Origin of the sequence: Nocardiopsis salina YIM 90010 (assembly GCF_000341025.1) — a bacterium.
GTDB classification, from domain to species: Bacteria; Actinomycetota; Actinomycetes; order Streptosporangiales; family Streptosporangiaceae; genus Nocardiopsis; species Nocardiopsis salina.
Window position 1 is genome coordinate 1 of the sequence record NZ_ANBF01000157.1, and the last position, 57,671, is coordinate 57,671.

Annotated in this window: 46 protein-coding genes, 1 tRNA gene and 1 pseudogene; 30 read left to right on the forward strand and 18 right to left on the reverse strand. The window is 70.8% G+C overall.

Annotated elements, in window-relative coordinates:
* Positions 1-162: 162 nt before the first annotated feature.
* The 3 genes from D474_RS0117455 to D474_RS0117465 are packed head-to-tail and all read right to left on the reverse strand — an operon-like array spanning position 163 to position 2,708.
* On the reverse strand, positions 163-747 hold the full coding sequence (locus D474_RS0117455) for a methylated-DNA--[protein]-cysteine S-methyltransferase (protein WP_017614824.1): 585 nt from the start codon (positions 745-747) through the stop codon (positions 163-165).
* The gene (locus D474_RS0117460; RefSeq protein ID WP_040703835.1) at positions 744-2,261 is read right to left on the reverse strand and encodes a DNA-3-methyladenine glycosylase 2 family protein; all 1,518 of its coding nucleotides are present in this window, start codon (positions 2,259-2,261) and stop codon (positions 744-746) included. Before D474_RS0117460 ends, D474_RS0117455 begins: the two co-directional genes overlap by 4 nt.
* Positions 2,262-2,321: 60 nt before the next feature.
* Positions 2,322-2,708, reverse strand: coding sequence for a hypothetical protein (locus D474_RS0117465; RefSeq protein ID WP_017614826.1), 387 nt, complete (start codon positions 2,706-2,708; stop codon positions 2,322-2,324).
* Between the two features lie 148 nt (positions 2,709-2,856).
* Between D474_RS0117465 and D474_RS0117470 the strand changes: the two genes are divergently transcribed.
* The 3 genes from D474_RS0117470 (at position 2,857) to sucD (ending at position 5,758) form a co-directional block, all read left to right on the forward strand.
* Positions 2,857-3,267, forward strand: a complete 411-nt coding sequence (locus D474_RS0117470; protein ID WP_026118575.1) for a cobalamin B12-binding domain-containing protein — start codon at positions 2,857-2,859, stop codon at positions 3,265-3,267.
* Positions 3,268-3,685: 418 nt separating this feature from the next.
* Positions 3,686-4,867 carry an ADP-forming succinate--CoA ligase subunit beta gene (gene sucC / locus D474_RS0117475; protein ID WP_017614828.1) on the forward strand — a complete coding sequence of 394 codons (1,182 nt, stop codon included), beginning with the start codon at positions 3,686-3,688 and terminating at the stop codon, positions 4,865-4,867.
* A 12-nt stretch (positions 4,868-4,879) separates the two neighbouring features.
* Entirely contained in the window at positions 4,880-5,758 is an 879-nt protein-coding gene (sucD, locus tag D474_RS0117480) for a succinate--CoA ligase subunit alpha (RefSeq protein ID WP_017614829.1), read from the forward strand.
* 101 nt (positions 5,759-5,859) lie between these two features.
* On the opposite strand, the gene D474_RS0117485 is transcribed toward sucD, so the two are convergent.
* Complete coding sequence (locus D474_RS0117485) at positions 5,860-6,378, reverse strand: DUF1707 SHOCT-like domain-containing protein (protein WP_017614830.1); 519 nt, start codon at positions 6,376-6,378, stop codon at positions 5,860-5,862.
* A gap of 125 nt (positions 6,379-6,503) precedes the next feature.
* Between D474_RS0117485 and D474_RS0117490 the strand changes: the two genes are divergently transcribed.
* Positions 6,504-8,258: a cell division protein PerM gene (locus D474_RS0117490; protein WP_026118576.1), complete on the forward strand. Its 1,755-nt coding sequence runs from the start codon at positions 6,504-6,506 to the stop codon at positions 8,256-8,258.
* A gap of 248 nt (positions 8,259-8,506) precedes the next feature.
* Here D474_RS0117490 and mfd read toward each other — a convergent pair whose 3' ends face one another.
* Entirely contained in the window at positions 8,507-12,106 is a 3,600-nt protein-coding gene (gene mfd, locus D474_RS0117495) for a transcription-repair coupling factor (protein ID WP_017614832.1), read from the reverse strand.
* 352 nt (positions 12,107-12,458) lie between these two features.
* Here mfd and cysC point away from each other — a divergent pair, with 352 nt between their 5' ends.
* From cysC to D474_RS0117510, 3 genes are all read left to right on the forward strand, one after another.
* Complete coding sequence (cysC, locus tag D474_RS0117500) at positions 12,459-13,979, forward strand: adenylyl-sulfate kinase (protein ID WP_017614833.1); 1,521 nt, start codon at positions 12,459-12,461, stop codon at positions 13,977-13,979.
* Positions 13,980-14,044: 65 nt separating this feature from the next.
* Positions 14,045-14,752: a MazG family protein gene (locus tag D474_RS0117505; RefSeq protein WP_026118578.1), complete on the forward strand. Its 708-nt coding sequence runs from the start codon at positions 14,045-14,047 to the stop codon at positions 14,750-14,752.
* 246 nt (positions 14,753-14,998) lie between these two features.
* Positions 14,999-16,363 (forward strand): short-chain fatty acid transporter, encoded by a 1,365-nt coding sequence (locus tag D474_RS0117510; protein ID WP_017614835.1) that lies wholly within the window; start codon positions 14,999-15,001, stop codon positions 16,361-16,363.
* On the opposite strand, the gene D474_RS0117515 is transcribed toward D474_RS0117510, so the two are convergent.
* Together D474_RS0117515 and D474_RS0117520 are read right to left on the reverse strand one after the other, a co-directional pair.
* Positions 16,347-17,813 carry an FtsW/RodA/SpoVE family cell cycle protein gene (locus tag D474_RS0117515; protein ID WP_040703844.1) on the reverse strand — a complete coding sequence of 489 codons (1,467 nt, stop codon included), beginning with the start codon at positions 17,811-17,813 and terminating at the stop codon, positions 16,347-16,349. The genes D474_RS0117510 and D474_RS0117515 overlap by 17 nt on opposite strands.
* Before the next feature lie 127 nt (positions 17,814-17,940).
* Positions 17,941-19,134 (reverse strand): FAD-dependent monooxygenase, encoded by a 1,194-nt coding sequence (locus D474_RS0117520; RefSeq protein WP_017614837.1) that lies wholly within the window; start codon positions 19,132-19,134, stop codon positions 17,941-17,943.
* A 158-nt stretch (positions 19,135-19,292) separates the two neighbouring features.
* Here D474_RS0117520 and D474_RS0117525 point away from each other — a divergent pair, with 158 nt between their 5' ends.
* The 7 genes and pseudogenes from D474_RS0117525 (at position 19,293) to D474_RS0117560 (ending at position 25,434) form a co-directional block, all read left to right on the forward strand.
* Positions 19,293-19,847, forward strand: coding sequence for a TetR/AcrR family transcriptional regulator (locus tag D474_RS0117525; protein ID WP_017614838.1), 555 nt, complete (start codon positions 19,293-19,295; stop codon positions 19,845-19,847).
* A 341-nt stretch (positions 19,848-20,188) separates the two neighbouring features.
* Positions 20,189-21,472: a phosphopyruvate hydratase gene (gene eno / locus D474_RS0117530; protein WP_026118579.1), complete on the forward strand. Its 1,284-nt coding sequence runs from the start codon at positions 20,189-20,191 to the stop codon at positions 21,470-21,472.
* A 183-nt stretch (positions 21,473-21,655) separates the two neighbouring features.
* Positions 21,656-22,021, forward strand: a complete 366-nt coding sequence (locus D474_RS0117540; protein WP_017614841.1) for an FtsB family cell division protein — start codon at positions 21,656-21,658, stop codon at positions 22,019-22,021.
* A gap of 62 nt (positions 22,022-22,083) precedes the next feature.
* Positions 22,084-22,662, forward strand: coding sequence for a DUF501 domain-containing protein (locus D474_RS0117545; protein WP_017614842.1), 579 nt, complete (start codon positions 22,084-22,086; stop codon positions 22,660-22,662).
* Complete coding sequence (locus D474_RS0117550; protein ID WP_017614843.1) at positions 22,659-23,636, forward strand: Ppx/GppA phosphatase family protein; 978 nt, start codon at positions 22,659-22,661, stop codon at positions 23,634-23,636. The genes D474_RS0117545 and D474_RS0117550 overlap by 4 nt, the downstream gene beginning before the upstream one ends.
* Before the next feature lie 232 nt (positions 23,637-23,868).
* Positions 23,869-25,201, forward strand: a pseudogene (locus tag D474_RS29105) (NAD(P)/FAD-dependent oxidoreductase).
* Positions 25,202-25,360: 159 nt separating this feature from the next.
* Positions 25,361-25,434: transfer RNA gene (locus D474_RS0117560), tRNA-Leu, on the forward strand.
* A 25-nt stretch (positions 25,435-25,459) separates the two neighbouring features.
* On the opposite strand, the gene D474_RS0117565 is transcribed toward D474_RS0117560, so the two are convergent.
* Complete coding sequence (locus tag D474_RS0117565) at positions 25,460-27,292, reverse strand: helix-turn-helix domain-containing protein (RefSeq protein ID WP_017614845.1); 1,833 nt, start codon at positions 27,290-27,292, stop codon at positions 25,460-25,462.
* Positions 27,293-27,432: 140 nt separating this feature from the next.
* Here D474_RS0117565 and pruA point away from each other — a divergent pair, with 140 nt between their 5' ends.
* The 3 genes from pruA to D474_RS0117580 all read left to right on the forward strand — a co-directional run bounded on the left by pruA (position 27,433) and on the right by D474_RS0117580 (position 31,241).
* Positions 27,433-29,058: an L-glutamate gamma-semialdehyde dehydrogenase gene (pruA, locus tag D474_RS0117570; protein ID WP_017614846.1), complete on the forward strand. Its 1,626-nt coding sequence runs from the start codon at positions 27,433-27,435 to the stop codon at positions 29,056-29,058.
* A 186-nt stretch (positions 29,059-29,244) separates the two neighbouring features.
* Positions 29,245-30,171 carry a proline dehydrogenase family protein gene (locus tag D474_RS0117575; protein ID WP_026118580.1) on the forward strand — a complete coding sequence of 309 codons (927 nt, stop codon included), beginning with the start codon at positions 29,245-29,247 and terminating at the stop codon, positions 30,169-30,171.
* 200 nt (positions 30,172-30,371) lie between these two features.
* Positions 30,372-31,241: a Bax inhibitor-1/YccA family protein gene (locus tag D474_RS0117580; protein WP_026118581.1), complete on the forward strand. Its 870-nt coding sequence runs from the start codon at positions 30,372-30,374 to the stop codon at positions 31,239-31,241.
* A gap of 110 nt (positions 31,242-31,351) precedes the next feature.
* Here D474_RS0117580 and D474_RS0117585 read toward each other — a convergent pair whose 3' ends face one another.
* The 3 genes from D474_RS0117585 to D474_RS0117595 all read right to left on the reverse strand — a co-directional run bounded on the left by D474_RS0117585 (position 31,352) and on the right by D474_RS0117595 (position 34,195).
* On the reverse strand, positions 31,352-31,603 hold the full coding sequence (locus D474_RS0117585; RefSeq protein WP_017614849.1) for a DUF4287 domain-containing protein: 252 nt from the start codon (positions 31,601-31,603) through the stop codon (positions 31,352-31,354).
* A 234-nt stretch (positions 31,604-31,837) separates the two neighbouring features.
* Positions 31,838-33,058 (reverse strand): acetyl-CoA C-acetyltransferase, encoded by a 1,221-nt coding sequence (locus D474_RS0117590; RefSeq protein ID WP_017614850.1) that lies wholly within the window; start codon positions 33,056-33,058, stop codon positions 31,838-31,840.
* Positions 33,059-33,166: 108 nt separating this feature from the next.
* Positions 33,167-34,195 carry an SGNH/GDSL hydrolase family protein gene (locus tag D474_RS0117595; RefSeq protein WP_017614851.1) on the reverse strand — a complete coding sequence of 343 codons (1,029 nt, stop codon included), beginning with the start codon at positions 34,193-34,195 and terminating at the stop codon, positions 33,167-33,169.
* 346 nt (positions 34,196-34,541) lie between these two features.
* Between D474_RS0117595 and D474_RS0117600 the strand changes: the two genes are divergently transcribed.
* From D474_RS0117600 to D474_RS0117610, 3 genes are all read left to right on the forward strand, one after another.
* Entirely contained in the window at positions 34,542-35,921 is a 1,380-nt protein-coding gene (locus D474_RS0117600; RefSeq protein ID WP_017614852.1) for a cystathionine beta-synthase, read from the forward strand.
* Between the two features lie 218 nt (positions 35,922-36,139).
* Positions 36,140-36,856, forward strand: coding sequence for an acyltransferase (locus tag D474_RS0117605; RefSeq protein WP_017614853.1), 717 nt, complete (start codon positions 36,140-36,142; stop codon positions 36,854-36,856).
* A gap of 89 nt (positions 36,857-36,945) precedes the next feature.
* A complete protein-coding gene (locus D474_RS0117610; RefSeq protein WP_017614854.1) occupies positions 36,946-38,091 on the forward strand; it encodes a cystathionine gamma-synthase in 1,146 nt (381 codons plus the stop codon).
* Positions 38,092-38,236: 145 nt separating this feature from the next.
* Here the strand turns inward: D474_RS0117610 and D474_RS0117615 are convergent, their stop codons facing one another.
* Positions 38,237-39,355 carry a VWA domain-containing protein gene (locus D474_RS0117615; RefSeq protein ID WP_040703847.1) on the reverse strand — a complete coding sequence of 373 codons (1,119 nt, stop codon included), beginning with the start codon at positions 39,353-39,355 and terminating at the stop codon, positions 38,237-38,239.
* Between the two features lie 173 nt (positions 39,356-39,528).
* Complete coding sequence (locus tag D474_RS0117620; protein ID WP_017614855.1) at positions 39,529-40,989, reverse strand: sigma 54-interacting transcriptional regulator; 1,461 nt, start codon at positions 40,987-40,989, stop codon at positions 39,529-39,531.
* A gap of 135 nt (positions 40,990-41,124) precedes the next feature.
* Between D474_RS0117620 and D474_RS0117625 the strand changes: the two genes are divergently transcribed.
* Both D474_RS0117625 and D474_RS0117630 read left to right on the forward strand, forming a co-directional pair.
* Positions 41,125-42,279 (forward strand): FIST signal transduction protein, encoded by a 1,155-nt coding sequence (locus D474_RS0117625; RefSeq protein ID WP_040703851.1) that lies wholly within the window; start codon positions 41,125-41,127, stop codon positions 42,277-42,279.
* 323 nt (positions 42,280-42,602) lie between these two features.
* Positions 42,603-43,907, forward strand: coding sequence for a hypothetical protein (locus D474_RS0117630; protein ID WP_017614857.1), 1,305 nt, complete (start codon positions 42,603-42,605; stop codon positions 43,905-43,907).
* A 91-nt stretch (positions 43,908-43,998) separates the two neighbouring features.
* Here the strand turns inward: D474_RS0117630 and greA are convergent, their stop codons facing one another.
* Together greA and D474_RS0117640 are read right to left on the reverse strand one after the other, a co-directional pair.
* Entirely contained in the window at positions 43,999-44,499 is a 501-nt protein-coding gene (greA, locus tag D474_RS0117635; RefSeq protein ID WP_017614858.1) for a transcription elongation factor GreA, read from the reverse strand.
* Between the two features lie 147 nt (positions 44,500-44,646).
* Positions 44,647-45,087, reverse strand: a complete 441-nt coding sequence (locus tag D474_RS0117640) for a DUF4307 domain-containing protein (RefSeq protein ID WP_017614859.1) — start codon at positions 45,085-45,087, stop codon at positions 44,647-44,649.
* A gap of 159 nt (positions 45,088-45,246) precedes the next feature.
* Here D474_RS0117640 and mca point away from each other — a divergent pair, with 159 nt between their 5' ends.
* Together mca and D474_RS32775 are read left to right on the forward strand one after the other, a co-directional pair.
* Positions 45,247-46,125, forward strand: a complete 879-nt coding sequence (gene mca, locus D474_RS0117645) for a mycothiol conjugate amidase Mca (RefSeq protein ID WP_017614860.1) — start codon at positions 45,247-45,249, stop codon at positions 46,123-46,125.
* The gene (locus tag D474_RS32775) at positions 46,122-46,454 is read left to right on the forward strand and encodes a hypothetical protein (protein ID WP_017614861.1); all 333 of its coding nucleotides are present in this window, start codon (positions 46,122-46,124) and stop codon (positions 46,452-46,454) included. Before mca ends, D474_RS32775 begins: the two co-directional genes overlap by 4 nt.
* Before the next feature lie 151 nt (positions 46,455-46,605).
* Here D474_RS32775 and add read toward each other — a convergent pair whose 3' ends face one another.
* A complete protein-coding gene (gene add, locus D474_RS0117655) occupies positions 46,606-47,595 on the reverse strand; it encodes an adenosine deaminase (protein WP_204367124.1) in 990 nt (329 codons plus the stop codon).
* Positions 47,592-48,554, reverse strand: a complete 963-nt coding sequence (locus tag D474_RS0117660) for a nucleoside hydrolase (RefSeq protein ID WP_017614863.1) — start codon at positions 48,552-48,554, stop codon at positions 47,592-47,594. Before D474_RS0117660 ends, add begins: the two co-directional genes overlap by 4 nt.
* Positions 48,555-48,637: 83 nt before the next feature.
* On the opposite strand from D474_RS0117660, the gene D474_RS0117665 reads away from it, so the two are divergent.
* A complete protein-coding gene (locus D474_RS0117665; protein ID WP_026118585.1) occupies positions 48,638-49,636 on the forward strand; it encodes a LacI family DNA-binding transcriptional regulator in 999 nt (332 codons plus the stop codon).
* Between the two features lie 285 nt (positions 49,637-49,921).
* A complete protein-coding gene (locus tag D474_RS0117670; RefSeq protein ID WP_017614865.1) occupies positions 49,922-51,967 on the forward strand; it encodes a thioredoxin domain-containing protein in 2,046 nt (681 codons plus the stop codon).
* A 120-nt stretch (positions 51,968-52,087) separates the two neighbouring features.
* Here the strand turns inward: D474_RS0117670 and D474_RS0117675 are convergent, their stop codons facing one another.
* Positions 52,088-53,461, reverse strand: a complete 1,374-nt coding sequence (locus tag D474_RS0117675) for a serine/threonine-protein kinase (RefSeq protein WP_017614866.1) — start codon at positions 53,459-53,461, stop codon at positions 52,088-52,090.
* A 319-nt stretch (positions 53,462-53,780) separates the two neighbouring features.
* Here D474_RS0117675 and D474_RS0117680 point away from each other — a divergent pair, with 319 nt between their 5' ends.
* From D474_RS0117680 to D474_RS0117695, 4 genes are all read left to right on the forward strand, one after another.
* Positions 53,781-54,395, forward strand: coding sequence for an RNA polymerase sigma factor (locus D474_RS0117680; RefSeq protein ID WP_193122826.1), 615 nt, complete (start codon positions 53,781-53,783; stop codon positions 54,393-54,395).
* A 92-nt stretch (positions 54,396-54,487) separates the two neighbouring features.
* Positions 54,488-55,249, forward strand: a complete 762-nt coding sequence (locus D474_RS0117685; protein WP_017614868.1) for an isoprenyl transferase — start codon at positions 54,488-54,490, stop codon at positions 55,247-55,249.
* Positions 55,250-55,516: 267 nt separating this feature from the next.
* Positions 55,517-56,899: a PhoH family protein gene (locus D474_RS0117690; protein WP_040703838.1), complete on the forward strand. Its 1,383-nt coding sequence runs from the start codon at positions 55,517-55,519 to the stop codon at positions 56,897-56,899.
* Positions 56,900-57,047: 148 nt separating this feature from the next.
* A complete protein-coding gene (locus D474_RS0117695; RefSeq protein WP_017614870.1) occupies positions 57,048-57,656 on the forward strand; it encodes a DUF1707 SHOCT-like domain-containing protein in 609 nt (202 codons plus the stop codon).
* Positions 57,657-57,671 lie beyond the last annotated feature (15 nt).

A 57,671-nucleotide genomic window follows, 5' to 3' on the forward strand; every position in this document is an offset into this window, starting at 1 on the left:
TTGCGGGGCCCCTCTTTTTTGTGTCTGCACTTGTGAACACGTGAAAACCTGTCTGCGCGTGCAATCACCCCCTACGCAGGAAGGTCGAACCCCCTGTTCGGGAGATCCGCCCCCTGCCTCCTGATCCGATCAGGACCCGTGGTTGTGCCTGCAGAGGCCCGCTCATCCGTGCAGGGTGCCGGCCTCCAGAGCCAGCAGGTGTTTCTTGCGCCAGACCCCGCCTGCGTACCCGGTCAAGGTCCCGTCGGCGCCGATGACCCGGTGGCAGGGCACGACGATGCTGATCGGGTTGCGTCCGTTGGCGGTGCCCAATGCGCGGGAGGCCCCCGGTCGGTCGAGGTCTCGGGCGAGTTCCCCGTAGCTCGCAGTGCGGCCGTAGGGCACGGTCGTCAGGGCACACCACACGGTCAGCTGCCACTGCGTACCCGTCGGTGCCAGCGCGAGTTCGAAGTCGCGCAACTGTCCCTCGAAGTAGGAGCGCAGTTGCCGCACCGCCTCGGCGAACGGGGCGTCGTCGCGCACCCACCCTTCACCCGGGGCGAAGCCGGTGTCGTCCTTGCCGCGGGTGTGGATCCCGGTGAGTGCCTCTCCGTCCCCGGTGAGGGTGAGCTCGCCGATCGGTGAGTCCATGAGCGTGTAGCGGGTCGGCCCCTCCAACGGTGTGCGGAACTCCAGTGCGGGTGCACGCCGGGGACGAAGGCCCTCGTCCGTTGCTTCGAGGGGCAGCATGTCCTGTTGGACGGTCATCCTCGACTCCCGGTGTCGGTCGGTTCGGTGGGCTCTCCGTCGCTGAGGCGAGCCCAGAGCAGATGGGTGGTGTAGGAGCGCCACGGGCTCCAACGGGTGGCGAGCGCTGCGGCTTCCCGGGGTGGACCGGGTGCGCCCAGCGCTTGAAGTCCCGACCGCACGCCCAGGTCCCCGGACAGGAACACGTCGGGGTCGCCCAGGCCGCGCATCCGGATGTATCCGGCGGTCCAGGGGCCGACCCCGTACAGCCGGACCAGGTCGTTTTCGGCGGACTCCCGGTCGGCTCCGGGCCCCAGGTCCACGTCTTGGGTGGCCATCGCCTGGGCCAGGCCGACGAGGGCGCGGCCCCGGGAGAGAGTCAGGCCCAGGTCGGCCGGGTCGGCCTCGGCGAGCGTCTCCGGCGACGGGAACACCCTGTTCAGGCCGGCCATCGGTGCGTCCTGGAGCCCTTCCGGCAATGGATCCCCGAAGCGCTCGGCCAACCGTCCGGCGAGGGTCCGTGCGGCCTTCACAGAGACCTGCTGGCCGAGCACCGCACGGATCGCCAACTCGGCGGGGTCGACGTGGCCGGGCGACCGGATCCCGCGGTGCCGGTGCACGACCCCGCCCAGGAGCGGGTCGTCGCCCAGGGCCTCTGCCACGGCCGCCGGGTCGGCATCCAGGTCCAGCATCCGACGGCAGCGTTGCACAGCGGCGGTCAGGTCAGCGGGGTCGGTCAGCCGCAGACGGCACAGCACGTACGGGCCGTCCGGGCCGGGGGAGAGTTCGACGGTCCCGGGTCCGCCCGGCAGCCGTAGTACACGCCGATAGGTGTGGCCGTCGTGAGCCTCGACCCCGGCCACCGCGCGGTCGCCGAGGAACCCCAGCATCGCGTCGAGGTCGACGGGTTCGCGGTAGGGCAGGCGCAGCGTGATGGTGCCCGGAACTCCGTGTTCCCCGGGCCGGGCCCGGCTGCGTTCCCGCAGTTGGGTGGGGGAGTGTCCGTGGATCGCCTGCATCGTCTCGTTGAACTGGCGGGCGCTGCCGAACCCGGCAGCGAAGGCCACGTCGGTCAGGGGCATGTCGGTGGTCTCGGTGAGGATCCGCGCGGTCTGGGCGCGTTCGCTGCGCGCCAGCGCGACCGGCCCGGCCCCGACCTCCGTGGTGAGGAGCCGGCGCAGCTGCCGGGGGCTGTACCCGAGGCCGTGGGCGAGCCCGTCGACACCGGTGCGGTCGACGGCGCCGTCCTGGATCAGGCGCATCGCGCGCCCGACGAGGTCGGCCCGGCCGTTCCACTCCGGTGATCCGGGGGCCAGGTCGGGGCGGCAGCGTTTGCAGGCCCGGAACCCGGCCTCCTGCGCGGCCGCGGCGGTCGGATAGAACCGGGTGTTCTCACGCTGCGGGGTGCGGGCCGGGCAGCTGGGCCGGCAGTAGATCCCGGTGGTGCGCACGGCCGTGTAGAAGACCCCGTCGAAGCGGGGGTCGCGGCTGTGTACGGCGCGGTAGCGCTGGTCGTCGTCGAGCACGTTCCCCATGATCACCGATGGGGGAGAGCAGGACCGGCGGTTTTCGGCCATCGTGCTCGGCGGGCACGGTCACTGCTCGGGGCGGTTCTCCGGGGGCTCTTCGGCCCCCTGATCCCGGCCTTCGGGGCCCGGGGCCGTGGCACCGTTCTCCGTCGTGCTGCCCTCCGCGCCGGGTTCGGGCAGTTCACCATGGTCGCGCAGATAGGAGATGTAGACCGGCCGCAGGGCCTCCTGCACCTTGGGGTCGGTCTCGGCGGAGAACGCCTCGTAGAGGAGCCCTGAGAGCTGGCCGACGCTGGCCTCGCTCGCCTCCTGTTGGCCGGCCGCGGCCTCTGCGGCCGGCAGCATCCTCAGGACCCTCCAGAAGAAACGTACGTCCCATCGGCGCCGAGCCAGTTCCACCGCGTCCTCGTGCAGCTTCTCGGTGCTGATGTGGTCGAATTCGGTGTCTCCCATGGTCGGACGATACCCGTCCCTGCCCCGATCGCACTCGGGTGACCTGAGTTACCCTGCACACGTGTTCGCCAACTCCTCCCGGGTTTCGGAACATGCCTCCCACAAGGAGGGCCGGGCGCACGGGGGGACCGTCGTTGAGGGGTTTGCCATGGTCGAGAGCGCCGCACGAGTGGTTGTCGCCAAACCGGGTCTGGACGGCCACGACCGCGGGGTCAAGGTCGTGGCCCGTGTCCTGCGTGACGCCGGGATCGAGGTGATCTACACGGGGTTGCGCCAGACTCCGGAGATGATCGTGGCCGCGGCCCTGCAGGAGGACGCCGACGGGATCGGTCTGTCGGTGCTCTCCGGTGCGCACATGACGATGTTCGGGCGGGTCATGGAGTTGCTGGAGGAGAACGACGCCACGGACATCCTGGTCTTCGGTGGCGGCATCATCCCGGAGGAGGACATCGAACGCCTCGAGAACCTGGGGGTGGCGAAGGTGTTCACGCCCGGCGCGCCCACCGCCGACATCGCCGCGTGGGTGAAGGAGAACATCCGTCCCATCCACGCCGCCTGAGGGGTTCGGTGCGGCGCCGCGGGCCTTCGTGGCGCGGCCTGTTCTCATCGGTTGCCGGCAGTGAGGTGGATCGCATCCGGGTCGTCTCCGGAGCGGGAGAAGTGCTCCGGAGGCCTGTGATCGCCAGTGGTTCTCATCACAGATTTTCCCAGGCGGGAACTCCGTCAACGCCGCATGAGCGGCGTTTGCGGTGTGTGAAGGAGGGCCCGGGGCGGCCCCGGTGTCCGCCCCGGTTTTCCCCGGCGACTAAGCTTTGCGCATGTCGCGGGTGGCTACGCCGCGGCGATCTCGATCTTCTGTAAACGGCTCAGCCCTGCGGGGCAGGCGTCGTGTGACACGTGTCAGTGGGTCACAGCCGATCCGGACGAGGCCACCCCCGTAGACATTCTGAGCCAGCGAGCAACAAGGACGGACCCTCGTGGACCTGTTCGAATACCAGGCGAAGGAACTCTTCGCAGAGTACGGGGTTCCCGTACCCCAGGGGAAGGTGGCGAGCACGGCCGCTGAGGCACGTGCCATCGCTGAGGAGTTCGCCGCCGCCGGCAAGACCCGCGTCGTCGTCAAGGCGCAGGTCAAGACCGGTGGCCGCGGCAAGGCCGGCGGTGTGAAGGTCGCCGACGACGCCGAGGACGCCCAGGCCAAGGCCGAGCAGATCCTCGGGATGGACATCAAGGGCCACACGGTCCACCGTGTCCTCGTCGAAGAGGCCTCCGAGATCGAGGAGGAGTACTACTTCTCCTTCCTGCTCGACCGCGCCAACCGCACCTTCCTCTCCATCTGCTCCGCCGAGGGCGGCGTGGAGATCGAGGAGGTCGCCGAGACCAACCCCGACGCGGTCGCCAAGATCTCGATCGACGCGCTCAAGGGCGCTCCGGCCGACGTGGCCGCGGAGATCGTCGAGTCCGGCAAGCTGCCCGAGGCCGCGGCCCAGGGCGCTGTCGAGGTCGTCTCCAAGCTGTGGGACGCCTTCGTCGGCAAGGACGCCACCCTCGCCGAGGTCAACCCGCTCATCCTGACCAAGGACGGCCGCGTCGTCGCCCTCGACGGCAAGGTCTCCCTGGACGAGAACGCCGAGTTCCGCCAGGACCTGGAGAGCCTCGCCGCCGAGGAAGAGGGCGACCCCCTCGAGGTCGAGGCCAAGGCCAAGGGCCTGAACTACGTCAAGCTCGACGGTCAGGTCGGCATCATCGGCAACGGCGCGGGCCTGGTCATGTCCACCCTGGACGTGGTCGCCTACGCCGGGGAGAGCCACGGCGGCGCCAAGCCCGCCAACTTCCTCGACATCGGTGGCGGTGCCTCCGCCGAGGTGATGGCCAACGGTCTCGAGATCATTCTCGGCGACACCGACGTCAAGAGCGTCTTCGTCAACGTCTTCGGCGGCATCACCGCCTGCGACGCCGTCGCGAACGGCATCGTCCAGGCGCTGGAGATGCTCGAGGAGCGCGGCGACGACGTCAGCAAGCCGCTGGTCGTCCGTCTCGACGGCAACAACGCCGAGCTGGGTCGCGAGATCCTGACCGAGCGGGCCCACCCGGCCGTGCGACAGGTCGACACGATGGACGGCGCCGCCGCTCAGGCCGCCGAGCTCGCGGCGAAGTAGGGGACAAGAACCATGGCTATCTTCCTGAACAAGGACAGCAAGGTGCTGGTCCAGGGCATGACCGGCTCTGAGGGCACCAAGCACACCCGCCGCATGCTGGCCTCCGGGACCAACATCGTCGGTGGCGTGAACCCGCGCAAGGCGGGCACCAACGTCGACTTCGACGGTTCCGAGGTGCCGGTCTTCGGCTCCGTCGCCGAGGGCATGGAGGCCACCGGCGCCGACGTGACCGTGATCTTCGTTCCGCCGAAGTTCACCAAGAGCGCCGTCATCGAGGCGATCGACGCCGAGATCGGTTTGGCCGTCGTCATCACCGAGGGCATCCCGGTGCACGACACCGCCGCGTTCTGGGCCTACGCCGGTTCCAAGGGCAACAAGACCCGGATCGTCGGCCCGAACTGCCCCGGCCTGATCACGCCCGGCGAGTCCAACGCCGGAATCATCCCGGCCAACATCACCAAGCCCGGCCGCATCGGTCTGGTGTCCAAGTCCGGCACCCTGACCTACCAGATGATGTACGAGCTGCGTGATATCGGCTTCTCCTCCGCCGTCGGCATCGGTGGTGACCCGATCATCGGCACCACCCACATCGACGCGCTGAAGGCGTTCCAGGACGACCCCGACACCGACGTCATCGTCATGATCGGTGAGATCGGCGGCGACGCCGAGGAGCGTGCGGCCGACTTCATCAAGGACAACGTGACCAAGCCGGTGGTCGGTTACGTCGCGGGCTTCACCGCCCCGGAGGGCAAGACCATGGGCCACGCCGGCGCCATCGTCTCCGGCTCCTCCGGCACGGCCTCCGCCAAGAAGGAGGCCCTGGAGGCCGTCGGCGTGAAGGTCGGCAAGACCCCGAGCGAGGCGGCCCAGCTGGTGCGCGACCAGTTCTAGGAACTGTTCGGCAGCTGGGTGCCTGCGGCCCCGTCGCCCGATCCCCGTGGTCGGTGCGGCGGGGCCTTCGCTGTGTCAGGGGTGGTCGTGCAGGGACCGTGTCAGGAGCCCTCGATGCGCCGGTTGCGTTCGCGTTGTGAGCGCAGGTGTGAGGTCAGCGGGATCAGCACCATCACCCCGACGACCGCGAGGAAGACCAGGACCGACGGGGTGCTGCCGGCGAAGAACGCGGGCAGGCCCCACACGAGGAGGAGGAAGCCGACGCCCCCGAACGCCGAGGCGAGGTTCATGTCGCCGCGGCAGCTCTCCTCGGCCCCGTCGTCCTCGTCGGAGCGCTCGGCCTTCCCGGGCTCGTCGGTCTCCCGTGCGGGTGGTGCGGCGGGTGTGGCCGACGGTGCTGCTGTGGCGACCGGGGGCGGTGCGACCGAGCTCGGCCACAGCTGCTGGGGGAGATCGTCGAAGACCGGGCGCAGGTCGTCGTTGGTGCGGGCGCTCAGGGCCCGGTGCGTGCGTTCGCCGTGTTCGTCCACGGAGAGCCGCCCCTCCTCCAGGGCCGTGCGCAGGTGCCCGAGCGCCTCGTCGCGTTCGGAGTCCGAGATGCGGTAATGCAGGTCGCTCATGGCCGAGCCTTTCGGGGGGCGACGCTCCTGCCTGTGACGTACCCGCTGTGCGCGGGGTTCCCACGGGCACGACACGCGAGCCGAGGAGGCCCTGGCGCATTCCGGTGCCTGGCAGCATAAGTCGGGTGAGTAAGCCAGGATCTCCCCCCGACGCCGAACTTCCCCGTCCCGTCTACTCCACCGGCGGTGTGGCCGCCGCCTCCGCCGCGGGCATCGGGCTCGCCGCGCTCGTCACCCTGACCATCGCCGGATGGGTGGCCGCTCCCCACGACGCCTTCGCCGACGAGATCGCCGAGCTGCTGCAGGGGGCGGTCCTGGCGTGGCTGGTGGGCCACCTCGTGCCGTTCGGGACCGAGGGCGCGCAGATCTCTCTGCTCCCCCTGGGGTTGGTGCTGCTTCCCGGGATCCTGCTGTACCGGTCGGGACGGTGGCTGGCCCGCAACTGCGAGATCGCGCGTCTGCGCCACGTGCACCGGGCTGCCGTGGCCATCGCGGGGCCGTACGCGGCGATCGCGGGCACGCTGGCGCTGTTGGCGCGTACTGAGGCCGTGGAGCCGAACATGCTGTGGGCGCTCGTCATGGGCTTCTCGATCGCGTTCGTCGCGGGTGGGCTCGGGGTGCTGCGCCAGCTGATGCGCGACAAGCAGGTCGGTGTGGGCGCGCTGCTGGACTTGATGCCGCCGCGTGCGCGCTCGCTCTTGGTGGGGGCGCTGGCGTCGACCGGAACTCTGGCGCTCGGCGGGGTCCTGCTGTTTCTGACCGCGATGGCCGTGAGCCTGCCCGAGGTGATCGACACCACGCGTGCGCTCGGTCCGGGGATCGTGGGCGGGGTGCTGCTGGTGATCGTGCAGCTGGCGTACCTGCCGAACGCGATCGTGTACGCGGTCTGTTACGCGCTGGGGCCGGGTTTCGCGTTGGGGGAGATGACGGTCGTGGCGCCCACGGGGGTGTCGGTGGGGCCGCTGCCGCTGTTCCCGATGCTCGCGGCGCTGCCTGAGAACGGTCCGGCGCCGGTGCTGTCGTTGGGGGCGTTGGCGGTGCCGTTCATCGCCGGGGCGTTGGGCGGGGTACTGACCCAGCGCAGCGCCCCGGACGTGGTGAGCGAGGCGGCACCGCTTTGGGGGTTCGTCTGCGGAATCACCACGGGGATCACGGTGGCGGCGTTCGCGCTGGTCACCGGGGGATCCCTGGGCGCGGTCCGGTTGGCCGAGGTGGGACCGTCGGCCTGGCAGGTCGGGCTGGTGGCTGCGCTGGAGGTCGGTGTGGCTGCTGCGGTGGCGGCCTGGATCGCGAACTGGTGGTACAGCCGCAAGCTCCGACTGGCCGGGGGCGAGCCGGGATCGCCGCGTGCGCGTGAGACCGCGCGCGGAAGCAGGGCGCCCGAACCGTCCGGGCCCTCCGGGCCTTCGCAGGCCGGTGGGCTGGCGGTCGCCGAGACCTCGCTGTCGGTTCCGAAGGGCGAAGGTCTTGCGACGGTGACGGCGCTGCGACCGCGCGAGGAGGACGAGGGGGCCCGGCAGGAGACCGCGAGTGTCCGCACCACCGAGGCCGCCCCTGAGGATGCCCCCGAGGCCCCGCCGGAGTCCTCCACACAGGAGCGCCGCGAGGCCCGGCGCCGCAATCGCGACGTGTACCGCAGCGACCGGGCCGCCGAGCGCGCCGCACGCCGGGAGGCGCGGGAGGAGCTGCGGGCCCACCGCAGGGCGGAGAAGGCGGAGCGGCCCTCGCGCGGTGAGATCCGCGCCCAGCGCAGATCGGACAAGGCCGAGCGGCGTGCGCAGGGTGAGCGTTGGTGGCGGCGCCGTCCCACCGAGGACGACGGCGAGGGCGACGAGCTGTTCGGTATCACCTACGAGGCCGGGGACCAGCCGAAGGAGTGACCCACCTCGGCGGGGGTCGTGCGGGGCCTGTGGACGGGCAGCCGGTACGGGGCACGCGCCCGCTGAGGGCGGATCTCCGCCTGCCGGTCGGCCCTCGCCGGTGTTTGCGCTCCGCCGCCGAGTGCACGCGGGGGTGCCGGGCGGACGCTTTCTCGGTGGGCACACCCGCACGGTTCAGGCTCCCGCTGCGCGTTCGCAGTGGCGCGGAAGCGGAAACCGGGCGGGCGCCCGGGCACCCGCCCGCACCCCTACGCCTGGGGCGCCTTCAGGTCCGGCTCGAAGATCGCGGACACGAAGTCCGTGCACCACTTCAACAGCTCCAGGTCGCGCAGTGGTTTGCCGCCGATCCCCCCGGCCTTGGGCACGGGCACCAGGAGTGTCTTCGTGGCCTCCTTCACGACCGTCTTCGGGTACATGCGCCGCAGCCGCAGCTCCTGCGATTCCCGCAGGTCGGCGACGGCCGGGCCCGAGAACCGGATCTGGTTTCCCTGCAGAGTCACGTCGCTCAGCCCCGCCGCGGTGGCCAGGACCCGGAAGCGCGCGACCGCCATGAGGTTGTCGACGGGCTGGGGCGGGGTGCCGTACCGGTCGTTGAGCTCCTCGTAGGCGGAGCGGATGTCGTCCTCGCCGGCCACGCTCGCAATCCGCTTGTACGACTGCAGCCGTAGCCGCTCCCCGGGTACGTAGTCGTGCGGGATGTGCGCGTTGACGGGCAGCTCGACCTTGGCCTCGCCCGCCTCCTCGGCGGCGGCCGGGTCGCCCTTGAGCTCGGCGACGGCCTCGCTGACCATGCGCACGTACAGGTCGAAGCCCACACCCGCGATGGTCCCGGACTGCTCGGCGCCCAGGATGTTGCCGGCGCCGCGGATCTCCAGGTCCTTCATGGCCACGTACATGCCCGCGCCCGTCTCGGTGTGCTGGGCGACCGTCGCGAGCCGCTCGTAGGCGGTCTCCGAGAGCGGGCGCTCGGGCGGGTAGAGGAAGTAGGCGTAGGCACGCTCGCGCCCGCGCCCCACACGCCCGCGCAGCTGGTGGAGCTGGGAAAGCCCGTAGGTGTCGGCGCGGTCGATGATGAGGGTGTTGGCGTTGGGCACGTCGAGCCCGGACTCCACGATCGTGGTGGAGACCAGCACGTCGTAGCTCTTCTCCCAGAAGTCGACCATGACCTTCTCGAGCTGTTGCTCGTTCATCTGGCCGTGGGCGTAGGCGATGCGTGCCTCGGGCACGAGCCTGCGCAGCGCCGCCGTGGCCTTCTCGATGGAGGAGACCCGGTTGTGCACGAAGAAGACCTGGCCCTCGCGCATGAGTTCGCGCCGGATCGCGGCGGCGATCTGCTTGTCCTCGTAGGGGCCGACGAAGGTCAGGACGGGGTGGCGTTCCTCGGGCGGGGTGAGGATCGTGGTCATCTCGCGGATGCCGGTCATGCCCATCTCCAGGGTGCGGGGGATGGGCGTGGCCGACATGGCGAGCACGTCGACCTGGGTGCGCAGCCGCTTGAGGGCCTCCTTGTGCTCGACGCCGAAGCGCTGCTCCTCGTCGATGATGACCAGGCCGAGTTCCTTGAACCGGGTCTCGGAGGACAGCAGCCGGTGGGTGCCGATGACGATGTCGACCTCGCCGGTGCGCAGCCCCTCGCGGGTGGCCTCGACCTCGCCCTCGGTCTGGAAGCGCGAGAGCGGCTTGACGTTGACGGGGAACGAGGCGTACCGCTCCGCGAAGGTCGACATGTGTTGCTGCACCAGCAGGGTGGTGGGGACCAGCACCGCGACCTGCTTGCCGTCCTGCACGGCCTTGAAGGCGGCACGCACGGCCACCTCGGTCTTGCCGTAACCGACGTCGCCACAGATGAGGCGGTCCATGGGCACGGACTTGCCCATGTCGTTCTTGACCTCTTCGATGGCGGCGAGCTGGTCGGGGGTCTCCACGTACGGGAAGGCGTCCTCGAGCTCGTGCTGCCAGGGGGTGTCGGGGCCGAAGGCGTGCCCGGGCGAGGCCTGGCGTGCGGAGTAGAGGCGGATGAGGTCGCCGGCGATCTCGCGCACGACCTTGCGGGCGCGGCTCTTGGCCTTGTTCCACTCGGCGCCGCCCATCTTGGACAACGTGGGCGCCTCACCGCCGACGTAGCGGGTGACCTCGCCGAGCTGTTCGGTGGGCACGAAGAGGCGGTCGCCGGGTTGGCCGCGCTTGGAGGGCGCGTACTCGATGAGCAGGTACTCGCGGGTTGCTCCCTGGATCTGGCGGCTGACCATCTCCAGGTAGCGGCCCACTCCGTGCTGTTCGTGCACGACGTGGTCGCCGGGCTTGAGCTGGAGCGGGTCGACGGTGCCCTTGCGCCGGCTGGGCATGCGGCGCATGTCGCGGGTCGAGGACTTCTGCCCGGCCAGATCGGTCTCGGTGAGTACGGCCGTGTGCACCGAACGCAGCAGGAACCCGTGGTCCACGAGCCCGGTGGTGACGGTCGCGACGGCCCCGCGCGGAGGTTCGGTGAGGTCGTCGGTGTGCTGGGCGCCCAGCCCGGCGTCGCGCAGCATGGACACGAAGCGTTCGGCCGGCCCGTGTCCCTGGGTGACGAGCACGACGCTCCAGTTGTCGTGCAGCCAGCCCTTGATGTCGGCCAGGGCGCGTTCGGTGTCGCCGCGGTAGGAGTCGGCGGCCACGGCTCCGACGGTCACGGCGTCGTCCTCCTCGCCGGGAGCGGTGCCGTCGCCGGCGCTGAAGGGTGTGAGCCCCCACCAGGGCAGTCCGGCCTCCGTGGCGATACCGCGCAGCTCGGAGATGGACATGTACGCCGACCCGCCCAGGTCGATGGGGGCCTCACCGCCGGATGCGGCGTTGATCCACGAGGCGTCGAGGAACTCGGCGCTGGTGGCCTCGAGCTCGAGGGCGCGGGTGCGGATGCGTTCGGGGTCGCAGCCCACCACCATCGCGTTGCCGGGCAGGTACGACAGCAGGGGTTCCATGCGCTCGGCGAGCACGGGCGCGAAGGCCTCCATGCCCTCGACCGCGATCCCGTCGGCGATCTTGTTCAGGACCTCGGCCAGGGAGGGGTGCTGCTCGGCCAGGTCGCGGGCTCGCGAGCGCACGGTGTCGGTGAGCAGGAGTTCGCGGCAGGGCGGGGCGAACAGGCCGGAGGCGGCGTCGCCGGTGCCGTCGGAACCGGGGTTGATGGAGCGCTGGTCGGCGACCTGGAAGTAGCGGATCTCCTCGACGGTGTCGCCCCAGAACTCCATGCGGAGCGGGTGTTCCTCGGTGGGTGGGAAGACATCGAGGATGCCGCCGCGCACGGCCATGTCGCCGCGCTTCTCCACCAGGTCGACGCGGGAGTACCCGGCGTCGGCGAGAGAGTCGACGACCTCCTCCATGGGTCGTTCGTCGCCGGGGCGGACCCGTACGGGCTCGAGGTCGCCGAGGCCGCCCACGAGAGGCTGCAGGACGCTGCGGACGGGCGCGACGACCACGCGCAGGGGCGCGGTGAGGGGGTCGTCCGGGTCGGGGTGGGCCAGGCGGCGCAGGACCGCCAGGCGCTGGCCGACGGTGTCGGAGCGGGGCGAGAGGCGCTCGTGGGGGAGGGTCTCCCAGGCGGGGAAGAGCGCGACGGAGTGCTCGGGAAGGAGGGAACCGAGCGCGTCGGTGAGGTCGGAGGCCTCCCGCTCGGTGGCGGTCACGGCCAGCAGTGGCCGGCCGGCGCCCTCGGGGGCGTCGGCGGCCAGCGACCCGACCATGAACGGCCGCAGCGCCGAGGGGGCGACGAGGTCGAGATGGGGATCGTCGCCCCGTCGGGCGGTCTCGATCGCGCTGTGCAGCGCCGGGTCCTTGACGACGTCGGCGAGAAGTCCAAAGAGGCTCATAGCACCAGAAAGTGGGAGTGGTCCGGCTGACGGGCGGTGGATGATCGCGGCCCGAGGAACGAGACGGCTGCGAGAGATGTGCGTGGAGGCCGCCCGGCTCCTTCCAGCTTATCCGGATCGGCTCCTCGGCGCGGCGGCCCTGTGGACAACGGCGCCGGAGCGGTCCGGGAGCGGTCGGCCTCGTGTTTTCGGCGGTCCCGGCGGGGCTGCGGGCACGGCCCGCGGTCCCACTCTGAACAGAACCGCCGGTGAGCTGCGGGTATTCCGCTCCGGGCGATGCAAGGGCCACGGCCTCGGGGGCGGCGTCATACGCTTGGGGCCGTTCACGTCGAGCCGGTCGGAGAGGAAACACGTGGTGAGAGAGGACAGGTCGCCCGAGGACACGGATGGGGTCGACGTTCCCAGCCTGGCCCCCGGTCCGGAGGCCCTCGCGCACCTGGAACTCGTCCTGAGCGGTGCGTGTCCGCTCTCCGGGTTCATGACCGGTGACGAGAGCGCCTCGGTCGAGCGCGAGGGCCGCCTGCCCGACGGGCGGGTGTGGCCGGTTCCGGTCACTCTGGAGGTTCCCGAGTCCCTGTCCGGTGCCGATCGTGTGACCCTGACCGACCCCGAGGGCGCGCCCCTGGCCGAGCTGCGGGTCTCCGAGTACTGGCGTGGCGGTGCCGGAACCCTGCACGCGGCCGGCGAGGTCGAGCTCGTGCGCCCGCCCATGTACGGGGTTCTGCGCGAGCTGCGCCTGACACCCGCCGAGGTGCGCGGACAGCACGAGGCCGGGCCCTTCGCCGACCGTCCTCTGCTCGCGGTGGTGACAGACCGCCCGCTGCACCACAGGGCGCTGCACCAGATCCGCGAGTGCGCCGAGGAACTGGGCCGCGCCGAGGTACTGGTCCTGGTCGACACCGGGCTGACGGACGGGAACATGGCGAGCGCGGTGCTGGCCGCCGAGCCCCTTCTCCCGGCCCGTACGACCTTCGTGGCCCTCACCCTGCCCCGCGACCGCTCCGGCACCGGGTTCGGCGGCCGCTGGACCCCGCGCCAGACCGGCCTTGCCGCGCACGTGGCCGGTGCGTACGGGGCCACGCACGTGATGGTCGAGGGCGGCAGCGCGCCCGAGGCGGCAGAGGGCGGTGCCGAGTACGTCGATCCCGGGCCCTGGCGCTTCGACGAGGACAGCCAGCTGTGGTCGCCGGCCGAGAAGGTGCCCGAGGCCACAGGCCGCGACGAATTCACCGACGACGAGGTCGAGGCCGAGCTCGCGCACGGGCGCGAGCTCCCGGCCTGGTTCACACCCGCGCGGGTGGCCGCCGAGATGGCCCGGCTGCGCCCGGCCCGCACCCGCCGGGGTCTGACGGTGCTGCTGTCGGGGCTGTCCGGCTCGGGCAAGTCCACGATCGCGCGCGGGGTCTGCGACGGGATCCGGCGTTCGGGCCGCACCGTGACCCTGCTCGACGGCGACGTGGTGCGGCGGTTGTTGTCGAAGGGGCTGACCTTCTCCCGTGAGGACCGCGAACTGAACATCCGCCGCATCGGTTACGTGGCCTCGGAGATCACCCGGCACGGCGGGGTGGCGGTGTGCGCGCCCATCGCCCCCTACGAGGCGGGCCGCCGCGAGGTGCAGGCGATGGTCGAGGAGTTCGGCGACTTCTTCCTCGTGCACGTGGCCACCCCGCTGGAGGTGTGCGAGGAGCGCGACCGAAAGGGCCTGTACGCCAAGGCTCGCGCGGGCGAGATCCCCGAGTTCACCGGGATCTCCGACCCGTACGAGGAACCGGTCGACCCCGCCCTGGTCGTCGACACCACCGGCACTGACCCCGCCGAGTCCGTGGCCGAGGTCCTGGCGGCCCTGCGCGAGGGCGGGTGGTTGCCGCAGTGAGCGGAACGCGGGCGGACAGCGGTACCGAGCAGCAGGCCGGGGACGACACGAGGAAGGACACCCCCATGGACGAGCGCCCAGGACACCGGGTGCTTCGCCTGGTCGAGGTCATGGACACCCTGCGTCGCGAGTGCCCCTGGGACCGCGAGCAGACGCACGAGTCCCTGGCCAAGTACCTGGTGCAGGAGGCATACGAGGCGGTGGAGACCATCGAGGAGGGTGACTACGCGACCCTCTCCGAGGAGCTCGGCGACGTGTTGCTCCAGGTGGTCTTCCACTCCGCGGTGGCGTCCGAGCGGGCCGAGGACGATCCGGGCCGGTTCACCGTGGACGACGTGGCCGACGCGATCGTCGACAAGATGACCCGCCGCCACCCGCACGTGTTCGGCGACGTCGACGCCTCCGACCCCGACGCGGTCAAAGCCAACTGGGAGAGCATCAAGGCGGCCGAGCGTGCGGCCAAGGCGAAAGTGAACGGGGGAGGCCCGACCTCCGTGCTGGACGGGGTGCCGTTCGCCCAGCCGGCGGTGATGCTGGCCGACGAGATCCAGCGGCGTGCGGTGCGCAACGGCGTCCCGTCCGACCTGGTGGGCGACGACGGTGACGCGGGCGGGGGCCTGTTCGCGGCGGTCGCCGACGAGCGGGCGNCGGCTGCCCGTAGGTTCGACGCGCGTGTGCGGGAGACCGAGGCGGCGGCGCGCGCTGACGGCCATGTGCCGCGCGAGCTGAGCGAGGAGCAGTGGCGCTCCTACTGGGCTCTGACCGGCGACTAGGGCCTGCTTGGCGACGCCCAGCCCCCCCGTCACTCGCCAACGACCCTCGAACGGCCTGACGGCGCAGTAGTCGGTCGAAGCGACGGAAGGCGTGCAGGCCCTGACCTCAAGAACCCCTCACGTCTTCGAAGTCTCTCTTGACCCGTGTGTGTCGCACGCCACACAGTGCTTCCGTTGGCCGGGTCCCCGCTCCGGCGCGACCGTCCCTGCCGGGCGGCGGTGGACCCATGGACATGGGGGAGCACCATGCGTCGTTTCGGCAATGCCCTGGCGGCGTTCAGCACCCGGTGGGTGCCGGACGCCTTCGTCTTCGCGATCGTCCTGACCGGGCTCGTGGTCGGTCTGGCCCTGTTGCTGACCGACCGGACATCGATGGAGCTGGTCGGTGACTGGTACGGCGGGTTCTGGGGACTGCTCGAGTTCGGTATGCAGATGACGCTCGTGCTGGTCACGGGCTATGCACTGGCCTCGTCCCCGCCTGCGCGGCGCGCCATCGTGGCCGTGGCCGGCCTGGCCCGCGGGCCTCTGTCGGCGGTCGTGGTGACCGCCCTGGGCGCGGCCCTGCTGGGGATCGTGCACTGGGGACTGGGGCTCATCGCCGGTGCGCTCCTGGCCGTGGAGGTGGCCAGGTCCTGCAAGGAACGCGGGATCAGGGTGCACTTCCCGCTGCTGGCTGCGGGTGGTTACACCGGCCTCATGGTCTGGCACAGCGGTCTCTCCGGATCGGCGCCGCTGCTGGTCAACACGCCCGGGCATTTCCTGGAGGACGAGATCGGGCTGATCCCCCTCAGCGAGACCGTCCTGCAGCCCTTCAACCTGGTCTTCCTGGTGGCGATGCTCGTCGGTGCGCCTCTGTTGCTCATGAGCATGCACCCCAAGGGCGAGGACAGTGAGGAGATCGGCGGCACCGGCGACGACGAGGACGGGCCGGGCACCGGTGGGGCCGGTGCGGGACGCCCCACCCGGACCCAGCTGCGCGCACTCTCCCCGGCCCAACGCCTCATGCACAGCCGCGTGCTGGTCTACGCGGTGGTCGCACTCGGGCTGGTCCACCTTGTTCCGGCGCTGGTCGTCGACGGGATCGTGGGCATGGACATCAACCTGCTCAACTTCACCTTCCTCATCGCCGGCCTGGCCCTGCACGGCACGCTCGCCCAGTACTCGGCCGCTGCGGCGGAAGGAGCCAAGAACGCCGCGGCCGTCATCGTCCAGTTCCCCTTCTACGCCGGGATCATGGGGATCATGGAGAGCTCGGGGCTGCTGGGGGTCATCACCCAGTGGTTCATCGACGTCTCCTCACCGGCCAGTTATCCCTTCTGGGCGCTGATCAGTGCGTCCCTGGTCAACCTGGTGGTGCCCTCCGGAGGCGGCCAGTGGGCCGTGCAGGGGCCTGTGGTCATCGGCGCGACCGAGTCCCTGGGGATCGACCCGGGCGTGGGCGTGACGGCGGTTGCGATGGGTGACCAGCTCACCAACGGCATCCAACCGTTCTGGGCGCTGCCGCTGCTGGCCCTGACCAAGCTGCGTGCGGGGAAGGTCCTGGGCTACTCGGCGGTGGTGATGCTGTTCGGGATCCTCGTGGCCTCGCTGAGCATCACCTTCCTGGCCTGAGCCGCCGGCGGGGGGGNNNGCGCACGTCGATGACCTCGGTGGCCGGGTCGTCGGGCGCGGTGCCCACCGTGAAGGTGCTCTGGGGGCGGCGGGCGCTCTCGCTGATGGTCAGCCACAGGCCGATGATGACCCAGTTGGCCATCAGCGCCGAGCCGCCCGCCGACAGGAACGGTGTGGTCATACCGGTCAGCGGGATGATGAGTGTGGCGCCGCCGAGCACGATGAACACGTCGAAGGCGGTCAGGAACGCATACCCGAACGCCGTGAGCTTGAGGAAGGTGTCCTTGGCGCCCAGGGCGATGCGGAACCCCCGCTGCGCGAGGAGGAACAGCAGCGCCAGTACCGCGATCAGCCCGGTCAGCCCGAGTTTCTCCCCGACGGAGACCAGGATCAGGTCGCTGTCGGCGGCGAAGATCTCCTGCGCGAACCCGTCGCGGAACCCGGTTCCGAAGATGCCGCCCTCGGCCAGGGCGAACATGCCCTCCACGACCTGGAAACTGCCGCCGGGCCGGTTGTAGACCTCGGGGTCGAAGGCATCCAACCAGATCTCCACACGGCTCTGCACGTGCCCGAAGAGCAGGTAGGCGGCGTAGGCGCCCGCGGAGAAGGCGGCGAGCCCGATCAGCACCCACGACTTGCGGGCGGTCGCGGCGTAGAGCACCGCCAGGAACGTTCCGAACAGCAGTAGCGACGTGCCCAGGTCCCGGGTGCCCACCAGCAGCAGGATCGCCATGCCCCAACCCACCGCCATGGGTGCCAGGTCACGGGCGCGGGGCACGCTGAAGATCTTGAACCGCCCCACCCGGACCGTGCGCGAGACCGTTGCCAGGACCTGGCGCTGCCGCCCCAGGTAGGAGGCGAGGAAGACCACCAGCAGAACCTTGGCGAACTCCGAGGGCTGGACCGTGAACCCGCCGACCTGGATCCAGCGGCGCGCTCCCAGCACCTCGTGGCCCAGCGGCGACAGCGGCAGCAGCAACAGCAGGAGTGCGGCCACGGCGAGGAGATAGGTGTACAGGCTCAGACGCCGCGGTTCCCGCACGAACGCGACGGTGGCCCCGCACAGCGCCATCCCGGCCACCGCCCACAGCATCTGCCGCTGTGCCTCGGTGCCGTCGGCCTCGCCGGGGCCGGTCACCTCCAGGACCCAGATCATGGTCAGGCCCAGCCCGGTCAGTGCCAGGGCCACCGGCATGACGACCGGGTCGGCGTAGGGGGCGACGAACCGCAGCAGCACGTGGAGGGCGACGGCGGCGCCGACGAGTACGAACGCGGGCACCAGGAGGGAGGTGTCGATCCCGCCGGTGACCGAGAGGGAGGCGGTGCCCAGGGTGAGGAACACGAAGACCGCCGCGGCCACGAGCAGGCGCAGTTCCGGGCCCCGCTTGGTGACCGGGGGGAGAGCCCCGTCGGCTGCGGCGGTGGTCGGTTCGGTCCGAGGCTCAGCCATGTCCACCATCCGCCTGTGGGCCGCGTCCGTTCTCGGTGGCGCGGTCGGGTCCGTCGGGGGGAAGGTCCTTCCACGGAACTATAGGCGGCCCCGGATCACGATGCGGTCCAGGCGTGCCGTGACGGGCTCACGGGGCGGGTGCGTCCAGGTCGACGGCCTCGGCGGCCCTGCCCAGCTTTCCGGTGAACGTGCCCAGCGACCGCATCAACGGGGAGAGCCGCACGAGAAGGTCGCGCGAAGCGATGCCGAACCGGGTGCGCGGGGCCAGGAAACGCATCCCGCTCCCGGCGATGTCCTGGTTGGCGCGCACGTAGGGGCGCATCCTGGCCTCGTAACCGGCCAGGGCGCGGGCTGCGTCCGTGTGCCGGGCCAGCTCCTCGGCCAGGACGTAGGCCCCGACCACCGCCAGGCTGCTGCCCTGCCCGGACAGCGGGGAAGGGCAGTACCCGGCGTCTCCGAGCAGCGTGACCCGCCCGCTCGACCACCGGTCCATGCGGATCTGGGTGATCGAGTCGAAGTAGAAGTCCTCTGTGTGCGCCATGGCCCGCAGGAGCCGGTCGCTCTCCCACCCGATGCCGGTGAAAGCCTTCCGCAGGTAGCGCTGCTGTTCCCCGGAGGAGCGGCGTTCCGGCCCCGTCCTGTCGGCAGCGTGCAGCGCGAAGATCGCCTTGGCCCCCTCTGCCCTGGGCGTGCTGTACACCCCGACCAGCTTGCCCGGGGTGTTGTACAGCCGGGCCTCGCGGTCGAGTCCCAGGTGGTCGGGGACGGTGAAGATGCTGATGTGGGCGCCGAGGAAGCGGGCCAGGGGCTCCTCGGGGCCGAAGGCGAGGCCGCGTGTGTTCGAGTGCAGGCCGTCGGCGCCCACCACCAGGTCGAAGGTGCGTGGGGCGGCCTTCTCGAAGGTCACGTGCACACCACCCTCGTGCTGCTGGAGCCCGGTGACGGAGTCGTCGTAGAGGTACTCGGTGTACTCGGTGGTGGGACAGTGCAGGATGTGCACCAGGTCGCCGCGCAGGAGCTCCACCGAGCGTTCCTCGGCGGAGAGAAGACCGGTGTCGAAACCCGCGCGCCGGCGGCCGCGGCTGTCGACGACGGTTCCGCGGCGCATCTCGGTGACCCGGTCGCAGACCTCGGGCAGGTGGCCCATGCGCTCGATCACGTCGAGGGCCTTGCCGCGCAGGTCGATGGCGTACCCGCCCGGCCGGGGTGCCGGGGCCCTCTCGACCACGGTGGCCCGGATCCCGCGGCGGTGCAGCCAGTGGGCGAGGGTCGGCCCGGCGATGCTCGCGCCGGAGACGAGGACGGTGCGTACGGCGGTCATGGCCGCTCAACCCCTTCGCAATCGCACGAGACCTCACAGTAGGCGGGCTCCTTGTCGTGCGTCAAGTAACTTACCTTTCGACAAGCCACTTACCGTACGGACGGTTGTGGCTATAGACTCGTCGGGCCGAGGACCCGGAACGAGGAAGGGGGCGGCGCGTGCCCAGAGCCCAGAGCGACACCAAGGCCGAGATCCGCGACGTGGCCGTTGAACTGTTCGGCCGACAGGGGTACGAGCGCACCAGCTTGCGGGAGATCGCCGAACGCCTCGGCATCACCAAGGCCGCGCTGTACTACCACTACCCCTCGAAACGGGACCTCCTCGCCGCCCTCGTCGAGCCCTTGGTCACCGAGGCGGAGCACCTGCTGCAACGCCATTCGGAGGGAGTGGGTGCAGAACAGCTGCTGGGTGAGTACTTCGACCTGTGCGTGCGCCACAGGGGGCTCATGCTGGCCGTGCTCAACGACCTCACCGCGCTCTCGGAGTCCGGTCTGGTCGAGAGTGTGATGTCCGTGCGCCGCCGCCTGGACGCGCTCCTCGTCGGCGAGGAACCGGGTACCCCGGCCAGGATGGGCGCCGTCATCGCCCTCGGTGGGATCCAGGACATCGCCGTCATGCTCCCCGCGCACGAGGCCGCCGGGCACCGCGACCGCGCCGTGCAGATCGCCATGGCCGCGCTGCGCTGCGGTACCGAGCCCGGTCACGCCGACTGAACCGAGGCGCCCTCCCCCTGCGCCCCGGTGTCGGTCCAGTGAGACCTGGGGAGACTCCTCCGGCCGACCCTCGCTAGGCTTTCGGCGGGCCCCGACCCAGGGGCCTGGGGTCTGTTCGGTGGACGCCTTCCGTCGCTTCGGCCGACCACTGCGCCGTCAGGCGTCGTATGAGGGGTCGGTGGCGGGTGACGGGTGGGAGCATCCAGCGGTGCTGTCGCAAGGACGAACAAGGGGTCGGCCTTGATGGCCGTTGACCGATGAGTGCCGCTGGGGCGACGCGCAGCAGGTAACCGGGCGTTCGCCGAGCAGGCCCTGGCAGCAACCAAGAGACGGAGATGACCGTGGCGTCCATCGAGGCAGTACAGGCGCGGGAGATCCTCGACTCCCGGGGCAACCCGACAGTCGAGGTCGAGGTCCTGCTCGACGACGGGACAATGGAGAGCGCGGGTGTGCCCAGCGGCGCCTCCACCGGGCAGTTCGAGGCCGTCGAACTGCGCGACGGCGGCGACCGCTACGGCGGCAAGGGCGTGACCAAGGCGGTCACGGCCGTCAACGACGAGATCGCCGACGAGCTGCTGGGGTACGCCCCCGACGAGCAGCGCATCATCGACCGCGCGCTCATCGATCTGGACGGTACCCGGGACAAGTCGCGCATCGGCGCGAACTCGATCCTGGGCACCTCCCTGGCCGTGGCCAAGGCGGGGGCCGCCGAGGCCGGGCTCCCGCTGTTCCGCTACATCGGCGGACCGAACGCCCACGTGCTCCCGGTCCCGATGATGAACATCCTCAACGGCGGCGCCCACGCGGACAGCAACGTCGACATCCAGGAGTTCATGATCGCCCCGGTCGGCGCGCCCACGTTCGCCGAGGCGCTGCGCTGGGGCACCGAGGTCTACCACTCCCTGAAGAAGGTCCTCAAGGCCCACGGCCTCGGCACGGGCGTCGGTGACGAGGGCGGCTTCGCCCCGAACCTCGACAGCAACCGCGTCGCCCTCGACCTCATCGTCGAGGCCATCGAGAAGGCCGGCTACACCCCCGGCACCGACATCGCCCTGGCGCTGGACGTGGCCGCCTCGGAGCTGTTCTCCGACGGCGTCTACGCCTTCGAGGGGCAGCAGCGTTCGGCCGAGGACATGGCGGCCTACTATGCCGAGCTGGTCTCGGCCTACCCGCTGGTCTCCATCGAGGACCCCCTCGACGAGGACGACTGGCAGGGCTGGAAGACCCTCACCGCCGAGCTCGGTGACAAGGTCCAGCTCGTGGGCGACGACCTGTTCGTCACCAACCCCGAGCGCCTCCAGCGCGGCATCGAGACGGACACCGGGAACTCGCTGCTGGTGAAGGTCAACCAGATCGGCACCCTCACCGAGACCCTGGAGGCCGTGTCCCTGGCCCAGCGCAGCGGGTACACGGCGATGATCAGCCACCGTTCCGGCGAGACCGAGGACACGACCATCGCCGACATCGCGGTGGCCACCAACGCCGGCCAGATCAAGACCGGCGCCCCGGCCCGTAGCGAACGCGTGGCCAAGTACAACCAGCTGCTGCGCATCGAGGAGGAGCTCGCCGAAGCCGCGGTGTACGCGGGCGTGTCGGCCTTCCCGAGGTTCCGCGCACGCGGCTAGTCTGCCCCAGTGTCCCGCGAATCCAAGCAGCCCCCAGCAAAGGGCAAGAAGACCGCCAAGTCCGCCGAACCCAGCAGGTCGGGCAAAACGGGCACCAAGGACGGCGCTTCACGCCCGGCGCGCGGCAGCAAGGCGGGACCCTCGAGCAGGAGCACGGGCCGCACCCGGCAGCGGGTGCGGCCCATGCTCACCAGCCGGGCGGCTATCCTCGCCCTGGTCGTGTGCGCCATCGCGCTGACCCTGGCCTATCCGCTGCGCGAGTACGTGGCCCAGCGTGCCCAGGTCGCCCAGCTCCAGGAGGAACGCGAGCGCATGGAGGACAACGTCGCGTACCTGGAGCAGCGGTCGGAGGAGCTCTCCGACGACGAGTACGTCGAACGCGAGGCCCGCACCCGCCTGCACTACCGGTACCCGGACGAGACCGCCTACATCGTGGTCCGTCCCGAGGCAGAGACCGGCCCCGAGCACGACGAGGAACCCGACGAACCCTGGTTCACCACGCTGTGGGAGTCGGTGCTGCAGGCCGACGACCCGCGCGGTTCCGGGTGAGGCCGATGTGACATCCCCCTGAGGGCTCCATGGTCCGTCACGGGGCCTATGCTGGTCCGGTCATGACTTCCGCAGATCAGCCCGCCGCCACGCCGCAGGACGGCCCCGTCGACTCCCGTGACGTCGCCGCCGTCGAACGCCAGCTCGGCCGTCCCCCGCGCGGTGTGCGCGCGGTCGCCCACCGGTGCCCCTGCGGGCTGCCGGACGTGGTGCGTACCGCCCCCCGCCTGGAAGACGGCACCCCCTTCCCGACGTTGTACTACCTGACGTGCCCGCGCGCGGCCTCGGCCATCGGGCGCATGGAGAACGACGGCGTGATGCGGCGCATGCAGGAGCGCCTGGGCGAGGACCCCGGGCTCCGGGCCGCCTACACCGAGGCGCACGAGTCCTACATCGCCGAGCGTTCCGCACAGGCGAGCGCGGACGGACTGGAACCCCTCCCCGAGGGGATGCAGAGCACGGGGGGCATGCCCGAGCGGGTCAAGTGCCTGCACGCCCTGGTCGCGCACGAACTGGCGGTGCCGGGCTCCAACCCCTTCGGCGCCGACGCGCTGGGAGAACTCTCCGAGTGGTGGGCCAAGGGCCCGTGTGTGTGCGTGGACGAGGACACCTCCGAGGTCAGTGAGGGGAACGGCTCATGAGCGGCGTCGCTGCGATCGACTGCGGGACCAACTCGATCAGGTTGCTGATCGCCGAGGTCGTGCACATGGACGGTGACGAGGTCGAGGTGGTCGACCTCGACCGGCGCATGGAGATCGTGCGCCTGGGTGAGGGCGTGGACGAGACGGGGGCCTTCGCTCCCCAGGCGCTGGAGCGCACTTTCACGGCACTGCGCGGGTATGCCGAGGCGATCCGGGCGCACGGCATCGAGCTGGGCCCGGATGCTGTGCGCATGGTGGCCACGAGCGCCACGCGCGACGCCTCCAACCGCGACGAGTTCGTGGAGGGCGTGCACGGGATCCTGGGTGTGGAGCCCGAGGTGGTCACCGGCCTGGACGAGGCGGAGCTGTCCTTCGTGGGCGCCACCGCGGAGTTCGATGCCGCGGCCGACCAGGAGGGCGGTCCGACACCGCCGTTCCTGGTCGTGGACGTCGGTGGCGGTTCCACCGAGTTCGTGCTGGGCGGCGACCCCGAGCAGGGCGAGCTGATCCGTGCATCCCTGTCGGTGAATGTGGGATGCGTGCGCATGGCCGAGCGCCATCTGCGCGACGACCCGCCGACCCGGGAGCAGATCGATGCGGCCACGGCCGACATCGACGCCGAGTTGGACGAGGTCGAGAAGACCGTTCCGCTGCGCGAGGCCGGTTCCGTGGTGTGTGTGGCCGGAACGGCGACCACGGTCGCGGGTATCGCCCTCGACCTGCCCGAGTACGACTCCGAGCGCATCCACCACACCCGGGTCGGGGTTGCCGACCTGGAGCGCATCACCGGCGAGCTGCTGCGCTCCACCCACGATGAGCGTGCCGCGATCGGGGTCATGCACCCGGGCCGCGTGGACGTCATCGGGGCGGGTGCGCTGGTGCTGTCGCGGGTGGTGGCGCGCACGGGTGCCGATCACTTCACGGCGAGCGAGCAGGACATCCTCGACGGGGTCGCCTGGAGTCTCGTTCCCTGACCCCCACAAGGGTCTTTCGGGGGAACCGCAAGGGACCTCCGGGTGAGACGCATCACCCGAGAGAACCTTGTGAATGCATTCACAACTACTGTGACCTGCGAAAACAACAAAAGTTGCGGTCCGGAGATGGTCGAAAGGTGATCCCTTGTGAACCTTCTCTGCCGGTAGATGCTTGTGAAAGAATGCACAAGCGAGACCGGGCGACCGAGGAAACCGTTAGGGCGGATATGCGATGACCGAGAGCAGGAACTACCGGCTGGTGCACGGCGGAGGGGACGAAGCGGAGATCCCGCACGTCCTCGTCGTCGGTGGCGGCTACCTCGGGATGTACACCGCGAGGCGCCTGGAGAAGAAGCTCGGTGCGGGCGAGGCCCGGATCACCGTGATCGACCCCAACGCCTACATGACCTACCAGCCCTTCCTCCCGGAGGCCGCGGCCGGCAGCATCTCCCCGCGCCACGTGGTCGTACCGCTGCGCAAGGTCTTCGACCGGGTCCGCGTGCTCGGGGGCCGAGTGGTCCGTATCGACCACGCGGACCGCGTCGTGCGTTACGAGCCCAACGCGGGCGAGCCCGAGACGCTGCACTACGACCACCTGGTCATGGCGGCCGGTGCCGTCTCNGACGGTCGAGGAAGCCGCGCACCTGCGCAACCACGTCCTCGACCAGCTCACGATCGCCGACTCCACCAGCGACCCCGTGGCCCGCCGCAAGGCCCTGAACTTCGTGTTCGTCGGAGGCGGGTTCGCCGGCGCCGAGGCCGTCGCCGAGCTCGAGGACATGGTCCGCGACGCCGTGCGCCTGCACCCGACCATCGAGCAGGAAGAGGTGCAGTTCTACCTGATCGAGGCGGCCGACAAGATCCTGCCGGAGGTCGGTCCCGAGGTGGGGGAGAAGGCCCTCAACCAGATGCGCCGCCGCGACATCGACGTGCGGCTCAACACCTTCCTGGAGTCGGCCACCGACCAGCACATCAAGCTGAGCGACGGCACCGAGTTCGACGCCGGCACCCTCGTGTGGACCGCCGGGGTCAAGCCCAGCCCCGTCGTCTCCGCGAGTGACCTGCCGCTGGGCCCCAAGGGCCACCTCGACACCAGCGAGTACCTGACCGTGAACGGCGCGGAGAACGTCTTCGCGGGTGGTGACAACGCCCAGGTGCCCGACGGCCAGGGCGGTTTCTACCCGCCCAACGCCCAGAACGCCGTGCGCATGGCCCCCGTGCTGGCCGACAACGTCATTGCCACCCTGCGTGGCGGTGACCTGACGGCCTACGAGCACAAGAACCTCGGCGCGGTCGCCGGCCTGGGCATGCACAAGGGGGCCGCCCAGCTGCTCGGCAAGATCAAGCTGACCGGGCGCCTGGCCTGGTACGCCCACCGCGGCTACCACCTCATGGCCGTGCCGACCTTCAACCGCAAGCTGCGGGTGCTGACCGACTGGACCCTCGGGTTGTTCCTGCGCCGCGAGATCGCCGCGCTGCCCGAAATGGCAGAGCCCCGCCAGGCGTTCGAGGAGGCCGCCCACCCGCAGGTCGAGGACGGTCGCCTTCTGCGCCGCGCCAGCTGACCCCGTGTACCCGGGCGCCACGCGCGGGAACACCGCCCGTGTGCGCCCCGGAGCCGTCAAGGACCGGTCTCTCCCCGGAGGGAGACCGGTCCTTCGTGTGGCCCCTTCCGGCCAAGCGCCGTCAAAGTGGGCAATCCTCCCTGCCGGTATGATGGGCACGCCCTCGTAGCCCAACGGTAGAGGCAGGCCCCCTAAAAGGGTCACAAGTGTCGGTTCGAATCCGACCGGGGGTACCGCGTCGGGCTCCGGCGTCCCGGTTCAGGAGGCGTCGGGGTCCTGTTGTTCCATGAGCAGCTGCAGCTGGGTGAACAGGCGCTCGCCAGGGTCACCCAGATCGATCCCGCTCACCGAGGACGCACGTCGCACCCGGTAGCGCAGGGTGTTGGGGTGGATGTGCAGGCGCTCGGCCGCCGCTCGTGCGTCCCCGAAGGCCTCCAGGTAGGTCAGCAGCGAACGCACCAGGTCGGCCCCGCCCGCGCGGTCGTACTCCAGCAGCCGGTTCACCCGGGGATCGCGCAGGGAGGGGTCCTCGCGCAGGCGTGCCAAGGTCTCGCTGATGAGCACCCGCGAACGCACGTCGGAGATGGTGGCCACCTCCCAGTCGGTGTCGCGGTCCAGGTCGCGCAGCATCGCGTCCAGTACTCGGTCGGCCTCCGCGCGGGAGTCGGGCACCTCCGCGAGCCGGTCCACCAGCGACCCCACGGCGGCCTGCACCTGCAGCCCCAGTGCCGAACGAGCCGCCACGACCGTCTTGCGGGTCAGTGAGAGTACCGACTGCTCGACCCCCCGCAACCCCTCCCGCCCGGGAACCAGGTCGGGCAGCAGTACGTACACCCGGCTCTCCAGCTCCGTGACCAGTGAACTGCGGCGGTAGGCGGCCGTGTGCACCGACACCAGGTCTATGAGGCGGCGCCGGCGCAGCTCGCGCTCGGGCCGGTCGGGGCGCTCCTCCGCCGGGGCCTCCGCCGATGCCGAGGGGGTCAGGGAGAAGGCGACCACGAGTGCTCCCCGGTCCGAGCGCACCTCGACGGTGTCGGCGAGCGCGCCCGCGTCGATGCGCCCCTCCAAGAGGCTGGACAGCAGGTCCTCGCGCAACCGCAGGCCCGCACTCGTGCGCGTGCGCTGGCGGATCATCTGCAGGGCCGTGGTGCGGGCGGCACCGAGCAGGGCCTCCTCGGAGCGTTCGGTCAGTGGATGCTCACCCTCCTGCACCCAGATCGTGCCCAAGGGCTGGTTGCCGGCGTGGATCCCGACCGCGAGGCGGCGCCGGAGGCCGAACTCGGGGTGCTCGTCGATGCGTACGACCTCCTCGCCCGACCGCAGCCGGGCGAAAACACCCCACTCGCGCAGCAGGGCCAGGTAGGACTCCGGGCCCCGGCGCCCCAGTACCGACAGGCGGCGTAGTTCGTCGACCTCGGCGCCGCTCGAGTAAGCCAGGACACGGCTCGCGGAGTCCTCGATGCTGACCAGGCCGCCGGTCAGCTGGGCGATGGTCTGTGCCATGGAGAACAGGTCACCGCTGGACTCGGCGAGGTCGTCGGCGCTGGTCAGGCGGGCGTCGTCGACGATGGTCCGGCACACTGCCTGCAACTGGTCCCAGCGCACCTCCGAACGCACCGACAGCAGGGCCACACCGGCCTCCTCCGCCTCGGTGCGCAGGGCCCGCAGTTCGTCGCCGCCGGGCCGCCGAACACGCCCGCCCGGGGGAGGGGGCAGTACTTCCTCGCCGTTCCCGCCGGTCTTGACCGCCACCGCTGCGGCGCCCTGGTCGGCCAGGGCCCGCACGAGTCGGCGTGCGGCCCCGCCCCGTGCGCCGATGAGCAGGACGAGGTCGCCGGGGCGCGCCTCCACACGGTCCTCGGGGTCGACGATGACGACGTTGTCCACCCGCACATCGAGGCCGCCGGGTGCCGCGGCCACGTCGACGACCGGATCACCCAGGGACACCAGGAGCCGGCGCAGGGGCAGGCCCGGTGGATCCTCGGGTGCGGTGCCGCTGTGTCCTGGGTGGATGCTGTGGTGTGTGGGGCCGCCGGGGCCGTCCGTGGTGTGGTGCCGGTCGGGGTGGGGAACTGGGGCCTCTGTGTTCATGGTCGTTCCATTTTGTCCTACAGAACAAAGAAGTTCGGCAAAGAGTGGCCCTGCCCACAAGGTCGTGCAGTCCGGACTCTGAGATTCTGACGGCAGATCGACCCCTGTGAGAACAGGGACAACCTTCAGGGAGGTGCCCCATGGACGCCGTGACCGACGTGCCCGTGCCGGTGAACGAGCCGAACCTTACGTACGCGCCCGGGAGCCCCGAGCGTGCCGAGCTCGAGACCGCGCTGGCCGAGCTCGGCCGGGAGAGCATCGACCTGCCCATGCGCATCGACGGGCAGAGCCGGATGGGCGGCGGCGAGCCCATCGACGTGGTGCAGCCGCACAAGCACGCCCACGTCCTGGGCACCATGCGCAACGCCACCCACGACGACGCCCGTGACGCCGTCGCAGCCGCCAAGAAGGCGGCCCCCGCCTGGCGTGCGATGTCCTTCGACGACCGCGCGGCCGTCATCCTGCGCGCCGCCGAACTGCTGTCGGGCCCCTGGCGCGCGACCATCAACGCCGCCACGATGCTCGGCCAGTCCAAGACGATCCAGCAGGCCGAGATCGACGCAGCCTGCGAGCTCATCGACTTCTGGCGCTTCAACGTCTCCTACGCCCGGCAGCTGATCTCCCAGCAGCCGCTCAGCGTCAAGGGCGTGTGGAACCGCATGGAACAGCGCCCGCTCGAGGGGTTCGTCTATGCGGTCACGCCGTTCAACTTCACCGCCATCGCCGGCAACCTGCCGACCGCCCCTGCACTCATGGGCAACGTCGTGGTGTGGAAGCCCTCTCCGACGCAGCAGTTCGCCGCCGAGCTCACCATGCGCCTGCTGGAGGAGGCCGGGATGCCGCCCGGCGTCATCAACATGGTCACCGGTGACGGGCGCGACGTCTCCGACATCGCACTGAACGACCCGGACCTGGCCGGGGTGCACTTCACCGGTTCAACGGGCACATTCCAGCACCTGTGGAAGAGCGTGGGCGAGAACATCGCCTCCTACCGCTCCTACCCCCGCATCGTCGGCGAGACCGGTGGCAAGGACTTCATCGTCGCCCACTCCTCGGCCGACCCGGAGGTCCTGCGCACCGCGATCGTGCGCGGCGCGTTCGAGTACCAGGGACAGAAGTGCTCGGCCGCCTCGCGGGTGTTCGTCGCCCGCTCGGTGTGGGAGCGCACGCGCGATGACCTCATCGCCGAGACCGAGGCCCTGCGCATGGGTGACGTCTCGGACCTGTCGAACTTCGTCGGCGCCGTCATCGACCGCCGCTCGTTCGACAAGCTCAGCCGCGTGCTGGAGGACGCCGCGAACGATCCGACCCTGAACGTCGTCGCGGGCGGCACCGCCGACGACTCCGTCGGTTACTTCGTGCGCCCGACGATCATCGAGGGCAGCGACCCCTCCAACGACGTCTTCCGCACCGAGTACTTCGGCCCGATCGTGGCCGTGCACGTCTTCGAGGACGCCAAGTACGAGGAGATCCTGGAGACCGTCGACCAGGGTTCGGCCTACGCCCTGACCGGTGCCGTCCTGGCGCGCGACCGCGCCGCCGTGGCCAAGGCCGAGGAGGCGCTGCGCTTCACCGCGGGCAACTTCTACATCAACGATCGGCCCACCGGTTCCATCGTCGGCCAGCAGCCCTTCGGCGGAGCCCGCGCCTCCGGTACCAACGACAAGGCCGGGTCGGCGCAGAACCTGGCGCGCTGGGCCAGCCCGCGTGCGATCAAGGAGACCTTCGTCGCTCCGACTACCTCCTCCTACCCGCACCAGGGCTGAGCCCCGGGCCGCCCGGCCTGTGCCTCCTCGTCCGTCCTGAGGGGGCGCCCCGCCCCGGGCGGGCGTGCAGCCCTGACCGCGCGCCCGCCCGGCACCCCCCTCTGGAATCCACGGGACACACATTCGCCGTCCCACCGGTTGCGCCGGCCGCCCTTCGGCTCGCGCTCGTCTTTCCTCGAGGTCACCATGCTTCGTACACCCCTACTGCTCGCCGCCCGGTCGCAGACCGCACGCACCGTCGTCGAGCGCACGCCCATGACCCGCGCGATGGTCGACCGCTTCGTGGCCGGCGCCGATCTCGAGAGCGCCCTGCCGACCGTGGCCGATGTGACCCGGGACCGCCACGTCACCCTGGACTTCCTCGGTGAGGACACCACCGACCGGGCCCAGGCCGAAACGACCGTCGGGGCCTACGAGGAACTGCTCGCGGCGCTCGGGGACAGCGGCCTGGCCGAGCGCGCCGAGGTCTCGGTCAAGCTCTCGGCGGTGGGCCAGTTCCTCGGCGCCGACGGCGAGCGCATCGCCCTGGACAACGCCCGGCGTATCGCCGAGGCGGCCAAGGCCGCGGGCACCACCGTGACCCTCGATATGGAGGACCACACCACGGTCGACTCCACGCTGGGGATCCTGCGCGAACTGCGCACGGACTTCCCGTTCGTCGGAGCGGTGCTGCAGGCTTACCTGCACCGCACCGTGGCCGACTGCCGTGACCTGAGCGGGGCCGGGTCGCGGGTCCGCCTGTGCAAGGGCGCCTACGACGAACCGGCCTCGGTCGCCTACCGGGACAAACACGAGGTCGACCGCGCCTACGTGCGTGCCCTGCGGGTGCTCATGGAGGGTGACGGCTACCCCATGGTCGCCTCGCACGACCCCCGCATGGTCGCCATCGCCGGGGAGCTCGCCGTTGCGGCGGGCCGCTCCGCGGGCGACCACGAGTACCAGATGCTCTTCGGGATCCGGGACAAGGAACAGAGCCGTCTGGCCGCCGAGGGCAAGACGATGCGTGTGTACGTGCCCTACGGCACCGAGTGGTTCGGTTACTACATGCGCCGCCTGGCCGAGCGCCCCGCCAACGTGCTCTTCCTCGCGCGCTCCCTCGTCACCCGCGGCTGAGGGGGCGTCCCCCGCGCCTGCAGCTGATGTGCGTCCCGCATCCGCGCCCCGGGTCCGCCGGTACAGGACCCGGGGCGCCGAGGTGAGCGGGACCGGGCTACGACACGTGTTCCGATGGTGATCCGGGAGGCGGAACTCGCGAACGGGCCCGTGCGTTACTTTGTGGGCAGCAATCCACGCAGGAAAGGCCTGAACCGAACATGCGAATGCGCAGTTCCAACCCCGCGGTGAAGCGGGCGCTCGAGCAGCACGCCGGGCAGGCTCAGGGAGCCGGTTACCAGCAGGGTTACGGCCAGCCCGGTTACGGCCAGCCCTACCCCCAGCAGGGTCACCCCCAGCAGGGCTACCCGGCCGCGCCCCCGCAGGCCGCCGGCACCGCCCCCATGACGATCGACGACGTGGTCGTGCGCACCGGCATGTCGCTGGGCGTCGTGGTCCTGCTGGCCGTCGTCAACTACTTCACGTTCCAGGGCAACCCCGGCCTGGCCATGGGCCTGACCATGGTCGGTGCGCTGGGCGGTCTCGTCCTCGGCCTGGTCATCGCGTTCAAGAACATGACCAGCCCGGCCGCGATCCTGGCCTACTCCGCCCTCCAGGGGCTGCTCGTCGGCGGTCTCTCCGCCACGCTCGCGGCGTCCCTGGCCCCCGGCGGTGACGGATCCCTCATCACCCAGGCGGTCGTGGCCACGATCGCGGTCTTCGGTGTGATGCTGGCGCTGTACAAGTACCGGATCATCAAGGTCACCGACGGCTTCGTCAAGACCGTGACCTACGCCGCGCTGGCCGCCGGTGCGCTGATCCTGGTCAACTTCCTCCTGAGCTTCTTCATCCCCGGCGGCTTCGGTCTGCGCGAGCCCAGCGCCCTCGGCCTCATCGTCGGCCTGGTGTTCGTTGTCATCGCGGCCTGCACACTGGCCATCGAGTTCCGGGGGATCGAGGAGGGCGTCCAGGCGGGCGTGCCCGACAAGTTCGCCTGGCAGTTCGCCTTCGGCCTGACCGTCTCCCTGGTCTGGCTCTACATCGAGATCCTCCGTCTCCTGTGGATGATCAAGATGATGTTCGACGAGTAGTCGTCACCCGCCGGCGGGCTCCCAGGGCCTGCCGCGCACAACGGAGGGGCCGTCCCCGGGAACTGCCGGGGCGGCCCCTCTCGTCTTCGGCGGGGGTGCTGTTCGGCGGCTCAGGCGGCCCCGGGTCGGGGGGCCGGGATGGACCTGTCGCGGCGCCTGCGGTCGTACTCGGTGACGATGGCCTGGGCGTACCAGTGGGGCAGCTCGTACTCGTCCGCGAGCCAGTGCGATCGGTCCGAGCGCTTGAGAAGGCCCGGGCCCCGGTCGAGAGCGGCGAACCACTCGTGGAGTCCGCGTCCGGTGACGGTCGGGATGCGTTCGACGAGTTTGGCGTGGATCTCCGGCGAGTGGGTTCCCGGCATAGGCACCTCCGGCAGTGCGTAGAGATCAGGCACGTACCTGCGACCCTGCCCCAGGATCACGGTTCGGACAAGACCTGGTCACCAGCTTTTACCTCGGAGGGGGTGGAAGGTGCCGTTTCGTCCCGCTACGCGTCGTCCGCGGCTGATGAGAGGGGGCGGTACCGAGGCCGCACATGAAGGAGGGTCCGGCACCGTGCGGTGCCGGACCCTCACTCGCGCGGGGGCGCCCCCGGATCAGTTGAGGCGCTCGAAGACCGCGGCCATGCCCTGGCCGCCGCCCACGCACATGGTCTCCAGGCCGAACGTCTTGTCGTGGAACTGCAGACCGTTGAGCAGAGTCCCGGTGATGCGGGCGCCGGTGCTGCCGAACGGGTGGCCCACAGCGATGGCACCGCCGTTGACGTTGAGCTGGGAGTCGACGTCGAGGCCGAGCTGGTCGACCGAGGGCAGAACCTGCGCGGCGAAGGCCTCGTTGATCTCGACCAGGTCGATGTCGCCGGCGGACATGTTGGCGCGGGCAAGGGCCTGCTTGGAGGCCTCGACCGGGCCCAGGCCCATGATCTCGGGGCTCAGGCCGGTCACACCGGTGGAGACGATGCGCGCCAGCGGGGTCAGGCCGAGCTGCTTGGCCTTGGTGTCGCTCATGATGACGACCGCGGAGGCGCCGTCGTTGAGCGGGCAGGCGTTGCCGGCGGTGACGGTGCCGTCGGGGCGGAACACCGGCTGCAGCTGCGAGACCTTCTCGTAGGTCGTCCCGCGGCGGATGCCGTCGTCGGTGGTGGCAACGTTGCCGTCAGGAAGGGTGATCGGGGTGATCTCGCGCTCCCAGAAGCCGTTGTCCAGCGACTTCTCGGCGAGGTTCTGCGAGCGGACGGCGAACTCGTCCTGGCGCTCGCGGGAGACGCCGGTGATCTGGGCGACGTTCTCCGCCGTCTGGCCCATCGCGATGTAGGCGTCGGGGAGCTTGCCGTCCTCGCGCGGGTCGGTCCAGGTCTCGGCGTTGCCCTCGGCGCGTGCGGCGGTGCGGGCCTTGGCGTCGTCGAAGGCCGGGTTCTCGTTCTGGGGATTGTCGCTGCTGCCGTGCGCGAAACGGCTCACGGTCTCCACACCGGCGGAGACGAACACGTCGCCCTCGCCCGCCTTGATGGCGTGGTAGGCCATGCGGGTGGTCTGCAGCGACGAGGAGCAGTACCGGGTGACGGTGGTGCCCGGGACGGAGTCCAGACCGAGCTGGACGGCGATGATGCGGGCCATGTTGAAGCCCTGCTCACCGCCGGGGAGCCCGCAGCCGAGCATGAGGTCGTCGATGGTCTCAGGGGCGAGCTGGGGGACCTTGGCCAGTGCGGCACCGACCACCTGGGTGGTCAGGTCGTCGGGGCGGATGTCCTTGAGCGACCCCTTGAAGGCACGGCCGATAGGGGAACGCGCGGTGGCGACGATGACTGCTTCGGGCATGTTCTTCGTCCTCTGTGGTGGTGCCGTGATGCGGGGACCGGGTGGGGCCCGGGGCGCCGTGCCTGGTCCGTCGCATGACTTGTTACTCACCAGTTAACCCGCCGGACGTCATCGAGCGCCACCCGGGGCCCGCGTAGGCGAGTCCTCGGTCCGGGTGTTGCGGGAGGCGCGGCGGAAGGGCAGGCGCACCCGGGTGATCCAGCGTCCGCGCACGGGGAGTTCCTCGTCGGTGGGCTCCATCGGGGAGACCTCGGTGCCCGCGGTCTCGGCCGCCACCACCGCCGCACGGTCGGCAGGGAGCAGGCCCTCGCCGCCGCCCCGGGTGCCCTCGGGTTCGGGGAGCAGGCCCATGGCCGCGCAGACCGATGGCAACACGGCGAAGGAGGCCTGCGCGTACCCGGCCGCCGACGGGTGGAAGTGGTCCGGGCCGAACATGGTGGTGGGGTCGGCCGTGAACTCCCCGGAGAGCACGTCGCTGAGGGAGACCGTGCGCCCGCCCGCTTCTGTGACCGCGATGGTCTGCGCCGCCGCAAGCTGCCGTGAGGCGCGCCGGGCAACAGAACGCAGGGGCCACCCGATGGGGCGCACCGTCCCCAGGTCCGGGCAGGTGGCCACAACGACGCGGGTGCCGGCCCCCACCAGGGCTCCGGTGGCCGCACGCAGGTGGGAGACGGCGTCGTTCGGGCTGACGCGGCGGATGACGTCGTTGGCGCCGATGAAGACCACGGCCACGTCGTAGGGGTTGAGGCTGTCGTGCGCCCCGGCGCGTTCCAGCTGCTGTTCCAGGGAGGCCGAGGTCGCGCCCGGCACGGCGGTGCAGCGCAGGCGGACGGGGCGTTCGGCGGCGGCGGAGAGGCCGCGGGCCAGCATCACGCCGGGTGTCTGGGAGGCCTTCTCGACGGCGAAGCCGGCCGCGGTGGAGTCGCCCGCCATGAGCATGTCGAGCGGAGGGCCCTCGCCCCGGCCGTGCACGCCGTCGGCCTCCGGGCGGTCCCACTGCGTGCGGCCGATGGCGTTGCGGGCGAGTCTGGCCTGGAGGTGCAGGAGGGCGACCGTGCCGCCCCCGACCAGTGTGAGGCCGCCCCCGCCGAACGCGGTGGCGGCTGCGATGCGGCGTGCGCGCGCGGCACGGAGCATGGGGGCACTCCCGGAGAGTCGTGGAGCCCGCCGTGCCCGCGGCGGGCCGGTCGCCTCCGAGGTTACCGTCGGTGAACGGCGGCGTCACGAACTGGCGGGGTACACAACTGCGGCCCCGCCGCCAGTCGAGTCCGGCGTACAGGCACAACGAGGTGAATATCGGGCGAGAGTGGTCCGTGATCCGCACGAGAGCCCGCCGGTGCCGAGGTCACCTAGAGTTCGTATGGGCCGGACCGGCCCGTGGAGGGTGTGGGGACTGCTGTCGACCGACGGGTCCCGGGAGCACCCGGCCGACGGCGGACCGGGATCCGGCCGCCACGACGCAACGACGCGAGGGAGCAGCCAAGTGCGGGTACACGATTCACTGATCGACCTGGTCGGGGACACCCCGCTCGTCCGCCTGAAGAAGGTCACCCAGGCCCTGGGCCCGGACGCGCCGACGATTCTGGCCAAGGTCGAGTACTTCAACCCGGGCGGTTCGGTGAAGGACCGCATCGCGCTGCGCATGGTCGAGGCGGCCGAGAAGAGCGGCGAGCTGCAGCCCGGCGGCACCATCGTCGAACCGACGTCCGGCAACACCGGTATCGGACTGGCCATGATCGCGCAGGAGAAGGGGTACCGCTGCGTGTTCGTGTGCCCCGACAAGGTCGGTCCGGACAAGCTCTCGGTGCTGCGGGCGTACGGCGCCGAGGTCGTGGTCTGCCCGACGACGGTGGCGCCCGACCACCCCGACTCCTACTACTCGGTCTCGGACCGCCTGGCCACGGAGATCCCCGGCGCCTGGAAGCCGAACCAGTACGAGAACACGAGCAACCCCGAGTCGCACTACCACGCGACCGGGCCGGAGATCTGGGAGCAGACCGACGGGCGCCTCACGCACTTCGTCTCGGGCATCGGCACCGGCGGCACCATCAGCGGCACCGGGCGCTACCTCAAGGAGATCTCCGACGGGCGCGTGCAGATCGTCGGGGCCGACCCCGAGGGTTCGGTCTACTCCGGTGGTTCGGGCCGCCCTTACCTGGTGGAGGGCGTCGGCGAGGACATCTGGCCGGGCACCTACGACACCTCGGTGTGCGACCGGATCGTGGCCGTCAGCGACAAGAACTCCTTCCTCATGACCCGCCGCCTGGCCAAGGAGGAGGCGCTCCTGGTGGGCGGTTCCTGCGGCCTGGCCGTGGAGGCGGCGCTTGAGGTCGCCAAGGACGCCGGCCCCGACGACATCATCGTGGTGATGCTGCCCGACGGTGGGCGCGGGTACCTCGGCAAGATCTTCAACGACGAGTGGATGGCCGACTACGGGTTCCTGTCCGCGCACACCGAGGAGTCCACGGCCGGGGACGTGCTCGGTGCCAAGTACGGCGAGCTGCCCGACTTCGTGCACACCCACCCCGACGAGACGGTCGGGACCGCTGTGGGGATCATGCGCGAGTACGGCGTCTCCCAGCTCCCGGTGATGAAGGAGGAGCCCCCGGTCATGGCGGCCGAGGTGGTCGGTTCCATCGCCGAACGCGACGTGCTCGACGCGCTCTTCGACGGGCGCGCCCAGCTCGACGACCCGGTCGAGGCGCACATGGGCCGCCCGCTGCCCACGGTCGGTACGGGTGAGCCGGTCAGCGACTGCGTGCGCCTGCTGCGCACCGCGGGCGCGCTCGTGGTGCTGCGCGACGGCAAGCCGGTGGGGATCCTGACCCGCCAGGACCTGCTCGCGCACATGTCCGACACCTGACGCGGCCCCGGCCCCCGCACACGGTCCGCATGTCCCGCGGACGTGGCGGGGGCTCTCGTACGTCCGTGCAGGTGGGGGAGGGGCGCCGCGTAGAACCGAACCGGATTCGGCCCCCCGCCGTCGCAGAACGTGACGAAGCGTCGCATACTCGTACGACTGCTAATGTTCGCGACGGTATTACTTGCGGGTAGCTCAAGGGGGCCGGCGTGCGGAGACTGATGTCGTGGATCATTCGCACCCTCTGGTCGTATGCACGGACCAGCGCCGAGATCCGCTCGGACACCCGTGCCGCACGCCGGTTCGCGCGTTTCGGCGAGGGTTCGGCGATCGCCTTCCCCACAGCGACCCTGTACGGGGAGCCCTGGATCGAGATCGGGACGCACACCGTCCTCGGCGGCGACATCACCCTGGCCGCCGGCATGGGCCCCGACTACGACCTGGGAGCGGAGACCGTGGTGCGCATCGGCTCCGGGTGCGCGATAGGACGGGGTTCGCACGTGGTGGCCCACCGTTCGGTGGACATCGGCGACCACGTCTACACCGGGCCCTACGTCTACATCACCGACCAGAACCACGCCTACGCCAACACCGACGTGCCCATCGGACTGCAGTGGCCCGTCGACGACCCTGTCAGCATCGGCCCGGGCACGTGGTTGGGTGCGAACTCGGTGGTGCTGCCCGGCGTGCACCTGGGCCGCAACTGCGTCGTGGCTGCCGGGACCGTCGTACGGCCGGGCACCTACGCCGACCACAGCGTCATCGCGGGGATCCCCGGCAAGGTCGTGCGCACCTACGACGACGAGTTCGGCTGGGACCCTCCGCTGAAGGAGGCAGGGACCCCCACCCGGGTGCCCACCCCGTCCGCGGGTCTGCCGCCCGAAGCACCCGCCGATCCGCCCGACCCCGGTTCGGCCACCCGCTTCCCGCCGACGTAGCTCCCCGGGCGGGGGCGGGGCGTCCGCATTCCGGGACCGACCTGGTGAACGCGGGGTCCGGCCAGGCCTGGGGGCGCTAGTGTTGAGCCATGAAGTTCGACGGGTTTGAGACGCTGGCCATCCACGCGGGCCAGGAGCCGGACGAGGGCACCGGGTCCGTTGTGGTCCCGATCCACCAGACCAGCACCTACGCCCAGGACGGCGTGGGCGGTCTGCGCCAGGGCTACGAGTACTCGCGCACGGGCAACCCCACGCGCTCGGCGCTGGAGGAGTGCCTGGTCGCGTTGGAGAACGGGCGCCGCGGCCTGGCGTTCGCCTCCGGCATGGCCGCCGAGGACACCCTCATGCGCACGGTCCTCTCGCCCGGCGACCACATGATCATCCCCGGCGACGCCTACGGGGGCACGTTCCGCCTGGTCTCCAAGGTCGTGGAGCGCTGGGGCGTGAGCTGGGACGCGGTCGACCAGTCCGACCCCGAGGCCGTGCGCGCGGCGATGCGACCGGAGACAAAGGTCGTGTGGACCGAGACGCCCACGAACCCGCTGCTCAACATCACCGACGTCGAGGCGGTCGCGCAGATCGCGCACGACGGCGGTGCCCTGCACGTGGTCGACAACACCTTCGCCTCGCCCTACCTGCAGCAGCCGCTGTCCCTGGGCGCGGACGCGGTCGTGCACTCGACCACCAAGTACCTGGGCGGGCACTCGGACGTGGTCGGGGGAGCGCTCGTGGTCTCCGACGACGGGCTCGGCGAGCGGCTGGCTTTCCACCAGAACACGATGGGCGCGATCCCCGGCCCGTTCGACTCCTGGCTGACGCTGCGCGGCGCCAAGACCCTCGGGGTGCGCATGGACCGCCACAGCGCCAACGCCGAGCGGATCGTCGAGGCCCTGGAGGGGCACGCGTCGGTGCGCAAGGTCTACTACCCCGGGCTGGACTCGCACCCGGGGCACAAGGTCGCCGAGCGGCAGATGCGTTCCTTCGGCGGCATGGTCTCCTTCGCCGTCGAGGGCGGGGAGAAGGCCGCGCTGGACCTGTGCGAGCGCACGCGCATCTTCACACTGGGTGAGTCGCTGGGCGGGGTGGAGTCGCTGATCGAGCACCCCGGTCGGATGACCCACGCCTCGACCGCGGGCTCTGCCCTGGAGGTGCCCTCCGACCTGGTGCGCCTGTCGGTCGGTATCGAGTCCGCCGACGACCTGGTCGCCGACGTGCTCGGGGCCCTGGAGGGCTGACGCCGGAGGTCCGGGGTCCGCTCCGTGTGGCGTGCTCGGCGGCGTTGGTACGTCACACGGAGCGTGGCCGGGTCCGCGCGTGACCGTACGCCGGGGCCGTGGGTCGGGTCCGGGCCGCCGGAGTGCCGGGGAGCACCCCGGCGCGTCAACGGCCGGCGTGGAACCGGTCCAGTACCGCCGGGCCCAGGTCCCTGCCTCCGGTGCGCACCACGCGCACGCCCCGCCGCCGTCCGACCAACTCGGCGAAGGCCTGCAACCGGGGGTCGTCGGCGAGCAGGAACAAGGTCACCTCCGCGCCCTCGCGCAGCGCCGCGTCCAACTCCCCGACCGTCGCCTCGACCGTGCGCGGGCCGGCCGGCCACGAGAACCGGGGGTCGCCGTCGGCCCCGGTGTGCGCGGTCGGCTCCCCGTCCGTGACGACCATGACGTGCCGGTGCAGGTCCGGGTTGCGTTTCATGTGCCCGCGCGCCAGCCGCAGCGCCTCCTGCAGGTTGGTACCGGGAACCCGGCCCCACCCGTGCGCGACCAGCGACCCGGGGCTCATCTCCCGCGCCACCTCGCCGAAGCCGACCAGCTGGAGCCGGTCCTCCGGGTACTGGGACCCGACCAGCGAGTGCAAGGCCAGCGCCGTGCGGGTCGCCGTCTCATGCAGACCGCGCGTGGCCATCGAGTGCGAGAGGTCGACCAGGAGCGAGACCGCCGACGCCCCGGAAGGCTCGGTGCCGGCCGCGCGCAGGTCCTCCGAGCGCAGGGCCTCGTCCGGCCCTCGGCCCTCGGCCCTGCGCAGGGTCGCCGCCCGCACCGTCGCCACCGCGTCCACGATGCTTCCGGGCGCCGCGGCCCGTGTGGTCCCGTCGGCTTCACCGGCCGGGCCAACACCACCCCGGTGGGAGCCGGAACCGCGTGCGCGCCGCGCTTCCTCCGTCTCGCGCAGTGCCACGTCGGCCAAGCGCCTCAGTTCCCGCGGGGACAGCGCGTGGTCGGCCGCGTCCCACCGGTCGACCGCCGCCCGTCCTTCCGGGCCCAGCAACCGCGCCAGCAGCCGCGGATCCACGTCCGACACGGCCAACCGGTCGCCCCCGCCGTAGCGGGACAGCGCCTTCTCCACCTCCGACAGCGCCTCGCGGTCGGCCGCATCGTCCACCTCCGCCGCCTCCACCAGGGAGAGCAGCTCACGCGAGGCGGCCACGGCCTCCTCGGGAGGGGGGTCGGGCTCGGCCAAGGGATCGGGGCCGCCCAGGTACTCCCGGTAGCGGAACCTCACACGCACCGCCTCTGTGCTCGGGGGGTCGTCCGGTCCTGTGATCCCCTCCCGGGGCGTGGACGAACCGTCCGGACCGTGCCTTTCGTGCATCCGGGGCACTCCCGGAGCAACACCGCCACAGGGCCCCGGTCCCCCTTGCACGCCGCGTACGGACACCCTCGGACCCCGTACGTTCAGAACCGGTAGGTCCCGCCCTCGGGGTGCGTGTCCTTCGACAGCCGCCGTTCCAGGTAAAGGCCCTCCAGAGCCAGCTCCACCACTGCGGCGGCCAACCCCGGCCAGGGAGGACCGTCCTCCGCCTCGGGCGCTGCCGCCTCGATCATCGTCGCCAGCCCCTGAATGTGACCGACCGCTTCCAGCAGCGCCCCGGCACCCACCAGGTCACCGGACTCCACGGTCGCGCCCCCGGTGAAGCGCGAGGTCAGGGGCTCCAGGTCCAGGTGGCCCAGGCGTTCCCGGTACACCTCGGAGACGGCCCGCCTCAGCAGCGCGTGCAGCAGATCGGCGCCCTCCTCCTCGGCCCCGAGCTCGAACTCGACCTTGCCGAGCACGGGCTCGACCACCGACGGCAGGTCGCACACGCGAGCCACCGGCGCCTCCTCCCCGGTCACGGCGGCCCGGCGGAGGGCGGAGGCCGCCCTCGTCTCCGCGGCCGGGACGGAGAACCGCACCGAGACCCCCGAACGCGGGTCGACCTTCTTGTGCCGGCGCACCAGGTGCGTGAATCGGGCGACGGCCGCGAGCAGGTGCCCGGGTACGGACGTGCTGTCGGGAAGGTCGGCCTCCTGGCGGATCAGCGCGATCTCGTCGGCGTCCCGTACCGGGTAGTGCGTGCGCACCTGTGAGCCGAAACGGTCCTTGAGCGGGGTGACGATCCGCCCCCGGCTCGTGTAGTCCTCCGGGTTGGCACTGGCCACCAGGAGCAGGTCCAGGTCCAGGCGCAGGTCGTAACCGCGCACCTGCACACCGCGTTCCTCCAGGACGTCGAAGAGCGCCACCTGCACACGCGGGGCCAGGTCGGGCAGCTCGTTCAGGCAGAACACGCCCCGGTTGGCGCGCGGCACCAACCCGTGGTGCAGCGTCTCCGGGTCACCGAGGGAACGACCCTCTGCCAACCGCACCGGGTCCACGTCGCCCACGAGCTCGGCCACGCCGGTGTCGGGGGTGGCGAGCTTCTCGGTGAACCGGCGGGACCGGTGCAGCCACCCGACCGGCAGTTCCCCGCCCTCGGTCTCGGCCCGGTGCAGACAGGGCGGGCACACCGGGGCGTAGGGGTGATCGTTGACCGGGCAGCCCTCCACGACGGGGATCCACTCGTCCAACAACCCCGGAAGGCTGCGCAACAACCGGCTCTTGCCCTGGCCGCGCTCGCCGAGCAGTACCACGTCGTGTCCGGCCAGCAGCGCCCGTTCCAGCGCCGGGAGGACTGTGTCGTCGAACCCGTGCACCCCGGGGAAGCGCGGGGTGCCCTCGGCCGTGTGCCGGACCAGGTTCTCGCGTACCTCCGCCGCTACCGGGCGCCTGACATGGCCGGAGGCGCGCAGGGCGTCGAGGGTGCGGGGCCGCCCGTGGGGGACGGCCGTGGGGGAGCCGTACGATGAGGGGCCGTTCGTGGGGGGTGCAACATCACTCACCCTTCGAACCTATCGGCCCCCGCCGGCAGAACGATCTCCGAAGACATGTCGGGAACGCGGCAGGGTGGAAGAATGGACGAGGACGTGGATCCGGTGGCCGGCCGAGGGGCCGGTGGGAGACGGGGGTGTCAGCAGGTGGCTCGGTTCGGCGATGCACTGACGACGGGGGCCGACCTCGTGAACGCGGCCGAACGCGCCGCCACGGGCGCTCTGGAACAGGTCGAGGGCCCCGTTGACCTGGTGTGCTTCTTCGTCTCCGGATCCGACCCCGAGGAGGTCACCCTCGCGGGCAAGCGGGTCATGGAGCTGGCCGGTGACGCCACAGCCCTGGGCTGCTCCGCCACGGGTGTCATCGGCGGCGGCCGCGGGGTCGAGGGACAGGGCGCGGTCAGTGTCTGGTGCGCGAGCCTGCCCGACGTGGGCCTGACACCGTTCCGGCTGGACACCGTCGTGGAGGGCGACCACCTGGCCGTGGTCGGTATGCGCGAGCCCGACCCCACCGACCGGGTCGCGATCATGCTCGCCAACCCCTACGAGTTCCCCACCCAGGCGTTCGTGCGCGAGACCACCGAGGCGCTCGACGGGCTCCCGGTCGTGGGCGGTATGGCGGACGGTATGCGCGGAGAGGAGTCGGTGCGCCTGTTCTGCGACGGCGAGGTCGCGGAGAACGGGGCGATCGGGGTCCTGCTCGGCGGCGACGGGGTTCTGGGCACCGTGGTGAGCCAGGGTTGCCGCCCCATCGGCCAGAACATGACCGCCACCAAGGCCGAGGGGAACGTGCTACTGGAACTGGCCGGGACCAGCGCCTACGAGAAGCTCGAGGAGCTCGTGGAGTCGCTGTCGGAGGAGGACCGCCTCCTGGCCGCACGGGGCCTGCACGTCGGAGTGGCGATGGACGAGTACGCCGATCAGCACGGCCAGGGCGACTTCTTGGTGCGGACGCTGGCCGGGGCCGAGCCCGACACCGGGGCGCTCACCATCGGCGACATGGTTGAGGTGGGCCAGACCGTGCGCTTCCAGGTGCGTGACGCCGGGACCGCGGACGAGGACCTCGCGGAGCGCCTGGCGGAGTTCGGCGAACACCACCGGATGGGTGCGGGCCTGCTGTTCTCGTGCAACGGTCGCGGGGAGGCGATGTTCCCGCACCCCGACCACGACCCGCTCGCCGTGCGCAGGGCCCTGGGCGACGGCGCGGTCGCCGGGTTCTTCGCCGCGGGGGAGATCGGGCCGGTCGGCGGGGTCAACCACGTGCACACCTTCACGGCCTGCCTGCTGGCCTTCGCGCCCTGAGGCCCGCCCCGCGGACCGATCCGATCCCCGCCCCGGACCCTGCAGTCGGCCTGGCCCCGGCCGTCCCCGACCTGTGCCCGGGACCTGTGCCCGGGACCTGTGCCCCTCGCCCCTCGACGCCCTCACATCTCCACCCGTCGACCACCATCTCAGGGCAAGAGCCGCAGGACTCCCGGTGCCCCGATCTCCGCTCCGGCCGCGGATCCGGACTTTTACCCCGCCATCGACGACACCCGACGTTCGTTCCTTGAGTGGGTCTTCACCGCAATGCTTACTGTGAGTGATCAAACTCGTCACTCTGTGCATTCCTGGGGAAGGTTTCCATGTCCGACCGTCGGAGCGGCCGCCACGTCCGCGCCCTCACGGCCCTGGGGCTCGCGGCCCCGCCGGCCCCGCTCGCCCTCGCCACCGCCCACGCCGACGAGGAACGGCTCGACCTCAGCTCCGGAGACCTCATCGGGCTCACCGGGGACGAGTCCGCGCTCAGGGTTCAGGAGGGCGAGGCCGCCCGCGACGAGGGGGCCTCCCTGAAGCGCGACGACACCGCCGCCCCGCACGGCATCGCTGTCTTCCCGGGCCACCCCCTGGACGAGTCGACCGACAGCCTCGACGTGCGCCTCGGCATCGAGGGCGATCCCGCCGACCTTCGCGCAGAGGCACGCGGTGTGCGCGGCGACGGCATGTGGACCGAGTGGCGCACCGTCCCCGAGGGCGGAGGTCGAGTCGTCCTGCCGCGCGACATCGACGAGGTCCAGGTACGCGTCGAGGTCGAAGGCACCGACAGCGCCCTGACCGGCCTAGGCCTGCGCCCCCTGCCCGCCACCGGTGCCGACCACCGCGACGACGACGGACGCGGGGAGCTCGACGACCCCTCAGGCCCCGAACCCTTCTCCGCCCGCCTCTTCGCCACCCGCATCGGCCTGGAGGGCGAGACCACCGCCAACGGGCACGTCATCGCCACCGACGACCACTTCGCCGCTCTGCCCTCGCGCCGCGGCCTCGCCAACCGCGGGGGCGGCGAGTACACCGTCCGGGTCTGCTCCACCGGAGAGTTCGGCCCCGACGCCGAGGGTGACACCGAGACCCACGACCGGCGTTGCGTCTACGTCCCTGTCTGGGACGTGGGCCCCTGGAACATCGCCGACGACCACTGGAACGAGGACCGCGAGTCCTGGGAGGACCTCGACCACGGCCGCCCCCAGGCCCAGGCCGCCTACGCCGAGGGCCACAACGACGGCCTGGACGGGTTCGGACGACAGGTCGCCAACCCGGCCGGCATCGACCTCGCCGACGGCGCCTTCGACCAAGGGCTGCAGATGCCCACCAACGGCTGGGTCGAGGTCGATTACCTGTGGACCGATGATCACGCCCACCGCGCAGAGATCATGACCGAGTCCAACAGCGAACCCGTGGTCGTGCGCGAGGGGCCCGGTGCCGAGCACCACAGTGTCGGCCTGGCCGCGCCGAAGGCCGTCGTCGACGTGCACTGCTCTCTCACCGGGGACGACGCCTCCGGCCCCCACGGAACCGGGGACACCTGGTACCGCATCGGGGACGGCCACTACGTTCCGGGCGCCTTCGCCGACGGGGCGGGCGATGTACCGGAGTGCTCGGCGGAGAGGCGCTGAGGCCGCGTCCCGATGTCGTACGCCGCGCCCGCGCACACGACGACGGGGGCGGGTCCGCTCCGGACCTGCCCCCGTCGTCGTTGCGGTGTGATCAGACGCCGGTGTAGGGGACCGCGTCGATGATCTCCACGCCGAGGGTCTTGCCGTTGGGCAGCGGGTAGTTGACCTCTTCGCCCACACGCTTGCCGTTGATGGCCGCGCCCAGCGGGGAATTGGGCGAGTACACGTCTATCGGAGCGCCGCTCTCCTCACGGGAGGCGAGAAGGAAGGTGATCTCCTCGTCGTCGCCGGCGAACTTCACCGTCACGGTCATGCCGGGGCCGACCACACCCTCGGTGCGCGGCGCCTCGCCGACCTTCGCGGTGCGCAGGATCTCGGTGAGCTGGAGGATGCGGGCCTCCATCTTGCCCTGCTCCTCCTTGGCGGCGTGGTAACCGCCGTTCTCCTTCAGGTCGCCCTCCTCGCGAGCGGCCTCGATCTTCTCCGCGATCTCGACGCGCCCACTACCCGACAGGTGGTCCAGCTCCGACTTGAGCCGGTCATACGCCTCCTGAGTCAGCCAGGTGACGTTGTCATCGCGGGTCTGGGTCACTGGAACTCCTTGTGTACTCGTAGCAAAGGCCACCAGGCGGCCAGAGCTGAACTTACGAGAATATCACCGTGCGCACTTGCGCACGGTGTCCCGCGTGTTCACCCACGACGCCGGTGCCGGACGGGGGAACGGCTCGTCCGGGGTGGATCAGTCCTGCGAACCTTGTTCCCTGCACGAGGCGATCTCTACCGTGGATGCCTGTCGAATCGTCTCAACGGTCGTGGTGGCCATGCGGTTCCCTTCCTCGACCTCCAACCGCTCCTGACCGACCTCGACGTGCTGCTCGTCCAGCGCCGTGATGAGGCACTCCGCACCGTCCCGGCTGTTGACCTCGAAGGTGATGCTCGCCTCGTCGGCGGACCCGGCGTCGTAGGAGACCACCTGGTGGTAGACGCTGCCGCTCAGACCCGAGTAACTCATCACCGAGTAGCCCCACCCGATGCTCGTGGCGATCGCGAAGATCGTGCCGATGACGAAGAAGAGAGGCCCGTTGCCGTGGCGCTTGCGCAGCACGCGGTCGGGATCGGCCGGGGTCGCGGCCGTGGATTCGGCACTGTTCACGGCGTCTTCTTCCGGGGTCGGCTGCATCGGGAATCTCCGAACAAGGGGACGGTGTTGTCTAAGATATCCCCGACCTGAGAGCCCCCCTACGCGCCCCGGGCGTGAGTCGTCCAAGCCGCGCTGCGCCGGGTAGCCGGAGGTCGGCGCGCCGCGTCGAACGATCACCGAGTCAAGGAGAATGCTCCGTTGTCCGAGCCGTTGCGGCTGATGGCCGTTCATGCCCATCCCGATGACGAGTCCAGCAAGGGTGCGGCCACCATGGCCCGCTACGTCGACGAGGGGGCCGAGGTGCTCGTCGTCACCATGACCGGTGGCGAACGCGGCGACATCCTCAACCCCGCGATGGAGCGCCCCGAGATCCGCGAGAACATCGCCGAGATCCGCAAGGCGGAGATGGACCGCGCCCGGGAGATCCTGGGCGTCCACCAGGAGTTCGCCGGCTTCGTCGACTCCGGTCTGCCCGAGGGCGACCCGCTGCCCCCGCTGCCGGACGGCTGCTTCGCGACCCTGCCCGTCGAGGAGGGAGCTGCGCCCCTGGTGGAGTCGATCCGCCGCTTCCGCCCGCACGTGATCCTCACCTACGACGAGAACGGCGGGTACCCGCACCCGGACCACATCATGGCCCACAAGGTCTCGATGCACGCTTTCGACACCGCCGGCGACCCGGACGCCTATCCGGGCCTGGGCGACCCCTGGCAGCCCCTCAAGCTGTACTACTTCGTGTCCTTCCCGCCGGAGCGGTTCGAGGCCCTTGCCGCGACCTTGAGCGCCCGGGGGCTCGAGAACCCCTTCGAGGGCTGGATGAAGCGGATCCGCGACCGCGACCGCCCCCGCTGGGAGATCACCACGCGAGTGCACTGCAGCGAGCACTTCGACACCGCGCACGACGCCCTGCGCGCCCACGCCACCCAGGTCGACCCGAACGGGTTCTGGTTCGCGGTGCCCAACGAGGTCGTCGCCGAGGCCTGGCCCACGGAGGACTACCACCTGGTGCGGTCGATCGTGGACACCGAGGTCCCTGAGAAGGACCTCTTCGCAGGTGTGCGAGAAGGGGTGAGAGCATGAACGGTATGCAGAGCCTTCCCACGTCGGCGACGGTGCTGGCCGACACCACCGAGCTGAACACCGACCTGGTGACCCCGGGGGTCCTCGGCTTCCTGGTCATCTTCGCGATCGCCCTGGGGTTGTACTTCCTCATGCGCAGCATGACCGGCAAGCTCACCCACGTGCGTGACTCGGACGAAGTGCTGACCGCGCGGCGCGACGAGAAGGCCGGACAGACAGTGCCGGTCGACGGCGCTGCCCGGAGCGCGGCCGCCGAGGCCTCCGCCGACGGGGACACCGACACCGGGGGCCGCACGGACGGCGACGACACCGGTTCCGCGGACCGCTGAGACCGCCCCACGGCACCACGGGGCCGTCCCTCCCGTAGGCGGGAGCGGGCGGCCCCGTCGTGTGCCGCGGGGTGTGCTCACGGTTCTCCGGGGCGGTGGTGAACGGTCCGACCACGCTGTGCTCGTCGTGGCGAACCGTGTGTGCCTGTCTCTAGTGCGTGGCACGGAAGGGGGAGGCGAAGGCCGCTCGGGCCGCGTGTTCCTGCACCCGTGCCTCGTGTCCGGGGCCCCATGAGGCGCTGAGCCGCAGCGCGTCGAACTCGCACCGGAGGCTCGTGGCGGACGTGGTGCGGGTGTCGGTGCTGATGGTGACCGGTAGCCCGTCGGCGAGCAGTCGGGTTGCGGGGTGGTCGCGGAGACTGGGCACGGCGCCGGTCTGCACGTTGCTGGTCGGACACATCTCCAGGGCGATGCGGTCGGTGCGCAGGCGGTCGAGGAGGGCGGCATCGGAGTGGCAGCGGACGCCGTGGCCGATGCGGTGGGCGCCGAGCACGTCGATCGCTTCCCACACGCTCTCCGGTCCGGCGGCTTCACCCGCGTGCACCGTGCAGGGGAGTCCGGCACTGTGGGCGAGACCGAAGGCGGCCTGATGCCTCCGGGCGGTGAACAGGTTCTCGTCGCCGGCAAGGTCGAGTCCGGCGACCTGCTCGCGGTTGCGCAGGGCGGCCTCCGCGACGGCGAGGCTCTCGTCGGCCGTCTGGTGTCGAAGGCAGCACAACAGCAGTCCCGTGTGCACCCCGGTCGCCTCACGCCCGGCGTGCAGGCCGTCGGCGACCGCCTGCACGGCCTCGTCAAGGGTCGTGCCGTAGCGCCCGTGCAGTTGTGGGGCGAAACGTACTTCGCCGTGGACGACGCCGTCGGCACTCCAGTCCTCGACGAGTTCGCGGGCGACCCGGGTGAGGGCTTCGGGGGTCTGCAGGACCTGCAGGGGGATGTCGATGTAGCTCAGGAACGTGGTGAGGCTTCCGCAGTCGGCCGGGGCGACGACCAGGTCCTCGACGGGCCGGTCGAGCGTGATGCCTTGTTCGCGGGCGAGGTCGGCGACCGTGCCGGGACGTACGGATCCGTCCAGGTGGCAGTGGAGTTCGTAGCGTGAGCGGGGTGTATCGGTGAGGTTGTTCATCGGTGGTTTCCAGCTCACCGGGCATCGGTAGCGGGGGCCGGCGAGGTGACGGTGTCGAAGAGGAGTCGTTTGAAACCGGCCTCGTCCACACGGCGGACCAGGGTCATGTTGGGCGTTGGGGCGGACACGCGGCGGTCGATGATCATCTGGCCGCGTGCCTCCTCTCCGACGGCGACGTCCACGTGGGCCTCTTCGTACTCGGTGATGAGGCCGGGATCGAGGGCGACGGCCATGGTGACCGGGTCGGGCAGGTCGTAGCCGGCCAGACCGGTGACGTCCCGGGCCCAGTCACCGACGGTGCGGTTGATGCGGTGAACGAAGGTGGCGAGGGGCGTACCCAGTTGCTGAAGGTGTTGCTGGTCGGCCGGCGTCATGACGGCGTCCTTGCGGGAGACGTCCCAGCCGACCCACGTCACCTTCTCCGGGGTGGCGGCCCGGGCGACGATCCGGGCGGCTTCGGGGTCGGCCCAGGCGTTGAACTCGGCCGTTGGTGAGATGTTCCCGCAGGTGTCGGCGGCGCCCGCCATGCAGTAGACGTGCCGGTAACGGGTGAACAGCTGTGGATCGCGAAGCAGGGCGGCGGCGATGTTCGTGAGCGGTGCAAGGGTGACCAGGGTCAGCTCACCGGGGTGTTCGCGCGGGTAGGTGAGCAGTGCATCGATCGCGTGGGTGGGCTCGGGTGACTGTGTCGGGTCGGGGAGGCCGGTGTCGCCCATGCCGTCCTCGCCGTGCACGTGCTGCGCGCTGGTGAGGCTCCGCATCATCGGGCGTTCGCAACCCGGGTGCACGGGGACGCCGGTGTGGCCGGTGGTCTCGAGGGAGATCAGTGCGTTGCGAGTGCTGGTGGCCACCGGAACATTCCCTGCCACCGTGGTCACGGCCCGGACATCGCTCAGGCCGCCGGCCGTTGCGAGCAGCAGTGCCACCGCGTCGTCGGATCCGGTGTCGGTGTCGATGATCAGAGGACGAGTCGGCACAGCCGTGCTCCTATCAGGACGGTTGATGATCCGGGAGATCCGGACCCCGTTTCTAAACGTTTAGATGGCAGAATGCAAGACCTATGGCGAAGCGAGCAGGCAAGGCAGTGACACTGACGGACGTGGCCCGCAGGGCGGGAGCCTCGACGGCGGTGGTCAGCTATGTGATGAACAACGGGCCGCGCCCGGTGGCCCCCGAGACCCGGGAGCGGGTGCTGGCCGCGGCGGCGGAGCTGAACTACCGCCCCAACCGCATCGCCCGCGCCCTGCGCTCGCACACCACCGGCGTGATGGGCCTGGTCCTCGCCGACGCGTCCAACCCGTTCTTCGGTTCCCTGGCGCGGCATGTCGAGGAGGCCTTGGGCGAGCGCGACAAGCTCACACTGATCGGCAACGCCGGCTTCTCCGCCGATCGCCAGGAGCACGTGGTCGAACGCTTCCTCGCGGCCCAGGTCGACGGGCTCATCATCGTCTCCGCCGACGGCGGTCCCGATGTCGCGGCCCAGGCCGAGGCAGCCGGCGTCCCCGCCGTCTACGTCCACAACCAGCCCGAGAGCGCGCGCTCACCGGTGGTGGCCGCCGACAACGACGCCGCTGTCCACGATGCTCTCGCCCACCTGCGTTCCCACGGCCACACGCAGGCCGCCTTCCTCACCGGCAGCCACGACGTGGGCCCCGTGGGCCGGCGCCGCCACGCCTGGGAGGGCGCTGTCGCCGGTACCGACGCGCGGCTGCTGCGCTGCGACTACACGCGAGCGGCGGCGGCCGAATTGACCCAGCGCCTCACCGCCCAGGACGCCATGCCTCCGGCCGTGGTCACCGCCACTGACGAACAGGCCATCGGTGTCCTCGCCGGGGCCGACGCTGCCGGACTCTCCGTGCCCGACCAGCTCGCTCTCATCAGTCTCGACGGCACCCCCGACAGCGCCTACACCGCTCCCGCTCTCACCGTCACCGAACAGCCCCTGCGAGCGATGGCGGAGCGCGCGGTCCGTCTGCTGATCGACGACGCTCCCCGCTCACCCGAACCGCACGCCGCCGCCTCATTGGTTGTGCGCCGCAGCTGCGGTTGTTCGGGATGACTGCTGTGCGAGGCGATCGAGCGGCGCGATGTCGCCGGGGTCGAAGCGCTCGTGCAGCGACACCTGGAGACCGGGCGGTCGCAACAGCAGGCACGGGCCCACGAGCAGGGCTGACCTGTGTCCCGTCGATGATCACGTCCGACGCCACGCGGCCCCAGGGGCGCACATCGATCATACTCACTCGAGTGATCCGCAGGTCGTGTACCAGGTTTCCAGGCAGGGCGGCCCGGGGTGCGTGCGCGGTCCGGTTCACCCGCGCGGCCGTGGTCAGGCACAGTTGGGGGCATGGCGAACCGACTGAGCGACGCGACCAGCCCCTACCTGTTGCAGCACGCCGACAACCCGGTCGACTGGTGGCCCTGGTGCGATGAGGCCTTCGCCGAGGCCCGCCGCAGGGACGTGCCCGTGCTGATCTCCGTGGGTTACTCCGCGTGCCACTGGTGCCACGTGATGGCCCACGAGTCCTTCGAGGACGACACCACCGCCGGCCTCATGAACTCGATGTTCGTCAACATCAAGGTCGACCGCGAGGAACGCCCCGACGTCGATGCGGTCTACATGGAGGCCACCCAGGCCATGACCGGCCATGGTGGATGGCCCATGACGGTCTTCGCCACCCCCGAGGGAGCGCCATTCTACTGCGGCACGTACTTTCCGCGCGACCACTTCCAGCGCCTGCTGCAGGGTGTGACCAACGCCTGGCGGGACCAGCGCGACCAGCTCCTCGACCAGGGCAAGCGGGTCGTGGACGCCCTCGGCGCCCCCCGCACCCTGCCGGAGGCCTCCGCGCCCGGCGCCGAGACGCTCGACCTGGCCGTGCGGGCCCTGGTGCGCGACTACGACCAGGCGCACGGCGGGTTCGGCGACGCACCCAAGTTCCCACCGTCGATGCTCCTGTCCTTCCTGACCGCGCAGGCCGAGCGCACCGGGCCCCTGCAGGCCGCGCAGGAACCCGCCCCGTCCTGGCTCATGGCGTCCGGAACCGCTGAGGCCATGGCCCGCGGCGGCATGTACGACCAGCTCGGAGGCGGTTTCGCACGCTACTCCGTGGACCGCGAGTGGGTCGTGCCGCACTTCGAGAAGATGCTGTACGACAACGCCCAGCTCCTGCGCGCGTACGTTCGAATGTCCCGCCGCCCGGCAGGAACCGACCTGGCCGAGGCCGACACCCACAAGCTCCTGCGCCGCGTGGCCGAGGAGACCGCCGACTGGATGCTGCGCGAGCTGCGCACCCAGGAGGGCGGGTTCGCCTCCGCCCTGGACGCCGACAGTCCCGGCGCCGACGGCACGTCCCAGGAGGGCGCCTTCTACGTGTGGACCCCCGCACAGTTCCGGGAGCTGCTGGAGGACGAGGACGCTGCCTACGCCGCGGAGGTCTTCGCCGTCACCGAGGAGGGCACCTTCGAGCACGGCACTTCGGTGCTGCAGCTGCCCGATACCCCCGCGGACCCGTGGCGGTACCAGCGGGTGCGCGAGACCCTCTTCGCCGCCCGTGCCACCCGTCCCGCACCCGCCCGCGACGACAAGGTCGTGGCCGCCTGGAACGGGTTGGCGGTCTCCGCCCTGGCCGAGGCGGGTGTGCTCCTGGACCGGCCCGATCTGATCGAGGCCGCCCAGGACTGCGCCGACCTGCTGCTGCGGGTGCACCTGCGCGACGGTCGCCTGCTGCGCACCTCCCGCGACGGCCGCGCCGGGCACAGCGCCGGGGTGCTGGAGGACTACGCCGATGTCGCCGAGGGCCTGCTCGTGCTGCACGGCGTCACCGGTGAGGCCCGCTACGCGCACGCGGCCGGCGGGCTGCTCGAGACGGTGCTGGAGCGCTTCGGCAACGGCGAGGGCGGTTTCTACGACACCGCCGACGACGCCGAGGAGCTCTTCGCCCGGCCTCAGGACCCCACCGACAACGTGACCCCGTCCGGCCGCAGCGCCGCCGCCTCCGCACTGCTGGCGTACGCTGCGCTGACCGGTTCCGAGCGCCACCGCCGCTCCGCCGAGACCGCGTTGGCGCCGGTCTCGCTCCTGTCGGAGAAGGCCCCGCGCTTCGCCGGCTGGGGTCTGGCGACCGGGGAGGCTCTGCTCAGCGGCCCTCGTGCGGTCGCGGTGGTCGGCGCCCCGGACGACCCGGCCGTGGCCGAGCTGGTGCGGGCCACCCTGGAGAGCGCGCCCCTGGGCACCGTGCTCACCCGCGGCGACGGTTCCGAGGACGGCGGGGTCCCGCTGCTGACTGGGCGGGGGACGACCGAGGGGCGGGCCACCGCCTACGTGTGCGAGGGCTTCACCTGCAAGCTCCCGGTCACCACCGTCGAGGACCTGCGCGCCCAGTTCGGGTGAGTGCCGGGTCGGGGCGGCGCCCACGTGTGTTCCGCCCCGGCTTTCCGGCCGCTCACTGCGTGCCCTCAGCTTGAGTTTTAACCCCGGCAGGAAACGATCCTGCCGGGGTTAAACTCAAGCTCAGGCCATGACCCGGACGTTGTCGATGATGGTGTCGGCCAGCTCGGGACGGTACTCGGGCTGGCGGATCTCCAGGTAGACGGTCCTGGGCTCGCCCGGCTCGTGCACGGCCGCCGCGGTCAGCGCGCCGTTGTCGTCGCAGTCCGACCACTCCCAAACCTTGCCCTCCCAACGCTGGGACTCCACCCGGCGCTCGACCGGGAGATGCCCGCAGCGGTCGGACTCGGCGACCTTCTCGAGCTCGCGCGCGCCCGGCAGGAGCGTGGTGTAGACGCCGTAGGAGCTCTCCTCGGTGGTGTGCCAGTTGTCGGCGTCGGTCGCGGCCAGCAGCCCCGGCCCGGCGCCAGCCTCGGCCGCGGCGGGACGGGCGGCCCTGGCCAGGTGCAGTTCGGAGGCCCATGCCGAGGGCACGTCCACGCGTAGTTCGTGGGCGGCGCTGTAGACCGGGGTCAGTGACATCGAGGGGGCTCCGAAGGCCGAGGTCAGGGTGAGAACCATCACGGTCAGGGTCGCCCCGAGCACGGCAAGCCGATGCCATTGCAGCCGGTACCGCCGCCACCACGGCTCCTCGCCCGGCAGCGGATCGGGCTCCATACGGATCGCCCTGACACGGTCCGTGAAGGTTTTGGCATCGCCGGGACGACTCTCTCGGTCAGCCGAAAGTGCCGACATGATGAGCTCGTCGAGCGCCGGAGGCAGCCCTGGCCGGATCCGGCCAGGCGGGGTGCGCACAGGCGGGCGCGGGGCCTGATTTCCGGTGATGAGCTCGTAGGCGACCGCGCCCAGGGAGTAGACGTCGGAGCGCACGTCCAGGTCACCGCCGGGGGTGCTCTGTTCCGGCGACATGTACCCGGGGGTGCCCGCCGCCGCGGTGAAGCCGGAGGCCTCGTCGATGGACTTGGCGAACCCCAGATCGGCCACGAGCACGCGCTGTCCCACGGGGGAGGACTGCAGCAGCACGTTCGAGGGCTTGATGTCGCGGTGGATCGTGCCGTGGTTGTGCAGCACCGTGATGCCCTGGCCGATCTCGGTGAGCAGGCGCAGCGCCTCGTCCAACGGCAGCTGGTCGCGCTTGACCAGGTCGGCGACGCTGCCCTGGTCGGCGTAGGTCATCACCATGTACGGGCGGCCGTCGGGCAGCACGTCGACGTCGTGGACCGCCACCAGCCACGTGGAGTCGGTCTGGCGCAGGATGCGCGCCTCCTCCAGGAACCGGTGCTGGATGTCCATCTGGTGCGCCCAGTTCTCGGCGAGCACCTTGATCGCGACCGGGTAATTGAGCAGGTCGTCGTGGGCGAGCCAGACAGTGGCGAAGGAGCCGGATCCCAGGCGCCGGATCACGCGATAACGTCCGAAAGCCTCCGGTTGGCTCATGTGCGCCTCGGTCTGTCAGGGGTGAATACGGGGTCGTTGCCCACTAATACACCATCTACGCCTTCGAGTTGGCTCTTGTGGATATGATCCCCACTCCGGGTAGCGCGCATCCCATCGGGCATGGAAACTGGTGGGAGACCTCGGATGGTAGTCCGTAGGCCCGCGTGAATGGCACGGGGGCGAAAAGCGAACTCGTGTGCGGAAGAACGATCGCCCCGGGGTCCGTGGACGTCCGGACGGGTACCCCCGCCTGCCCCGGTGAGCGCGCGGTGTTCGGTCGACCCGGCGGACGTCCCGTGAAGCAGGGAGAAGAGCAGTCATGCGCAGTAGTGACCACTCAGACCACGAGGGAAACCCCGCGCCCAAGCAGCGTCGGGTGGCGAGCAACGTCGACGAGGAGCTGGAGGACCTCGCACGCCGTGCCAAGGACGGGGACGCGGCCGCGATGGACGATCTGCTCCGGCGGATCCAGCCGGAGGTCCTCCGCCGCTGTTCGCGCTTCTTGCCCTACCGCCAGGACGCGGAGGAGGCGTGCCAGGACGCCCTCCTGCGGGTGGCACGCAAGATCGGCAGTTTCAAGGGTGACTCCTTGTTCACCACGTGGCTCTACACGGTGGTGTCCAACTCCGCCCGGCAGACCTACCGCTCCATGAAGCGCCGTGCGGCCGAGTACCCCACCGAGGCCGAGCGGATGCCCAACCAGAGCGACCCCCGCACCACTAGCGTGATCGCCGGCTCCCGTATCGATCTGCTGGAGGCTCTGGACCAGTTGGAGAAGGACCGCCCCAACCTGGTGGCCCCGCTCGTTCTTCGCGACCTGTGTCAGATGGACTACAACGAGATCGCCTCGGAGCTCGACCTGGCCCTGGGCACGGTCAAATCCCGAATTCACCAGGGCCGCAAGCACGTGCGGAAGTCCTTGACTGTCTCGTGACCTCTCAGGGCGAACTACTCTGGTGGCATCCCCAACGGCACGTCCGCGATTCGGCCGTGCTGTCTTTGATCCAGCTCTGAGAGGTTTCGCCGATGGGGCTCCGTGACCCCCTGTACTGGCTGTACGAGAAGCGGTTGGAACGCCGTTTGACCAGCCAGGAGATTCCCAGGCACGTCGGTGTCGTGATGGACGGGAACCGACGCTGGGCCAAGAGCAGCGGACTGGGGGGCGCCGAGCTCGGACACCGGGCCGGCGCGGACAAGATCTTCGAGGTGCTCCGCTGGTGCGACGAACTCGGTGTGCAGGTCGTCACATTGTGGATGCTCTCCACCGACAACCTCTCCCGTGACGAGGACGAGCTCGGCCTCCTGGTGCGCATCATCGACCAGGCCATCGTCCGGCTGCGCGAGGAGGGGTGGAACACCAAGCGCGTGGGCGCCCTCGACATCCTGCCCGACTCCACGGTCCGTGCCCTGAAAGAGGCGGAAGAGGCCACATCCGGCAATCCGGGTCTGGTTGTCAACGTCGCTGTCGGGTATGGGGGTAGACGTGAGATCGCCGACGCGGTTCGGTCGCTCCTCCACGACGAGGCCGACCGAGGAACCTCGATCCAGGAGCTCGCCGAGCGCCTGGACATCGAGGACATTGCCCGGCATCTGTACACGCGCGGCCAGCCCGACCCCGACCTGCTCATCCGGACGTCGGGGGAGCAACGTCTGTCCGGCTTCATGCTGTGGCAGAGCGTGCATTCGGAGTTCTACTTCTGCGAGGCCTACTGGCCCGCTTTCCGCAGAGTGGATTTCCTGCGTGCACTGCGCTCGTACGGCGCGCGCAACCGGCGCTTCGGCCACTGACCCCGCTCCGGCCCCCGCCCCCGCCTTCTTCACACGGAGTTCACCGTGCCGGGGGCTCGATCGCTGGAAAACGGGTCGGACGGCGCGTAGCGTCGGTGAGCGCGGGTGGCGTGCGGCCACCCGCTCGGGAGGCCCCGGCTCATTGAATCCCTGCGTTCACGCGGATATTCGACGAGGAGGGCCGGACCCGGCCCTCGTGGGCCCGGTCCCGGTCCTCCATGATCCCGTGACAGCGGGGTGCCCCAGCGGCACCCAAGGGGAGAACGAGTGGCTAGTACCTCGACCGATCGCCGTGACACCCGGTCCGTCGCCGACCTCCACCCGGTAGGCGTGGAGGGGGCGCGCGTCTACGTGCTCGACACCAGCGTCCTGCTCGCCGACCCGTCGGCCATGGCCAGGTTCGCAGAGCACGAGGTCGTCATCCCCGTCGTGGTCATCACCGAGTTGGAGCACAAGCGGCACCACCCCGAACTGGGGTTCTTCGCACGCGACGCGCTCCGCCGTCTGGACGACCTGAGGGTCGCCAACGGCCGCCTGGACGTCCCCGTCCTGGTGAACGAGGACGGTGGCACCCTCCGTGTGGAGCTCAACCACAGTGATCCGGGGGTGCTCCCGGCCGGTTTCCGGTTGGGTGACAACGACACCCGCATCCTCACCGTGGCCCGCAACCTCCAGGCCGACCTGGACGCGGAGGCCGAGGAGGAGGGCACCGAGGCCGGGGAGGTCGTGCTCGTCAGCAAGGACCTGCCCATGCGCATCAAGGCGTCCTCCATCGGGATGACCGCAGACGAGTACCGCGCCGAACTCGCCGTCGAGCACGGCTGGACCGGCATGGCCGAACTGGACGTGCCCGCCCACAGCATCGGCGAGCTCTTCGAGTCCGGCTCCAGCGACATCGAGGAGGCCCGCGACCTGCCCTGCCACACCGGGCTGGTCCTGGTCTCAGAACGCGGCAAGGCCCTGGGCAGGGTCCAGCCGGACAAGTCGGTGAAGCTGGTGCGCGGTGACCGGGACGTGTTCGGGCTGCACGGGCGCAGCGCCGAGCAGCGCATCGCCCTCGACCTGCTGACCGACGACGACGTCGGCATCGTCTCCCTCGGTGGCCGGGCCGGTACCGGTAAGTCCGCCCTCGCCCTGTGCGCCGGCCTGGAGGCGATCATGGAGCGCGGCCGCCACCGCAAGGTCGTGGTCTTCCGCCCCCTGTACGCGGTCGGGGGCCAGGACCTCGGCTACTTGCCCGGCACCGAGAACGAAAAGATGACGCCCTGGGGTCAGGCGGTGCACGACACGTTGTCCGCGGTCGCCGGTGAGGACGTGATCGAGGAGATCGTCGACCGCGGGATGCTCGAGGTCCTTCCGCTCACCCACATCCGCGGGCGGTCCCTGCACGACGCGTTCGTCATCGTCGACGAGGCCCAGTCGCTGGAACGCAACGTGCTGCTGACGGTGCTCTCGCGCCTGGGCGAGAACTCGCGGGTCGTGCTGACCCACGACATCGCCCAACGCGACAACCTGCGGGTGGGCCGCCACGACGGGGTCGTGGCCGTCATAGAGAAGCTCAAGGGCCACCCGCTGTTCTCCCACGTGACCCTGAACCGCTCGGAGCGGTCCCCGGTGGCCGCCCTGGTCACCGAGATGCTGGAGACCTGAGCGGTGTCCACCCGGCCCGCCCCGCGCACCCTCGGGGCGGGCCGTCCCTTCGTCCGGGGCCCGTGAAGCGGTCGGCGCCGGGGACCGGGCTCGCGGGGACGGGGTGGATCAGGGCGGGGCGGTGCGCCACGACCTAAACTGGTGCGCTGTGAGTGAGGAAGTCCCGCCCGAGCGGCTCCGTGCCTCCGACAGTGACCGTGCCCGCGTGCTGAACGCCCTGCGCGAGGCCGTCGCCGACGGCCGCATCGACATGGACGAGTTCGACGAGCGCAGCGACCGGGCCCATGCCGCCCGCACTCTCGGCGAGCTCCCGGGCCTGACCGCCGACCTGCTGCCGGCCGAACGCCAACCGATCCGCCTCGACCCCCAACCCGTCATGGCGCTGATGACCGGCCTGAGCCGGCGCGGACGCTGGGTCTGTTACCCCGACGAGAACGTCGTCGCCGTGGCCGGCCGGGTCGACATCGACATGCGCGAGGCGTTGTTCCTGCGCAACCACCAACGCCTCAACGTCACAGCGCTGCTGGGTCGGGTGGAGATCGACGTGCCCGAGGGCGTGGAGGTACGCATCACCGGTCGTTCCTTCCTGGGGCGCAGCAGCACGACCGCACGCGCGGCCGACCGTCACCGCCCGCCGGTCCTGGAGGTCACCGGGTTCACCCTGTTCGGGGTGGTTCGGGTGCGGGCTCCGCGGCGGCGCCGCCTCCTGGGCGGGCTCGTGCGCAGGCGACGTATCGCTCCCCGCGGCCGCCCCTGAGCCCGGAGGCCGGAC

What these genes read in the sequence shown, in the direction of transcription:
- D474_RS0117670 (WP_017614865.1), top strand. Translation starts at nt 49,922, where the DNA reads ATGGCGAACCGACTGAGCGACGCGACCAGCCCCTACCTGTTGCAGCAC.
- D474_RS0117520 (WP_017614837.1), bottom strand. Translation starts at nt 19,134, where the DNA reads ATGACCGCCGTACGCACCGTCCTCGTCTCCGGCGCGAGCATCGCCGGG.
- D474_RS0117550 (WP_017614843.1), top strand. Translation starts at nt 22,659, where the DNA reads ATGAGCGGCGTCGCTGCGATCGACTGCGGGACCAACTCGATCAGGTTG.
- D474_RS0117510 (WP_017614835.1), top strand. Translation starts at nt 14,999, where the DNA reads ATGCGTCGTTTCGGCAATGCCCTGGCGGCGTTCAGCACCCGGTGGGTG.
- D474_RS0117575 (WP_026118580.1), top strand. Translation starts at nt 29,245, where the DNA reads ATGCTTCGTACACCCCTACTGCTCGCCGCCCGGTCGCAGACCGCACGC.
- D474_RS0117630 (WP_017614857.1), top strand. Translation starts at nt 42,603, where the DNA reads ATGTCCGACCGTCGGAGCGGCCGCCACGTCCGCGCCCTCACGGCCCTG.
- D474_RS0117540 (WP_017614841.1), top strand. Translation starts at nt 21,656, where the DNA reads ATGCTCACCAGCCGGGCGGCTATCCTCGCCCTGGTCGTGTGCGCCATC.
- pruA (WP_017614846.1), top strand. Translation starts at nt 27,433, where the DNA reads ATGGACGCCGTGACCGACGTGCCCGTGCCGGTGAACGAGCCGAACCTT.
- D474_RS0117470 (WP_026118575.1), top strand. Translation starts at nt 2,857, where the DNA reads ATGGTCGAGAGCGCCGCACGAGTGGTTGTCGCCAAACCGGGTCTGGAC.
- D474_RS0117580 (WP_026118581.1), top strand. Translation starts at nt 30,372, where the DNA reads ATGCGAATGCGCAGTTCCAACCCCGCGGTGAAGCGGGCGCTCGAGCAG.
- D474_RS0117680 (WP_193122826.1), top strand. Translation starts at nt 53,781, where the DNA reads ATGCGCAGTAGTGACCACTCAGACCACGAGGGAAACCCCGCGCCCAAG.
- D474_RS0117685 (WP_017614868.1), top strand. Translation starts at nt 54,488, where the DNA reads ATGGGGCTCCGTGACCCCCTGTACTGGCTGTACGAGAAGCGGTTGGAA.
- D474_RS0117455 (WP_017614824.1), bottom strand. Translation starts at nt 747, where the DNA reads ATGACCGTCCAACAGGACATGCTGCCCCTCGAAGCAACGGACGAGGGC.
- D474_RS0117605 (WP_017614853.1), top strand. Translation starts at nt 36,140, where the DNA reads ATGTCGTGGATCATTCGCACCCTCTGGTCGTATGCACGGACCAGCGCC.
- D474_RS0117665 (WP_026118585.1), top strand. Translation starts at nt 48,638, where the DNA reads ATGGCGAAGCGAGCAGGCAAGGCAGTGACACTGACGGACGTGGCCCGC.
- D474_RS0117595 (WP_017614851.1), bottom strand. Translation starts at nt 34,195, where the DNA reads ATGCTCCGTGCCGCGCGCGCACGCCGCATCGCAGCCGCCACCGCGTTC.
- D474_RS0117590 (WP_017614850.1), bottom strand. Translation starts at nt 33,058, where the DNA reads ATGCCCGAAGCAGTCATCGTCGCCACCGCGCGTTCCCCTATCGGCCGT.
- D474_RS0117640 (WP_017614859.1), bottom strand. Translation starts at nt 45,087, where the DNA reads ATGCAGCCGACCCCGGAAGAAGACGCCGTGAACAGTGCCGAATCCACG.
- D474_RS0117485 (WP_017614830.1), bottom strand. Translation starts at nt 6,378, where the DNA reads ATGAGCGACCTGCATTACCGCATCTCGGACTCCGAACGCGACGAGGCG.
- D474_RS0117565 (WP_017614845.1), bottom strand. Translation starts at nt 27,292, where the DNA reads ATGAACACAGAGGCCCCAGTTCCCCACCCCGACCGGCACCACACCACG.
- D474_RS0117545 (WP_017614842.1), top strand. Translation starts at nt 22,084, where the DNA reads ATGACTTCCGCAGATCAGCCCGCCGCCACGCCGCAGGACGGCCCCGTC.
- D474_RS0117460 (WP_040703835.1), bottom strand. Translation starts at nt 2,261, where the DNA reads ATGGGGAACGTGCTCGACGACGACCAGCGCTACCGCGCCGTACACAGC.
- D474_RS0117465 (WP_017614826.1), bottom strand. Translation starts at nt 2,708, where the DNA reads ATGGGAGACACCGAATTCGACCACATCAGCACCGAGAAGCTGCACGAG.
- D474_RS0117675 (WP_017614866.1), bottom strand. Translation starts at nt 53,461, where the DNA reads ATGAGCCAACCGGAGGCTTTCGGACGTTATCGCGTGATCCGGCGCCTG.
- D474_RS32775 (WP_017614861.1), top strand. Translation starts at nt 46,122, where the DNA reads ATGAACGGTATGCAGAGCCTTCCCACGTCGGCGACGGTGCTGGCCGAC.
- D474_RS0117610 (WP_017614854.1), top strand. Translation starts at nt 36,946, where the DNA reads ATGAAGTTCGACGGGTTTGAGACGCTGGCCATCCACGCGGGCCAGGAG.
- D474_RS0117585 (WP_017614849.1), bottom strand. Translation starts at nt 31,603, where the DNA reads ATGCCGGGAACCCACTCGCCGGAGATCCACGCCAAACTCGTCGAACGC.
- mfd (WP_017614832.1), bottom strand. Translation starts at nt 12,106, where the DNA reads ATGAGCCTCTTTGGACTTCTCGCCGACGTCGTCAAGGACCCGGCGCTG.
- sucD (WP_017614829.1), top strand. Translation starts at nt 4,880, where the DNA reads ATGGCTATCTTCCTGAACAAGGACAGCAAGGTGCTGGTCCAGGGCATG.